The 54,469-nt window shown below is 40.7% G+C and carries 46 protein-coding genes and 1 tRNA gene; 29 read left to right on the top strand and 18 right to left on the bottom strand.

The window, feature by feature from the left end; translation table 11 throughout:
• Positions 1-449 precede the first annotated feature (449 nt).
• The 6 genes from GPK60_RS12340 to GPK60_RS12315 form a co-directional block, all read right to left on the bottom strand.
• Entirely contained in the window at positions 450-1,331 is an 882-nt protein-coding gene (locus tag GPK60_RS12340; RefSeq protein WP_022118024.1) for a DUF3881 family protein, read from the bottom strand.
• 14 nt (positions 1,332-1,345) lie between these two features.
• Positions 1,346-2,629, bottom strand: a complete 1,284-nt coding sequence (gene serS, locus GPK60_RS12335) for a serine--tRNA ligase (RefSeq protein WP_147632210.1) — start codon at positions 2,627-2,629, stop codon at positions 1,346-1,348.
• A 153-nt stretch (positions 2,630-2,782) separates the two neighbouring features.
• Positions 2,783-3,292, bottom strand: a complete 510-nt coding sequence (locus GPK60_RS12330) for a DUF4446 family protein (protein ID WP_022118026.1) — start codon at positions 3,290-3,292, stop codon at positions 2,783-2,785.
• A gap of 26 nt (positions 3,293-3,318) precedes the next feature.
• Positions 3,319-4,212: a ParB/RepB/Spo0J family partition protein gene (locus GPK60_RS12325; protein WP_173866470.1), complete on the bottom strand. Its 894-nt coding sequence runs from the start codon at positions 4,210-4,212 to the stop codon at positions 3,319-3,321.
• Positions 4,203-4,979: an AAA family ATPase gene (locus GPK60_RS12320; protein ID WP_215660385.1), complete on the bottom strand. Its 777-nt coding sequence runs from the start codon at positions 4,977-4,979 to the stop codon at positions 4,203-4,205. Before GPK60_RS12320 ends, GPK60_RS12325 begins: the two co-directional genes overlap by 10 nt.
• Positions 4,980-5,143: 164 nt before the next feature.
• Positions 5,144-5,533, bottom strand: coding sequence for a hypothetical protein (locus tag GPK60_RS12315; protein ID WP_173887264.1), 390 nt, complete (start codon positions 5,531-5,533; stop codon positions 5,144-5,146).
• Between the two features lie 229 nt (positions 5,534-5,762).
• On the opposite strand from GPK60_RS12315, the gene GPK60_RS12310 reads away from it, so the two are divergent.
• Complete coding sequence (locus tag GPK60_RS12310; RefSeq protein ID WP_215660382.1) at positions 5,763-6,707, top strand: alpha/beta fold hydrolase; 945 nt, start codon at positions 5,763-5,765, stop codon at positions 6,705-6,707.
• Between the two features lie 294 nt (positions 6,708-7,001).
• Here the strand turns inward: GPK60_RS12310 and GPK60_RS12305 are convergent, their stop codons facing one another.
• The 9 genes from GPK60_RS12305 to rpmH form a co-directional block, all read right to left on the bottom strand.
• Positions 7,002-7,304 carry a DUF5688 family protein gene (locus GPK60_RS12305; RefSeq protein ID WP_215660380.1) on the bottom strand — a complete coding sequence of 101 codons (303 nt, stop codon included), beginning with the start codon at positions 7,302-7,304 and terminating at the stop codon, positions 7,002-7,004.
• Positions 7,305-7,497: 193 nt separating this feature from the next.
• Positions 7,498-8,223 carry a 16S rRNA (guanine(527)-N(7))-methyltransferase RsmG gene (gene rsmG, locus GPK60_RS12300; RefSeq protein ID WP_248834929.1) on the bottom strand — a complete coding sequence of 242 codons (726 nt, stop codon included), beginning with the start codon at positions 8,221-8,223 and terminating at the stop codon, positions 7,498-7,500.
• A gap of 92 nt (positions 8,224-8,315) precedes the next feature.
• The gene (mnmG, locus tag GPK60_RS12295; protein ID WP_215660376.1) at positions 8,316-10,196 is read right to left on the bottom strand and encodes a tRNA uridine-5-carboxymethylaminomethyl(34) synthesis enzyme MnmG; all 1,881 of its coding nucleotides are present in this window, start codon (positions 10,194-10,196) and stop codon (positions 8,316-8,318) included.
• 13 nt (positions 10,197-10,209) lie between these two features.
• Positions 10,210-11,589, bottom strand: a complete 1,380-nt coding sequence (gene mnmE, locus GPK60_RS12290) for a tRNA uridine-5-carboxymethylaminomethyl(34) synthesis GTPase MnmE (RefSeq protein WP_147632251.1) — start codon at positions 11,587-11,589, stop codon at positions 10,210-10,212.
• A gap of 90 nt (positions 11,590-11,679) precedes the next feature.
• A complete protein-coding gene (jag, locus tag GPK60_RS12285) occupies positions 11,680-12,591 on the bottom strand; it encodes an RNA-binding cell elongation regulator Jag/EloR (RefSeq protein ID WP_022119706.1) in 912 nt (303 codons plus the stop codon).
• A 54-nt stretch (positions 12,592-12,645) separates the two neighbouring features.
• A complete protein-coding gene (locus tag GPK60_RS12280; RefSeq protein ID WP_215660373.1) occupies positions 12,646-13,923 on the bottom strand; it encodes a YidC/Oxa1 family membrane protein insertase in 1,278 nt (425 codons plus the stop codon).
• A gap of 81 nt (positions 13,924-14,004) precedes the next feature.
• Complete coding sequence (gene yidD / locus GPK60_RS12275; protein WP_147632221.1) at positions 14,005-14,214, bottom strand: membrane protein insertion efficiency factor YidD; 210 nt, start codon at positions 14,212-14,214, stop codon at positions 14,005-14,007.
• A 5-nt stretch (positions 14,215-14,219) separates the two neighbouring features.
• Entirely contained in the window at positions 14,220-14,555 is a 336-nt protein-coding gene (gene rnpA, locus GPK60_RS12270; RefSeq protein WP_022119703.1) for a ribonuclease P protein component, read from the bottom strand.
• A 67-nt stretch (positions 14,556-14,622) separates the two neighbouring features.
• Positions 14,623-14,757 (bottom strand): 50S ribosomal protein L34, encoded by a 135-nt coding sequence (gene rpmH / locus GPK60_RS12265; RefSeq protein WP_022119702.1) that lies wholly within the window; start codon positions 14,755-14,757, stop codon positions 14,623-14,625.
• 679 nt (positions 14,758-15,436) lie between these two features.
• Between rpmH and dnaA the strand changes: the two genes are divergently transcribed.
• The 9 genes from dnaA (at position 15,437) to GPK60_RS12220 (ending at position 30,508) form a co-directional block, all read left to right on the top strand.
• Positions 15,437-16,828, top strand: a complete 1,392-nt coding sequence (gene dnaA / locus GPK60_RS12260; protein WP_022118258.1) for a chromosomal replication initiator protein DnaA — start codon at positions 15,437-15,439, stop codon at positions 16,826-16,828.
• 275 nt (positions 16,829-17,103) lie between these two features.
• Entirely contained in the window at positions 17,104-18,207 is a 1,104-nt protein-coding gene (dnaN, locus tag GPK60_RS12255; RefSeq protein ID WP_022118259.1) for a DNA polymerase III subunit beta, read from the top strand.
• A gap of 13 nt (positions 18,208-18,220) precedes the next feature.
• Complete coding sequence (locus GPK60_RS12250) at positions 18,221-18,430, top strand: RNA-binding S4 domain-containing protein (protein ID WP_022118260.1); 210 nt, start codon at positions 18,221-18,223, stop codon at positions 18,428-18,430.
• A 4-nt stretch (positions 18,431-18,434) separates the two neighbouring features.
• Entirely contained in the window at positions 18,435-19,517 is a 1,083-nt protein-coding gene (gene recF, locus GPK60_RS12245) for a DNA replication/repair protein RecF (RefSeq protein WP_147632223.1), read from the top strand.
• 22 nt (positions 19,518-19,539) lie between these two features.
• The gene (gene gyrB, locus GPK60_RS12240; protein WP_215660370.1) at positions 19,540-21,465 is read left to right on the top strand and encodes a DNA topoisomerase (ATP-hydrolyzing) subunit B; all 1,926 of its coding nucleotides are present in this window, start codon (positions 19,540-19,542) and stop codon (positions 21,463-21,465) included.
• A 25-nt stretch (positions 21,466-21,490) separates the two neighbouring features.
• Positions 21,491-24,031, top strand: coding sequence for a DNA gyrase subunit A (gyrA, locus tag GPK60_RS12235; protein WP_215660367.1), 2,541 nt, complete (start codon positions 21,491-21,493; stop codon positions 24,029-24,031).
• 18 nt (positions 24,032-24,049) lie between these two features.
• Positions 24,050-25,393, top strand: a complete 1,344-nt coding sequence (locus GPK60_RS12230; RefSeq protein WP_022118264.1) for a Mur ligase family protein — start codon at positions 24,050-24,052, stop codon at positions 25,391-25,393.
• Between the two features lie 15 nt (positions 25,394-25,408).
• Positions 25,409-26,128, top strand: a complete 720-nt coding sequence (locus GPK60_RS12225) for a glutamine amidotransferase (protein ID WP_215660364.1) — start codon at positions 25,409-25,411, stop codon at positions 26,126-26,128.
• Positions 26,129-26,455: 327 nt separating this feature from the next.
• Entirely contained in the window at positions 26,456-30,508 is a 4,053-nt protein-coding gene (locus GPK60_RS12220) for an alpha-L-fucosidase (RefSeq protein ID WP_173866479.1), read from the top strand.
• Between the two features lie 107 nt (positions 30,509-30,615).
• Here the strand turns inward: GPK60_RS12220 and GPK60_RS12215 are convergent, their stop codons facing one another.
• Positions 30,616-31,530: an Rpn family recombination-promoting nuclease/putative transposase gene (locus GPK60_RS12215; protein WP_215660361.1), complete on the bottom strand. Its 915-nt coding sequence runs from the start codon at positions 31,528-31,530 to the stop codon at positions 30,616-30,618.
• Between the two features lie 398 nt (positions 31,531-31,928).
• Between GPK60_RS12215 and GPK60_RS12210 the strand changes: the two genes are divergently transcribed.
• The 4 genes from GPK60_RS12210 to GPK60_RS12195 are packed head-to-tail and all read left to right on the top strand — an operon-like array spanning position 31,929 to position 36,720.
• Positions 31,929-33,461, top strand: coding sequence for a glycosyltransferase family 39 protein (locus GPK60_RS12210; protein ID WP_215660359.1), 1,533 nt, complete (start codon positions 31,929-31,931; stop codon positions 33,459-33,461).
• A gap of 19 nt (positions 33,462-33,480) precedes the next feature.
• Positions 33,481-34,464 carry a glycosyltransferase family 2 protein gene (locus tag GPK60_RS12205; protein WP_215660356.1) on the top strand — a complete coding sequence of 328 codons (984 nt, stop codon included), beginning with the start codon at positions 33,481-33,483 and terminating at the stop codon, positions 34,462-34,464.
• A complete protein-coding gene (locus GPK60_RS12200; RefSeq protein WP_215660354.1) occupies positions 34,452-35,642 on the top strand; it encodes a hypothetical protein in 1,191 nt (396 codons plus the stop codon). The genes GPK60_RS12205 and GPK60_RS12200 overlap by 13 nt, the downstream gene beginning before the upstream one ends.
• Positions 35,635-36,720: an NAD(P)-dependent oxidoreductase gene (locus GPK60_RS12195; protein ID WP_173898435.1), complete on the top strand. Its 1,086-nt coding sequence runs from the start codon at positions 35,635-35,637 to the stop codon at positions 36,718-36,720. Before GPK60_RS12200 ends, GPK60_RS12195 begins: the two co-directional genes overlap by 8 nt.
• A 71-nt stretch (positions 36,721-36,791) precedes the next feature.
• Here the strand turns inward: GPK60_RS12195 and GPK60_RS12190 are convergent, their stop codons facing one another.
• Together GPK60_RS12190 and GPK60_RS12185 are read right to left on the bottom strand one after the other, a co-directional pair.
• On the bottom strand, positions 36,792-37,868 hold the full coding sequence (locus GPK60_RS12190) for an acyltransferase family protein (protein ID WP_215660351.1): 1,077 nt from the start codon (positions 37,866-37,868) through the stop codon (positions 36,792-36,794).
• A gap of 22 nt (positions 37,869-37,890) precedes the next feature.
• Entirely contained in the window at positions 37,891-39,138 is a 1,248-nt protein-coding gene (locus tag GPK60_RS12185; RefSeq protein WP_215660348.1) for a hypothetical protein, read from the bottom strand.
• 218 nt (positions 39,139-39,356) lie between these two features.
• Between GPK60_RS12185 and GPK60_RS12180 the strand changes: the two genes are divergently transcribed.
• From GPK60_RS12180 to GPK60_RS12110, 15 genes are all read left to right on the top strand, one after another.
• On the top strand, positions 39,357-40,013 hold the full coding sequence (locus tag GPK60_RS12180; RefSeq protein ID WP_173896691.1) for a hypothetical protein: 657 nt from the start codon (positions 39,357-39,359) through the stop codon (positions 40,011-40,013).
• The gene (locus tag GPK60_RS12175) at positions 40,006-41,904 is read left to right on the top strand and encodes a DUF2142 domain-containing protein (RefSeq protein WP_173896690.1); all 1,899 of its coding nucleotides are present in this window, start codon (positions 40,006-40,008) and stop codon (positions 41,902-41,904) included. The genes GPK60_RS12180 and GPK60_RS12175 overlap by 8 nt, the downstream gene beginning before the upstream one ends.
• Positions 41,905-41,913: 9 nt before the next feature.
• Positions 41,914-42,726 (top strand): glycosyltransferase family 2 protein, encoded by an 813-nt coding sequence (locus GPK60_RS12170; RefSeq protein ID WP_173866809.1) that lies wholly within the window; start codon positions 41,914-41,916, stop codon positions 42,724-42,726.
• The gene (locus tag GPK60_RS12165) at positions 42,723-43,418 is read left to right on the top strand and encodes a glycosyltransferase family 2 protein (protein WP_022118210.1); all 696 of its coding nucleotides are present in this window, start codon (positions 42,723-42,725) and stop codon (positions 43,416-43,418) included. Before GPK60_RS12170 ends, GPK60_RS12165 begins: the two co-directional genes overlap by 4 nt.
• Before the next feature lie 13 nt (positions 43,419-43,431).
• On the top strand, positions 43,432-43,791 hold the full coding sequence (locus GPK60_RS12160; RefSeq protein WP_215660347.1) for a DUF2304 domain-containing protein: 360 nt from the start codon (positions 43,432-43,434) through the stop codon (positions 43,789-43,791).
• Positions 43,788-44,765: a glycosyltransferase family A protein gene (locus GPK60_RS12155; RefSeq protein ID WP_215660345.1), complete on the top strand. Its 978-nt coding sequence runs from the start codon at positions 43,788-43,790 to the stop codon at positions 44,763-44,765. The genes GPK60_RS12160 and GPK60_RS12155 overlap by 4 nt, the downstream gene beginning before the upstream one ends.
• A gap of 36 nt (positions 44,766-44,801) precedes the next feature.
• The gene (locus GPK60_RS12150) at positions 44,802-45,620 is read left to right on the top strand and encodes a LicD family protein (RefSeq protein WP_022118207.1); all 819 of its coding nucleotides are present in this window, start codon (positions 44,802-44,804) and stop codon (positions 45,618-45,620) included.
• Complete coding sequence (locus GPK60_RS12145) at positions 45,620-46,342, top strand: IspD/TarI family cytidylyltransferase (protein WP_022118206.1); 723 nt, start codon at positions 45,620-45,622, stop codon at positions 46,340-46,342. The genes GPK60_RS12150 and GPK60_RS12145 overlap by 1 nt, the downstream gene beginning before the upstream one ends.
• Before the next feature lie 18 nt (positions 46,343-46,360).
• The gene (locus tag GPK60_RS12140) at positions 46,361-47,395 is read left to right on the top strand and encodes a glycosyltransferase (RefSeq protein ID WP_173896687.1); all 1,035 of its coding nucleotides are present in this window, start codon (positions 46,361-46,363) and stop codon (positions 47,393-47,395) included.
• Between the two features lie 12 nt (positions 47,396-47,407).
• Positions 47,408-48,850, top strand: coding sequence for a flippase (locus GPK60_RS12135; protein ID WP_022118204.1), 1,443 nt, complete (start codon positions 47,408-47,410; stop codon positions 48,848-48,850).
• A gap of 12 nt (positions 48,851-48,862) precedes the next feature.
• Complete coding sequence (locus tag GPK60_RS12130; protein WP_215660343.1) at positions 48,863-49,936, top strand: acyltransferase; 1,074 nt, start codon at positions 48,863-48,865, stop codon at positions 49,934-49,936.
• 156 nt (positions 49,937-50,092) lie between these two features.
• Positions 50,093-51,715, top strand: a complete 1,623-nt coding sequence (locus tag GPK60_RS12125) for a hypothetical protein (protein ID WP_215660342.1) — start codon at positions 50,093-50,095, stop codon at positions 51,713-51,715.
• A gap of 6 nt (positions 51,716-51,721) precedes the next feature.
• Positions 51,722-53,677, top strand: coding sequence for an NlpC/P60 family protein (locus GPK60_RS12120; protein WP_215660340.1), 1,956 nt, complete (start codon positions 51,722-51,724; stop codon positions 53,675-53,677).
• Between the two features lie 79 nt (positions 53,678-53,756).
• On the top strand, positions 53,757-53,927 hold the full coding sequence (locus GPK60_RS12115; RefSeq protein ID WP_173887318.1) for a hypothetical protein: 171 nt from the start codon (positions 53,757-53,759) through the stop codon (positions 53,925-53,927).
• A tRNA-Ser gene (locus tag GPK60_RS12110) sits at positions 53,906-53,993 on the top strand. The genes GPK60_RS12115 and GPK60_RS12110 overlap by 22 nt, the downstream gene beginning before the upstream one ends.
• The last annotated feature ends 476 nt before the right edge of the window (positions 53,994-54,469 follow it).

Below are 54,469 nucleotides of genomic sequence, written 5' to 3'. Positions count from 1 at the left end.
GCATTTTTCAGAATAGATTCGAACTGAAAGTTGTTTTTCATTTTTTCCCTTTGGGGAATGCCTCGGCTTTCTCTTAGGAGGCGAGTGCTCTATCCAGCTGAGCTATGACGACACATGCCGCAAACCCTTGATTTTACTGGGTTTCTGGGATTTTTCCCTTCGGCCATATATAAGATTATCAACTCTTTTTCGAGTTGTCAATCTACAGATTTTTTTGATTTGGTAACATTAGAACGTTCCCCAATTTGGGGAATGCTTTGTTGTCACCCTTAGCATTTTTCAGAATAGATTCGAACTGAAAGTTGTTTTTCATTTTTTCCCTTTGGGGAATGCCTCGGCTTTCTCTTAGGAGACACTTGTTATATCCATTTAACTAAGGAAACAGTGTGCCTGGCAGCCAAAGCTGCCAGCTTTTTTATTATAGCACAGCCTTTTTTATGCGTCCACACTTAATTTGCGAAATTGATATGTCCCTGAAGCCATATAGTACCTTTAAATCTTCTTCCGACCTCCGGCTCACCGAGCAGATCCTCTTTGTTAATACAGACATCCAGGTTCATATCGTTGCACTCCAGCCTGAGCTGATAAATGGTTTCTTTTGTATATTTATTCACTGTTTTTTCAACATCCTTAATGTTTCCCATGACCTGATAATGATCACATTCCAGGCCATACGGCATAAAGAGTGTGTCTACAATGCTGAAAAGATCTTCTTTTAAAATCCTCTGATTGACTGCCGCATAAGTATCAATATCTTCCAATGTCAGGCTTTCGATTGCCTCTGCATCACCCTGTCTTGCGGCTGCGATCATTTTGTGCCTCTGATTTGCCGAATCACTTCCTGTCGCAGTGACACGCGGTTCCGCCTTCTGTACTGGAAATAAAATTTTGCCTTTCAGGGAAAGTCCGGAAAAGCTCGTGCTGATCTTATCACTCAACAGATGTCCGAGCAGCATTTCCTTTTTATATTTTGCGGCATTCTGTAAATAGAAAATAACCGAAACACCGATCCTTACATCTTCGCAGACACCGGCAAAGGATTCTCTTGCCGCATGGCGTTCAATAATCAGATCTTCTTTGCTGCTGATATCTTTTCCCTGAAAATATGGGAAATAATACTCCTGATGGAAACCATCCGTATCCATGATGCCGCACATCTTGATTCCCATATTTTCACCAAAGCTTTTTGTATACTCTACAAAAGCTTTGTTTTTCCCTTCTCTTGAAACTTCTCTTTCGTCAAAATCGTGGAAAACCTCGGTGAGAATTTCTTTTATATCTTTTTCATTCTGCAGATTGCTAAATCCGATTGCTCGCAGATAATTATGCAATTATGCCACCTCTATTATTTCTTTTCAATCACTTTCATGCCGCCCATGTATGGCTGAAGTACTTCCGGAATCTTAACGCTTCCGTCAGCCTGCAGGTTGTTCTCCAAGAATGCAATCAACATACGAGGCGGTGCAACTACGGTATTGTTTAATGTATGTGCAAAATATTTGCCATTCTCACCATTTATGCGGATTTTCAGACGGCGTGCCTGAGCGTCACCTAAGTTTGAGCAGCTTCCTACTTCGAAATATTTTTTCTGTCTCGGAGACCATGCTTCTACGTCCACTGATTTTACTTTCAGGTCTGCCAGGTCACCGGAACAGCATTCCAGCGTACGAACCGGGATATCCATGCTGCGGAACAGATCTACGGTGTTTTTCCACAGTTTTTCATACCACATTTTGCTTTCTTCCGGTTTGCATACAACGATCATTTCCTGTTTTTCAAACTGGTGGATACGGTATACACCTCGCTCTTCGATGCCGTGTGCACCTTTTTCTTTTCTGAAACATGGAGAATAGCTGGTCAGCGTCTTCGGCAGCTCTTCTTCCGGAATGATTGTGTCGATGAATTTACCGATCATAGAATGTTCGCTGGTTCCGATCAGATACAGATCTTCGCCTTCGATTTTGTACATCATGGAATCCATCTCGGCAAAACTCATAACGCCGGTAACTACGTTGCTGCGGATCATAAATGGCGGTACGCAGTAAGTAAATCCACGGTTGATCATGAAATCACGTGCGTATGCGATCACTGCGGAATGCAGTCTTGCGATGTCTCCCATCAGGTAATAGAATCCATTTCCGGCAACTTTTCTTGCACTGTCAAGGTCGATACCGTTGAAAGATTCCATGATTTCTGTATGGTACGGGATTTCAAAATCCGGAACAACCGGCTCACCGAAGCGTTCGATCTCTACGTTTTCGCTGTCATCTTTTCCGATCGGCACAGACGGATCGATGATGTTCGGGATAACCATCATGTTTGTTTTCAGTTTTTCTTCTACTTCAGCTTCTTCTGCGGAAAGTTCGTTGATACGGTCAGCACTTGCTGCTACCTGACGTTTTACTTCCTCTGCCTCTTCTTTTTTACCCTGTTTCATCAGGCCGCCGATCTCTTTGGACAGTTTGTTTCTTTCTGCACGCAGAGCTTCTACTTCCTGTTTGATCTCACGGTTTCTCTTGTCCAGCTCCAGTACTTCATCTACCAGCGGCAGTTTTTTATCCTGGAATTTATTTCTGATATTCTGTTTTACAATTTCCGGATTTTCTCTCACAAATTTAATGTCTAACATTTTTTATCGTCCTTTTCTTTTATTTCATTTTATTTCAACTCAAGACCCTCTGGATCACGGGTCACTTCTTTTCCGATTTTAACACATGTAATCTGCCTCGTAAAGTGACTTTGTGTCCTTCTGTGCAAACACTTTCTGTTTTAATACCTGACGTTATCCGATATCGTTGTGTGCATTTACAGCCTGACGCAGTGCTTCTTTTTCTTCTTCGCCAAGCACGATATAAGACTCGCCTTTTACGATTTCTTTGACATAAGTATAACAGCCTTCTCTGCTGTGGATCGCATTTAATACAAATCCGCTGTTCTCTTTATCCAGCATTGCAAGTGCAAAACTTAATTTGCCGCCGACATCTTTGAATGCATCATATTTTACGATTGCAGTTTTGTTCAGTGTCATTTTCTGGATTTCTTTTAATTTATAAATCTCATCCGCCTGATATTTTACTGCTTCTGTCATGGCATCTACTTCTTCGAATTTCTTTTCAAATGCTTTTTCCAGGGATATCGCATCTTTTCCACGCATGAACATTTTGTACTTATTCGTAAGTCTTGCCAGCTTCATGGACTGCTTGACCAGGAAAAAAATCAGCACAAGCTGTATCAGAATTACAATGATCAGCACGATACCTGCATCAATGCCTATCGCATCAAAAATCCCCATATTTTCCCTCCATTCCTTATTTAATTTTAATGATTCTGAACGCTTTCCAGCAGTTCAATGATCCTCTCCAGTTCCTCATTGGAATAATACTCAATCTCAATTTTTCCGCTATTATTCTTTTTGTGACTGATCTGTACTTTTGTACCGAGTATTTCTTTTACCTTTTCTTCCAGATTCCGGTAAATGATCTCTACATCCGGTTCTTTTGTTTTTGTGGTTTCTTCCTTTTCTTCGCCCAGCTTTCTGACCAGTTTTTCTGTCTCTCTGACACTTAATTTATTATCAAAGATCTGATTTGCCATCTGGAACTGCAGATCTCGGTCTTCAATAGAAATCAACGCTCTCGCATGGCCGGTCGTGAGCATTTCATCGATCACCATCTGCTGTACTCTCTCATCCAGCTTCAGAAGACGCATGGAATTGGTCACTGCCGTTCTGCTCTTGGAAACACGCTCCGCCACTTCATCCTGCTTCAGATGAAACTCGGTGAGCAGCTTTTTATAAGCTCTTGCTTCGTCGATCGGATTTAAATTTTCCCGCTGAATATTTTCAATCAGAGAAATCTCCAGGATTTCCCGATCTGTATAACTCTTGATAATAGCCGGAACCTCTTTTAACCCTGCCATCTTTGCCGCACGCCATCTGCGTTCCCCTGCTATGATCTCGTAATGATCCTCTTTTTTCTGAACAATCAGCGGTTGGATAATTCCAAATTGTTTGATGGAATCTGACAATTCCAGCAACGCATCTTCATCAAAATGTTTCCGCGGCTGTTCTCTGTTTGGTTCAATATCTGTTATCTTCAGAAGAAGCTCATTTTTTTCCGGTTTCTGCTCCGTTTTTTCCGCTTTTCTTCTTACGCTATGCTCCGGGATCAGGGAGTCCAGTCCCTTACCAAGCCCTGCTTTTCTTACAGCCATTCTTCCTCTCCTCTATGAATTACCTCTTCGGCAAGTCTGCGGTAGCTTTCTGCTCCGGTAGAACGCTTGTCATATCTGGTGATCGGCATTCCATAACTTGGTGCCTCTGCTAATCTTACATTTCTTGGGATAATTGTCTTATAAATATTCTGATCAAGATTATTTTTTACGTTTTCCACCACCTGAAGAGACAGATTGGTTCTTGCATCGTACATGGTAAATACCACGCCTTCGATTTCCAGATCCGGGTTCAGTCGATCCTGGACAAGATTGATTGTGTGGATCAGCTGAGACAGTCCCTCGAGTGCATAATATTCGCACTGAATCGGCACGAGTACCGTATCTGCCGCACACATTGCATTGATAGTCAGCATACTTAAAGAAGGTGGACAGTCGATCAGCACAAAGTCATAGTTTTTCTTTACTTCATCGATTGCTTTCTTTAAAATATATTCCTTTTCCTCTGCTCCCACCAGCTCGATCTCTGCTGCTGCCAGATTGATATTTGACGGAAGAACACTCAGATTTTCATACTCACTTTCCATAATCGCATCCTCTACGGAACACTCTTCCAGCATCAGCTCGTACACCGTATTTTCTGCCTGCTCTTTGTCAATTCCCAGTCCGCTGGTAGTATTTCCCTGTGGGTCCATATCCACTACCAGTACCTTCTTTCCCAGTTCTGCCAGAGAAGCTGCCAGATTGATCGCTGTTGTTGTTTTGCCTACACCACCCTTCTGGTTGGCGACTACGATAGTTCTTTCCATTAAATATTCCCCTTTCGTTTCCAGTTCATACCAGATGCTGCTTTGTTTCACGTGCATTTGCCCTGAACACAAAGTATTTTTCAATTATAGCACTTCTTTTTTTAGATATCCAGTCTTAAGCATTCCAAAATCCTGGAAATGTTTCACGTGAAACATATGAAATATTAATCCGGCAGATTCTGCACCTCTTCGAGCATGTACAGAAACTTGTCCAGCTTTGCCGTTACCTCTTCCAGTTCCCTCGCTGTCTGTGCCTGCTGCCTTTTGACATCATTCATCTGCTGATGCATCTCATTCAGCATCTCCTTAGACACACGCATATCTGCCCGCGGCGAAAAAATTTCAAAATCAACGTCTTCCTTTTTTTGCACCTCGTCTATGCTTTTGTGAAGGCGCTCACGTATCCCGTCAAGCCTTTCCTTTTGAGCTGTCAACCGTTCTTTTTCGGCTGTCAGACTGTCTGCTTTTTCCTTTAAATACTCTTTTACCATTTTATCATCGCTTTCTGTATGTTCTAACCCATTGTACTGGATAAACAGAATTATGTAAAGCAATGTTTCACGTGAAACATATGAAATTTTTATATCTTCTATATTGTTTCTTATTTCAAGAATACCTCTGACATTCTTGCTGCGATGTGCACGTCATGCATCCCATGCCATATTCTTCTGTGCACATCTGATATACTTTTGCCTTGTCTCTGCTTACATCTTGGATTATAATGAAGGCAATGAAAAATCACAAAGATCTGTATAAGACAATGTTTCTCAGAAAGGAGTTTTTATGAAGCAAAAAATCAAAACCGGCATTCTCATGACCGCTCTGGCTGTTGGCTCTCTTCACATCGTCAATCGCTGTGCCCAGGCTCTTGCCACGGTTAAAAATCTGCTGGATAAACATAAAGGTGCTTTTTATGACTGGCGTTTCGGTCAGGTCTATTATACAAAAACAGGAAGCGGTTCTCCTCTCCTGCTTGTTCACGATCTGGCTCCGGCTGCCTCTTCCTACGAATGGGATCTGCTGCTGAAAAATCTGTCCGCAGACCACACGGTATATTGCCTGGATCTTCTTGGCTGCGGTCGTTCTGATAAACCGAACCTGACCTACACAAACTATTTTTACGTGCAGCTTATCAATGATTTTATCGAGCATGTGATTCACGAAAAAACAGACATCATCGCTACCGGTCTGTCTTCTTCTTTTGTGTTGATGGCATGCAGTACCAATCCGGATGCCTATAACAAAATTATGATGATCAATCCGGAAAGCATTTCCAATCTGAAATGTACACCGTCCAAACGTTCCAGGATCATCAAATTTATTATGGATCTTCCGATCGTCGGTACAGCTGTATACAACATGCAGATGCGGCGGGAAAATATTGAATATTTATTCACTGAAAAGTATTTTTATAATCCTTTCTCTGTCTCAAAGAAGATGCTGGACATTTATCATGAAGCTGCTCATCTCGATGAGTGCGGCGGGAAATATCTGCTGTCCAGCCTGGATGGATTTTATTTAAATGCAGACATCTCCAGAGCCTTAAACAGCATCAACAACAGTCTGTTTATTCTCGAAGGAAGAAAGACAGAGGAACGTGAACGAACCGTCGAAGGCTATGTCCGCCTCAATTCCGCTGTAGAATACGATTTTATTGAAAATACAGAAAAATACCCGCAAATGGAAAATCCGCAGGCTGTACTGGAATATGTTGACATGTTCTTTTAAAATTTTAATTTGAATACACGTAAGATCTGGCACAAAACCATTATACCCGGACATTTCTGAATGTCTCCGACATTCTTTTGTGCACTTCTGCAATCCGTCGAAGGTTATATCAGATGGGAGATTTTATCCCGTCACAGACACAGACTTGTTGTTCACCGCCTGCAAAGACGGAGATCACCTCACATCTGGTGTACACCTTCGCTGCTGGGTTTATCTTACCCCAAAATCATCAAACAGATTATAGTTCTCGCCGATATGATAATTTCTGGTAATATCTACTTTTATTTCCCCTGTCTATACAAAAGTTCTCAGATGATTTTTTTTCTTTTTGTAATCCACATAGTAAAGCCGGTCGGAAAGCCATTCTTCCTCCGGAATGGTTTCTCTGTTTGCCCGTTTTATCTCATCAATAAAAAACTGCGGATCATAATCCTCCGGCAATGTATTTTCCGGAATAACAACCACGTGGTGAATGTTCCATAGCTGGATCAGCAAATTGCATTTGAATTTCATATACATCCATGCCTGCACCTGCGGAAGTGCAATCGCCGCTGCTCCATAGGAATAGTACAGATTGGACAGCATATAAATTTCCATAGTACAACTGTAAATTCGATCAATTACATCCGATGGTTTCACCTGTAGAAAACAGTGCGTAAAATAATACAGCCATAAATATCCGAAAACAAATTGCACGGACGGCAGCTTCCCAGAAAACGAAGCGTGTCAGCAGATTGTTTTCAAATCATCCTGACGTATGTTTTTACATTATTACACTCTTTTTACACATTCACGCAAGAGGCTCTTTCGTCGGCATCCCGGCTTTTCTCGGGTATTTCTTCGGCGTGCTTCTCTTCTTTTCCACAACCACAAGTGCCCTCTCCATGTCACTTCCCGGCAGATGGAATTTCTCCACTTTTCCGATTTCTCCGCCAAGCACATAAACTGCCTTCTTACTCTGAGCGATTTCTTCATCCACTGAAACAGATTTATAGGAAACAAATTTTCCGCCGACTTTTACAAACGGCAGGCAATACTCGGTAAGGGACGCAAGGTTCGCAACTGCTCTGGAAACAGACAGATCAAACTGTTCGCGGTATTCTGCTTTTTTCGCCGCATCTTCTGCTCTTCCATGCACCGTTTCGATTCCGGTAAGTCCCAGGTTATCCACAACTTCATCCAGAAATTTGATCCTTTTGTTCAAAGAGTCCAAAAGTGTCACCTGCAAATGTGGATAAACAATCTTCAGCGGGATTCCCGGAAAGCCGGCTCCGGTCCCGACATCGATCAGGCTGTTTATTTTTTCCATCTCCACATATTCTGCCGCTGCCACGCTGTCCACAAAATGTTTCTGCATCACTTCGTCAAATTCAGTGATCCCGGTGAGGTTCATCACTTTATTCCATTCTACCAGCAGCTCATAATATTTCTCAAACTGTTCAATCTGCTTCTCTGTCAATGTCACGCCAAATGCCTGACATCCATCTTCTAAAATATGAAATTTACTTCTGTCCACGTTTTCCTCCTGTCAAATATCTCGTGCATCTGACTTAAAATTCAATATTTACGTTTCGTCTGCCAAACATTCTTTTGCCGCAGGACTTCACTTTATTTTCGATCTCTGGATTCCAAATATACGAGCAGTACGGAAATATCCGCCGGTGACACACCGGAAATACGGGATGCCTGTCCGATGGAAAGCGGCTGGAATTTTTTCAGTTTCTGCACCGCTTCAATTCTCAGGCTTCCGACTTCGTCGTAATTAATATCTTTCGGAATCCGTTTGTTTTCCATTTTCTTGAACTGCTCGACCTGCTTCATCTGTCTTCGGATGTAGCCCTGATATTTGATGTTGATATTGACCTGTTCACGCACACCGGCAGAATACTGCGGTCTGTTTTTGTCAATCTCTTCTAACATCTCATAGTCCAGCTCCGGACGGCGTACCAGTTCTCCGATGGTTGTTCCGGACTTCAGAAGTGTACTTTCATGTGCCTCCAGAAATTTCTGTACTACTTCGGTTCCGCCAATATTCTCATGATCTACACGTTCCATTTCCTCTGCGATCTGACGCTCTTTTGTTTTCAGCTCCTGATAGCGTTCTTCGGAGATCAGCCCCACCTGATAACCTTTCTCTGTCAGACGCAGATCTGCATTGTCCTGTCGCAGAAGCAGACGATATTCTGCTCTGGATGTCATCATACGATATGGCTCACGATTCTCTTTTGTTACCAGATCATCGATTAGAACACCAATATAAGCTTCCGAACGATCAAGGATCAGCGGCTCTTTTCCCTTTACCTGCATTGCTGCATTGATACCGGCAATCAGTCCCTGTGCCGCTGCTTCTTCATATCCGCTGCTGCCGTTAAACTGTCCGCCACTGAAAAGTCCCCTGATATTTTTAAACTCCAGGGATGCATCCAGCTGTCTCGGATTGATGCAGTCATACTCGATCGCATAGGCATTGCGGACGATCTTTGCGTGCTCAAGTCCGGCTACCGTGTGGTACATTTCATGCTGAACATCTTCCGGCAGGGAGCTTGACATACCGCCGATATACATTTCGTTCGTATGCAGTCCTTCCGGCTCAAGAAATACCTGGTGTCTGTTTTTATCTGCAAATTTTACCACTTTGTCCTCGATGGACGGACAGTATCTTGGTCCGGTTCCCTCGATCATACCGGAATAAAGTGGTGAACGATCCAGATTTTTCCGGATAATTTCATGTGTTTCTTCGTTTGTATAAGTCAGCCAGCAGGATGCCTGGTCGATCTGGACACTCTCCGGATCGGTTGTAAAAGAAAAGGGTACCACTCTCTCATCGCCAAACTGTTCCTGCATTTTTGAAAAATCAATCGATCTGCGGTCTACACGTGCCGGTGTACCGGTCTTAAATCGCTGCATCTCGATTCCATGTGCTTTCAGGGAATCTGTCAGATGATTTGCTGCCTGCAATCCGTTTGGCCCGGTATAATTACTGATATCACCGTAAATACATCTTGCACGCAGATATGTTCCGGTACAAAGCACGCAGGCTTTGCAGTGATACGTTGCCCCGGAGAATGTTTTGACTCCGGTGATTTTTCCGTCTTCTGTCAGAATTTCTGCAACTTCTGCCTGCACGATTGACAGGTTATCTGTGTTTTCCAAAACTTTTCGCATGGATCTGGAATATTCTGCCTTGTCTGCCTGTGCACGCAGAGAATGTACGGCAGGTCCTTTGGATTTATTGAGCATCTTGGACTGGATAAACGTTTTGTCGATATTTTTTCCCATCTCACCGCCAAGTGCATCGATCTCTCTTACCAGATGACCCTTGGAGCTTCCACCTATGTTCGGGTTGCACGGCATCAGTGCAATGCTGTCCACACTCACGGTAAAAATGGTTGTGGAAAGTCCGAGTCTTGCACAGGCAAGTGCTGCCTCACATCCGGCATGTCCGGCTCCTACGACTACCACATCTGTATATTCTTCTAATGTATTCATTTCTTGCCTCCACTTATTTGCCCATACAGAACTTACTGAAAATTTCATTTACCAGATCATCATCCACGGCCTCGCCGATAATCGTTCCCAGAGATTCATATGCACTCATCAGATCGATCGAGAAGAAATCCTCCGGCATATCCTGTGCGATGCTCTCCGTCACCTGCTTCAGGCTCTCTTTTGCATCCATAAGTGCTGCCTTATGACGCATATTTGTGATACATACCTCATCGTTAAAAGAAAGGCTGCCTTCGAGAAACATATTTTTGAGTGTATCCTCAAGCTGTTCAAATCCAGTCTCATCTTTTGCAGAAACGCAGATCACCGGATGTTCTCCCACTTTTTCCTTCAGGATCTGTTCTGTCGTTACCGGCTCCAGATCCGATTTATTTAAAAGAACGATCACCTTTCTGCCTTCAAATAGTTCGATAATCTCTTCATCATTCTCATCCAGTGCGGTCGATGAATCTGCCACGTACAGAATCAGGTCTGCTTCTTTTGCATATTTTTTTGCACGCTGCACACCAATCTGCTCTACGATATCTTCCGTATCACGGATGCCTGCGGTATCCATCAGGTTAAGTGTGATGCCGTGAAGATTGATGCTCTGCTCCAGCACATCTCTTGTCGTTCCCGCAATGTCTGTCACGATCGCCTTTTCCGTTCCGCAGAGCTTGTTAAGCAGAGAAGACTTTCCGGCGTTTGGCTTTCCAAGGATTACCGTCTTGATGCCTTCCGTCATGATCCTTCCATCGTTTGCAGAGCGGATCAGCTTCTCGATCATCTCGATCCACGCTTCATTTTCCTTTTCAAGCTCCTGCGGATAACCGTCAAGGCTGATATGTTCCGGATCATCCAATGCCGACTCAATATATGCAATATGATAAATGATCTTTGCTCTCAGATCCTTTATTTTCTGACCGATGCTTCCGCGAAGCTGGCCGACGGAACTTTTCAGAGCGTATTCATTTTTTGCCTCAATGACATCCATCACCGCCTCCGCCTGCGACAGATCCATTCTTCCATTTAAAAAGGCACGTTTGGTAAATTCTCCCGGCTCTGCCGGAGCTGCACCATTTTTGATCACAGCTTCCAGCACTCGCTGTATCGCATACACACCGCCGTGGCAGTCGATTTCTACGGTATCTTCCGCCGTAAAACTCCTCGGTGCACGCATCAGAACTACAAGCACCTCATCCAGCACTTCGTCTCCGTCACAGATATAACCATAGTGAACCGTATGGGATTGCTGTTCTGATAATTTCTTTTTGCCTTTCGGACTTCTGTATACACGGTCCGCTATTTCAAATGCCTGATCTCCGCTGATTCGCACAATCCCGATTCCGGAACTGCTGACTGCTGTGGAGATCGCTGCAATCGTTTCACCTTTCATTGATTCCTCCTGATATTCAAAAAGTCTGATTTTCGGCAGCATATCTGCCGCACTGAAAATCAGACTCATATCACTTACAACTATTTTACTTTACTGTTTTTTTAATGTAACAACTACTTTACGATACGGCTCTTCGCCCTCGCTGTGTGTGGACACCAGCGGATCATTCTGAAGTGCAGAATGGATCACTCTTCTCTCGTATGGATTCATCGGCTCCAGAAATACCGGTTTCTTTGTTCTCTTTACTTTGAACGCAATATTCTTTGCCAGATTTTCCAGTGTCTCTTTTCTGCGTGCACGGTAGTTTTCGGTATCTACCTTCACACGTACATATCCCGCATTGCCTTTGTTGACAACGAGGCTTGTAAGATACTGGATAGAATCAAGAGTCTGTCCTCTCTTACCGATCAGAACACCCATATCTTTACCGGAAAGCTCGATGTTCAGATTGTCATCTTTATCAAATGATGTTTTGATGCAAACTTCTGAATCCATTGCTGCAAACATTTTCTCCAGAAATTCTTTTGCATCTTTCTCTGCTGCTTCTTTGTTGATCGGAAGCTTTTCTCTTGTAACTGCCGGTTTTGCCTGCGGTTCTTCTTTCTTTACTTCCACTTCTTTTTCAGCTTTTGACTGCGGCTGATTTTCCGGTTTTCTTTCCGGTTCCTTCTCAACCGGTTTTTCTTCCTTCTTTTCAACCGTTTTCTCAGGCTGTTTTTTTACCGGCTCTTTGGTAAATTTCTTTGCCGGTTTTTTCATAAAGCTTTTCTTTGCAGAAATGTCCTTCAAAGGATCTCTTACGGCTTCCTCAAAATCAAGAGAAATATCTTTTTTCTTTCTTGCCCTTATAATGGCCGGTTTTCTTCCGATTCCAAAAAGTCCGGAAGTTGCTTCCTGAATAACATCATATTCAATATTATCGCTGCTTGTTCCAAGCTGAATTGCTGCATTCATGATCGCTTCTTCTTTTGTCTTCGCAGAAACCTCGATATACTCTTCCATTTTAATACCTCCCATCCTTCTCCCCATATTACTTCTCTTTATTACCTTATTACTTTAATTCTTATTTTTCTTACCTTTTGGATTCTTTTCATCAAACTGCTGAACCATTCTCGCTTTTGCTGCAATACTTCCCGGTTTCGCATCTGCGTGTTTATAGTACTCCGTAGAATCCTGGATTTTTTTCTGACGTTCTGCCTGTTTCTTCTCATCCACTTTCTGTGCATCCTCAAGATCTTTGAAGTTTACTTTTGCATGCTCAGAAATTTTCTTTGGCGGAAGTCCCTGTTTCTTACGTTTGGCATTCATTTTCTCCACATTTTTGCGGATCAGTGCGTCCATATCCATCTTTTCCATATGTTTGTTGACAACAACCTGCTGGATACCTCTGAATACCGCACCTGCGATCCAGTAGATACCAAGACCGATCGGAAGTGACAGACAGAAGAATACAGATACCAGAGGCATCATATTGTTCATCATCTTCATGGAGCTTTCCATGGAACTGTCGTCTCCTGCCGGGCTTGCTGCTGCCTGCGGCATCAGTCTGGTGTTGAGCCACTGGCTTAAACCTGCCAGTACCGGGATTGCTAGTGCACATACAAATAAAATCCAGTTATGTGCCTTGAAATTTTCCACCATCGCTGTCATCGGTGAGTTGGAAATATTCAATCCCAGGAAATAGTTCATTTTATCAAGACTGCCTGTTGTCTGTGAGATCATACCTGACAGATCCGGAAACTTCTCTGCCATTGCAGTCCAGTCTGCCGGTTTGAACTTGTACAGTGCATCGATCGCACTGTTTGCTGTATAACCAAGTCTCTGGAAATTGACCTGGTTTCCTACTGTATCAGCTAAAAACTGCTGTGTACCCTGTGTCTTTAAAAGAACATTTACAAGAGGAGTAAATACATCTTTTACACTTGCAACGTAAGCCGGAATATTCCAGATTACACGATACAATGCAAACAGGATCAGCAGCTGAATCAGCATCGGAAGACATGTTCCCATCGGAGAAACACCGTATTTTGCATATACATTCTGTGTTTCTTCGTTCATCTTCATCATACTTACCTGGTCGTTTTTGCCGGCATACTTTTTCTGGATTGCCTTTATCTCAGGATTCATGATCGCAGACATCTTTGAAAACTTCTGCTGTTTGATCGTGAGTGGAGTGAGCAGGGCATAAATAACCAGTGTAAACAAAATAATACATACACCGATATTGGAAATCCCAAACACCCCGTCAGTGAAACTAAAAATCGCATTCATCAAAAGACCTAACAGTGTTGCCACCTGTCCAATGATGATGGTGTTGCTTTTTGTTAATAACATAACCTTCCTCCTGCATATTCACCTGACATTATACAGCAGTTCTTCATATTCAATTTTCTATTTTTAATTCTTCCTACCCGTTTACGGAACGGGATCATAACCACCCTTGGAAAAGGGATTGCATCGCAAAATCCTCCAGCATGCCAGAAGACTTCCTTTAACAGCCCCGTATTTTTGTATCGCCTCCAGGCCATACTGCGAGCAGGTCGGTGTATAGGGGCATCTCGTATGCTTTAATGGTGACAGAAATTTCTGATAAAACCGGATCATTGCGATTAAAATATTTTTCATGAATATCAACCTGCTATTTTATGCACTTTACCAAGATGTAATAATGCACTTTCTACTTCAAAATAATTCTTATCTTTTGCAACAGGTCTTGCAATTACTACAATATCATATCCTGAGTGAAATCTGGTTTCACTCAGGCGATAACTTTCTCTTATCAATCTGGCCAGTCTGTGTCTGACCACACTATTGCCCACCTTTTTACTGACCGAAATCCCAAGTCTGTTCCTCTCTGTCTGATTCGGATAGATATACATAATGAGATAACGGTTGGCGGCCGACTTTCCATACTTATATACCGTCTGGAAATCTCTGTTTTTTTTCAAAGACTCTGAAAATATCATACTGCTTCCTTTTTTCTGTCATCCTTTCAAAAGACGAACATAGAAGAAAAGGCCACACATCTGCGGCCTATGCTGATAATTTTTTTCTTCCTTTTAATCTTCTGGCAGCAAGTACTTTTCTTCCGCCTGCAGTGCTCATTCTTGCTCTGAATCCATGAACTTTAGCTCTGGATCTTTTCTTTGGCTGAAATGTCATTTTCATTATTACGGCACCTCCTTATCAAATATAAAATCTGTTTTATCTGTTTAGAAAACATCGTTTCAATTATATATGCAAAGCCCTATAAAGTCAAGTAATTCCGTGATTTTTTCAATTGAACCGAGCTTTGTGGCAGAACCGTTCCTGTCAGTCCCATAGACAAACAGATGCAAAGCGGACATCTGCATAGTTTACACTCAGTTATCCACATTTTGGGGATAACTTGGGGATAACTTTTTTATTTGATGTGAAAAACTTTTTTTCTTTTTCAAAAAAATGCCTTAAAATAAGGCTTTTCCCACTGTGGATGATGTTCCTTTAGTTATTCACACTGCCAATCCCCCCTCTTTCCTTCTTTCGACATTTTTCTGCATTTTTCGAAGTCTGTGATTCCCAAAATTCCTTTATTTTTCAACCTTTTTTTCATCTGATTCTTCTGTAACATACTTATGTAAACTTACTGGTTTACATAAAGTTATCCACATTTTGGGGATAACTTGGGGATAACTTCGTGTGTAACTTTTGCATATTTTCTACATTTTTCTCACAAACGCCCATTTTATCGCATTTTTGAGTGTGGATTATTGTCGAAAAGTTATGCACATTCAAAAATAAGCATTGATAATTTTCCTGTTTTAGTTTAATATTAAATAAGTAAAACTGGCCTTAAAAGGAGATCCTCATGAATATCATAGAAGAAAAGTGGGACAGTGTTGTGGATACCCTCAGTACAGAATTCGGATTTTCCCCAATTTCCATCAACACCTGGATCAAACCACTTCAAGTACAAAGATATGACAGTGACGAAGGCACTCTTTTTATTTATGTCCCGATTGATGAAATGGGTATTAACGAGGATTTCATTAATTCCTATATAAATAAGAAGTTTACAACTCCGCTCCGTTCTACGATTGCAGAGCTTACAGGACTGGACTGCACCAAGATCGTGTATACTGTAGAACAAAATGTTGTAAAAGAAGCGGATTCTTCTTCGAATACTGACAATTCTTTCAATAATATATTAGAAAAAGCAAATTTAAATCCGGAATATACCTTTGAAAACTTCGTTGTCGGAAGCAACAACAAATTTGCACACGCTGCATCTTTGGCAGTTGCCGAATCCCCGGGCGAAATCTACAATCCCCTCTTCCTCTACGGAGGTGTTGGACTGGGGAAAACCCATCTGATGCACTCGATCGCACACTTTATCCTGGAAAATAATCCACAGACCAGAGTACTTTATGTAACGAGTGAATCCTTTACGAACGAACTGATTGAAGCGATCCGAAACGGCAATAATACTGCTATGACAAAATTCCGTGAAAAGTACCGTAATATCGACGTTCTGCTGATCGACGATATCCAGTTTATCATCGGAAAAGAGTCCACACAGGAAGAGTTTTTCCACACGTTTAACGACCTGCATGGTGCGAAAAAACAGATCATCATTTCATCCGATAAACCGCCGAAAGAGATCGCAACGCTGGAAGGAAGGCTGAAATCCCGCTTTGAATGGGGCCTGATCGCAGATATTTCTTCCCCGGATTATGAGACAAGGATGGCAATCCTCCGCAAAAAAGAAGAACGTGATTCCAAAGAAAAAGGTTACCATCTGGATGATGAAGTCATTCAGTATATTGCTACCAATATCAAGTCCAATATCCGTGAACTCGAAGGTGCACTGAACCGGATCACTGCAATGAGCAGTCTTGAACACCGCGAAATTACAGTAGAACTGGCACAGGAAGCCTTAAAGGATATGATTTCACCGAACGCAAAACGAGAAATCACACCGGATCTGATCCTTCTGACCGTTGCAGAACACTTTCATATCAAAACAGATGATATAAAAGGTTCCAAACGAAGTGCTGATATCGTGATTCCAAGGCAGATTGCCATGTATCTGTGCCGTGAAATGACCAGCACACCGCTCAAAGCGATCGGAAAACTGATGGGAAACCGCGATCATACGACCGTACTTCATGGAGTTGAGAAAATTTCGAAAGAAATTGAGACTTCCGATGATCTGAAAAACACGATAGATATCATTAAAAAGAAACTGAATCCAAACTAGACGGCCGAAAAAGCATCGTCTTTTTATTTGTGCACAAAATAATGTGGATATGTGTTGGATACTGTGTGAATAACTTTAGCCAATTTCTGAGGATGTTAATAACCCACCGGTTTTCCTCAGAAATTTGTGGACTTTTCACCAGTTTATCCAACCTGTTTTTTCCCTTAAATTCAAGGATTTTGGGAGTTATTCACATATTCACATCCCCTACGGCGGCTACTGCGGATTTTCTCTTTAATTTATCTCATTTAACCCACAAAGGAGTTATCAACACAATGAAATTAGTATGCTCAAAAAGTAATCTTTTAAAAAGTGTGAATATTGTTCTGAAAGCAATCCCAGGAAAAACAACCATGCCTATCCTGGAATGTATTTTGATTGATGCATCCACAAACAATATTAAATTTACAGCCAACGATATGGAACTTGGAATTGAAACCATCGTTGACGGTACCATTCTGGAAAAAGGAATTGTTGCAATTGATGCAAAAATTTTCTCTGATATCATTCGTAAACTTCCTGATAATGATGTTACGATTGAAACAGACGGAAATCTGACGACTACCATCACCTGTGAGAAGGCAAAATTCAGCATCAGCGGTCAGTCCGGGGAAGAATTTTCCTATCTTCCTTATGTAGAAAGAGATAATCATATTGTTGTCTCTCAGTTTACATTAAAAGAGGTGATTCGTCAGACTATTTTCTCGATCGCAGCCAATGAAAACAATAAGATGATGACCGGCGAATTATTCGAAGTCAAAGGCGATATGCTGCGTGTAGTATCCCTAGATGGACACCGCATAAGTATACGGAAAATTGAATTAAAAGAGGAATATTCTGATATCAAAGTTGTCGTTCCTGGAAAGACACTTATCGAAATCAGTAAGATTTTATCAGGCGAAACCGAAGATGAAGTCAGTATTTTCTTTACAAAAAATCATATTGTCTTTGAATTTGATGATACCGTTGTTGTGTCACGTCTGATTGAGGGTGAATATTTCCGCATTGATCAGATGCTTTCCAGTGACTACGAAACCAAGATTCAGGTAAATAAAAAAGAGCTTCTGGACTGTATTGACCGTGCGACACTTCTGGTAAAAGAAAGTGATAAAAAACCGATCATTCTTTCAATCACAGATGATAATATTGAACTTAAGATTCAGTCTCAGATCGGTTCCATGGATGAAGAAATTGACATCAATAAAGAAGGCAAGGACATTATGATCGGATTTAATCCGCGATTTCTGATCGATGCTCTTCGTGTTATTGATGATGAAACGGTTGATATTTATCTGATGAACCCGAAAGCACCATGCTTTATCAGAGACGAACAGCAATCTTATATATATTTGATCTTGCCGGTTAATTTTATGGCATAAGGAGTGAAAGTTTATGGAAACAATTAAATTAAGAGATGAGTTTATCAAACTTGGTCAGGCATTGAAAGCAGCAGGTTTTGTAGAGTCCGGCGTGGACGCAAAATATGCCGTTCAGGATGGTCTTGTGAAGGTAAACGGCCAGACAGAAACACAGCGGGGCAAGAAACTGCATGCCGGCGATGTGGTAGAATATGATGGTCAGACTGTAAAAATTACAGATTGATGGAATGATAGTAAAATCTTTGAAGCTGAATCAGTTCCGCAATTATGAGTCGCTGCAGTTGTCTTTTGATAAGGGAACGAATCTTTTCTATGGGAACAATGCCCAAGGGAAGACCAATATTCTCGAAGCGGTATATCTATGCGGAACGACGAAATCCCATAAGGGAAGTAAAGACAGGGAAATGATCCGTTTTGGTGAGGAAGAAGCTCATATACGGATGGCGATCAGCAGAAGCCAGAGTGCTTATGAGATCGATATGCATCTGAAAAAGAACCGGCCGAAGGGCATTGCAGTCAACGGCGTGCCGATCCGAAAGGCGGCAGAGCTGCTTGGAATCGCAAACTTTGTTTTTTTCTCACCGGAGGATCTTGGTATCATTAAAAACGGACCGGCGGAGCGGCGGCGTTTTATTGATATGGAACTTTGTCAGCTGGATAAGCTTTACTTACACGAGCTTTCCAATTACAATAAAGTGATCATACAGAGAAATAAGCTGCTGAAAGAGTGTTCTTTTAACAGTCAGTATGAAGAAATGCTGGATATATGGGATATGCAGCTGGTAAAATATGGAAAAAAGCTGATCGAATCAAGGGAGCGGTTTGTCGAAGAGCTTGGCGTGATCGTAGCAGAGATACATAGAAATCTGACGGGCGGCAGAGAAGAGCTGATGGTCCGTTATGAGAAAAATGTTTCTGCGGACGAATTCGAAAGAAAACTTCAGACTTCCAGGAAACGGGATCTGAAGGTGAAAATGAGCATGACAGGTCCTCACAGGGACGATCTGCTTTTTGAAGTAAAGGGTGTAGATATCCGCAGATTTGGATCGCAGGGGCAGCAGAGAACGGCTGCACTTTCGCTGAAACTTGCGGAGATCGAACTGGTAAAAAGAGCGATCAAAGATACGCCGGTACTGCTTCTGGATGATGTACTTTCCGAACTGGACAGCAGCAGGCAGCAGTATTTATTAGACAGTATACATGATATACAGACGTTGATCACCTGTACGGGGATCGATGATTTTATAGAAAACAAGTTTCAGTTGAACAAAGTTTTTCATGTTGCAGACGGTGTTGTTTGCGAAGGATGAAAAGAAAAGACAGGAGGTTACTATGGGCACAGAGAGCAATGCAGAATACGGTGCAGATCAGATTCAGATATTGGAAGGTCTTGAGGCTGTACGAAAGAGACCGGGTATGTATATCGGCAGTACATCGTCCAGAGGTCTTCATCATCTGGTTTATGAGATTGTAGATAATGCAGTTGATGAAGCTCTTGCGGGGTATTGTGATACCATCCAGGTAACGATAAATAAAGATAATTCCGTAACAGTCATTGACAATGGACGAGGCATTCCGGTCGGAATCAACCACAAAGCAGGTATTCCGGCGGTAGAAGTCGTGTTTACGATCCTGCATGCTGGCGGAAAATTCGGCGGTGGCGGATACAAAGTTTCCGGTGGTCTGCATGGTGTAGGTGCGTCTGTTGTAAATGCACTTTCTACACATCTTGAAGTTACGATTTACCATGAAGGTAAAATTTATCGTCAGCGATATGAAAGAGGAAAAGTAGTATATAAATTAAAAGTGATCGGAGAATGTGATCCAAAGAAAACAGGTACAACGGTTACATTCCTGCCGGACAGCGAAATTTTTGAAGAAACAGTTTTTGATTTTAATGTGCTTAAACAGAGACTTCGTGAGATGGCATTTCTTACAAAAAATATCAAGATTGTTTTAAGAGATGACCGTCCGGAAGAACCAATCGAAAAGACCTTCCATTATGAGGGCGGTATCAAGGAGTTTGTGACTTACCTGAATAAAGGCAAGACACCGCTTTACCCGGATATTATTTACTGTGAAGGAATGAAGGATAATATTTATGTGGAAGTTGCCATGCAGCACAACGATGGATACACCGAAGGTTCCTACAGTTTTGTAAATAACATCACGACTCCGGAAGGCGGAACTCATCTGACTGGTTTTAAAAATGCACTGACAAAGACTTTTAATTCTTATGCGAGACTGAATAAACTGATCAAGGACACCGAGACACTTTCCGGTGATGATATCCGTGAAGGTCTTACCGTGATCGTAAGCATCAAGATTGAAGATCCGCAGTTTGAAGGTCAGACCAAGCAGAAACTGGGCAACAGTGAGGCACGAGGTGCTGTTGACAATATTGTTTCCGAGCAGCTGATGATCTATCTGGAACAGCATCCGCAGGTTGCAAAAATGATCCTTGAGAAATCTATCATGGCTCAGAGAGCGAGAGAGGCAGCCAGAAAAGCAAGAGATCTGACCAGAAGAAAATCTGCACTGGAAGGAATGTCTCTTCCTGGAAAACTGGCAGACTGTTCAGACAAAGATCCGAAAAACTGTGAAATCTATATTGTTGAGGGAGATTCTGCCGGTGGTTCTGCAAAGACAGCGAGAAGCCGTGCAACCCAGGCAATCCTGCCGCTTCGCGGAAAAATCCTGAATGTGGAGAAAGCAAGACTTGACCGTATTTATGCAAATGCGGAGATCAAGGCGATGATCACTGCGTTCGGAACCGGTATCCACGAAGATTTCGATATTTCAAAACTGCGTTATGACAAGATCATCATTATGACCGATGCCGATGTTGATGGTGCACATATCAGTACACTGCTTTTGACATTCCTGTACCGTTTCATGCCGAATCTAATCAAAGAAGGACATGTATATCTGGCACAGCCACCACTGTATAAACTGGAGAAAAACAAAAAAGTCTGGTATGCGTACAGCGATGAGCAGCTGGCAGCGATCCTGGAAGAAGTCGGACGAGACCAGAACAACAAGATCCAGCGTTACAAAGGTCTTGGAGAGATGGATGCAGAGCAGCTCTGGGAAACTACCATGGATCCGGAAAAACGAGTGCTCCGCCGTGTTGTTATGGATAACGAAAATTCTTCAGAGCTGGATGTTACCTTTACAACGCTGATGGGCGATCAGGTAGAACCAAGAAGAGAATTTATAGAAGAGAATGCTCAGTTTGTAAAAAATCTGGATATTTAGTGCTCGGAAGTAGGAGGAAAAACTGTTGGAAGACAATATTTTTGATAAGATACATGACGTGGATTTGAAAAAGACCATGGAAGAATCTTATATCGATTATGCAATGAGCGTTATTGCAGCACGTGCATTGCCGGATGTAAGAGACGGTCTGAAGCCGGTGCAGCGAAGAGTTTTGTATTCCATGATCGAACTGAATAACGGACCTGACAAGCCGCACCGTAAATGTGCACGTATTGTCGGTGATACCATGGGTAAATATCATCCACATGGAGACAGCTCCATCTACGGAGCACTGGTAAATATGGCTCAGGACTGGTCAACCAGATATCCGCTGGTAGACGGCCACGGAAACTTTGGTTCTGTCGATGGCGACGGAGCTGCTGCCATGCGATATACGGAGGCACGTCTGAGCAAAATTTCCATGAAAATGCTTGCAGATATCGATAAAAATACGGTAGATTTTTCACCGAACTTCGATGAAACGGAGAAAGAGCCAGATGTACTTCCGGCAAGATTTCCGAATCTTCTGGTAAATGGTACGACCGGTATCGCCGTAGGTATGGCAACGAACATTCCGCCGCATAATCTGCGTGAAGTTGTAAAAGCCGTTGTGAAGATCATCGACAACCGCATTGAAGAAGGCAGAGAGACGGAGATCGAAGAAATCCTGGATATCGTAAAAGGTCCGGATTTCCCGACCGGTGCAATGATCCTCGGAACAAGAGGAATCCAGGAAGCTTACCGCACAGGACGCGGCAAGATCCGTGTGCGTGCCGTAACAGAAATCGAATCCATGCCAAACGGCAAGAGCCGTATTCTGGTATCGGAGCTGCCGTACATGGTAAACAAGGCCAGACTGATCGAAAAAATGGCAGAACTGGTACGTGATAAAAAGATTGACGGAATCACAGCGATCACAGATGAATCAAGCCGTGAAGGTATGCGTATCAACATTGAGCTTCGAAGAGATGTCAACGCAAATGTCGTACTGAATCAGCTTTTCAAACATACACAGCTCCAGGATACCTTTGGTGTGATTATGCTCGCACTGGTAAACAAAGAGCCGAAAGTTCTGAATCTTCTGGAGATGCTCCAGCATTATCTGAGACATCAGGAAGATGTTGTTACAAGACGTACACAGTACGAACTCAACAAAGCAGAAGAACGTGCACATATCTTAAAAGGTCTGCTGATCGCACTGGATCATATTGATGAAGTCATCAGCATTATCCGTGCATCCAGAACAGCAGCACTTGCAAAAGAAGCATTGATGACACGTTTTGAACTTTCCGATGCACAGGCACAGGCGATCGTAGATATGCGTCTGCGTGCACTGACCGGTCTGGAAAGAGAGAAGATCGAAGCAGAGTATGAAGCTTTGATGGCAAAAATCAAGGAGTTGAGAGCCATTCTGGCAGACGAAAATCTTCTGCTTGGCGTGATCAAAACAGAAATCATGGAAATCGCAGATAAGTATGGTGATGAGAGAAGAACTTCCATTGGATTTGATATGTATGATATTTCTACAGAAGATCTGATCCCGCGTGAAAATGTTGTGATCGCCATGACAAAACTTGGTTATATTAAACGTATGAGTGTTGACAATTTCAAGGCTCAGAACCGCGGTGGCAAGGGCATCAAGGGTATGCAGACCATCGAAGATGACTACATCGAAGAACTGCTGATGATGAATACACATCACTATCTGATGTTCTTTACCAACACCGGAAAAGTATACCGCCTGAAAGGATATGAAATCCCGGAAGCCAGCCGTACGGCAAGAGGAACGGCGATCGTCAATCTGCTTCAGCTCGCACCGGAAGAAAAGATCACGGCGATGATCCCGGTCAAAGAGTACAAGCAGGGCAAATATCTGTTTATGGCAACCAGAAAGGGTATTGTGAAAAAGACACCGCTTCTGGATTATGCAAACGTAAGAAAGACAGGACTTGCAGCCATCAGCCTGCGTGAAGATGATGAACTGATCGAAGTCAAGCTGACCAACAACAAGAAAGATATTTTCCTGGTAACAAAATACGGTCAGTGTATTCGATTCTCGGAAACCGATGTCCGCAGCATGGGACGTACGGCGATGGGAGTCATCGGCATGCAGCTTAATGACGGCGACGAAGTCATTGGTATGCAGCTCAATACACAGGGAGATCACCTTCTGATCGTATCTGCAAACGGCATGGGAAAACTGACCTCGATCGATGAGTTCAAGAGCCAGAACCGCGGTGGTAAAGGTGTGAAATGTTATAAGATCATGGAGAAGACAGGAAATGTGATCGGTGTTAAGAACCTCCATATGGATGACGAGATCATGATGATCAATACCGAAGGCATTGTCATTCGTATGATGTGCAGCGATATTTCCGTTCTTGGACGTGTGACATCCGGTGTGAAACTTATGAATCTTTCGGAGAACGTATCTGTGGCAAGTATTGCGAAAGTCCGTGAAACTTCAGCAGACAGCGAAGATATCATCAAAAAAATCGAAGACGAAATGATCGAAGATGAGAAAAACGACGAAGAAATCAAAAACGAAGAGACAACACAGGAGTAATCAAACTGGAGGAAGACCATGATTTTGCGAAGAATGCTTGCAATCTGGATTTCAAAAGCAACATGTGTAGTATGTAAACTTGCCGGCAAACAGGGGGTAACCCTGGCCGGCAAAATTGCACTTAAAATAGATCCGAAAATCCTGATGGAACTTTCCGGGCAGGTGCGGAAAAAGATTTTTATCACCTGCGGAACAAACGGAAAGACGACAACCAATAATCTGCTCTGCTCGGCAATCGAGGCAGAAGGTGAGAAAGTGATCTGCAACCACACCGGTTCCAATATGCTCAACGGTGTCGTATCGGCATTCGTGCTGGCAGCGAAATGGAACGGAAAACTGGATGCGGATTATGCGTGTATTGAGATTGATGAGGCATCAACAGTAAGAGTTCTGCCGTATTTTAAACCGGACTATATGATTTTGACCAATCTTTTCCGTGATCAGCTCGACCGTTACGGGGAGATTGATATTACGATGGAACTGCTCAAAAAAGCCATGCATATGGCTCCTGATATGACACTTGTCGTAAATGGCGATGATGCACTTTCGGCATTTCTTGCAAAAGATTCCGGTAACAAATATGTTACATTTGGTATCGGAAAGCAGTGTCAGCAGGAAAAAGAAAATGCAAGAGAGATCCGGGAAGGTCAGTTCTGCAAATGCTGCGGAGAAAAGCTGAATTACCATTTTTACCATTACAGTCAGCTTGGGGATTATGAGTGTCCGAACTGCGGATTTAAAAGACCGAAGCTCGATTTTGATGCTGAAAACGTAAAAAGCGGTGGAAAACTTTCCTTCGATGTGGATAACAGAGAAATAAAAGCCAACTACCGTGGATTCTACAACGTTTATAATATTCTGGCAGCCTATGCAGCAGCTCGCACAGCCGGTCTGGAATTAAAGAATTACAACAAAGTGCTGGCAGACTACAATCCGCAGAACGGACGTATGGAGCATTTTCACATCAAAAATACCGATGTTCTGCTGAACCTTGCAAAGAATCCGGCTGGATTTAACCAGAATATTTCCGCAGTGCAGGAAGATGACAAACCGAAAGATATCATCGTGCTGATCAACGATAAAGATCAGGATGGCACGGATATTTCCTGGCTCTGGGATGTGGATTTTGATCGTTTTCAGGATATGAATGCAGCGTCGATCACGGTCAGCGGAATCCGATGCCAGGATATGCGTCTGCGTCTGAAATATGTTGATATTCCATCCAGGCTGGAACCGGATGTAGAAAAGGCGATCCGCAGCCGCATTGCAGACGGAACCGGAAATCTGTACGTGCTGGTAAATTATACGGCACTTTATGACACTCACAATATCCTGAAAAAATTAGAACAGGAAAAAGCGTAGGAGGCGGCAGAAACTATGAAAATTACAATCGGACACCTTTATCCGGATCTGTTGAACCTCTACGGAGACCGGGGAAATATCCAGTGCATGATGAAACGCTGCCAGTGGAGAGGCATTGAAGCAGAAACGCTGGAATTTAAACTGGAAGATGAAGTAGATTTTTCCAAACTGGATATTGTGCTGCTCGGAGGCGGTTCTGACCGTGAGCAGATGATCGTCTGCAAAAGACTGCAGCAGATCCAGAAAAACTTTAAAGATTATGTGGAAGACGGCGGTGTTGTGATCGCTGTCTGCGGTGGTTATCAGCTGCTTGGAGATTACTATCAGACGGACGAAGGCCGCATGGAAGGACTGCATCTGGTCAAACTCCACACGGAGCAGAAACCGGGAAGACTGATCAGCAATATCGTGCTGAAAAGTGATCTCTTTGATATGCCGGTCGTTGGATTTGAAAATCACGGCGGACGTACCGATATCGGTGATAACCAGCCGTTTGGCAAAGTCCTGTATGGTTCCGGAAACGACGGTGAATCTGGCTATGAAGGTATTGTATACAAGCATGTGATCGGCACCTATCTGCACGGACCACTGCTGCCGAAAAATCCACAGGTTTGTGACTGGCTGATAGAGAAAGCACTGGAGAGAAAATATGGAGAAGAAATCAAACTTCAGCCGCTGGATGATCAGGAAGAAAAAGAAGCAAACGCTTATATAGTAAACAGATTTGTAAAATAGAGGATTGGAACAGGATAGACAAAAGATGCTTATGCTCCACTTTTTTGCTCATAGCGGAGTGGGGCATGAAGCCATAAAACCATAAAACCACTCCTGTGTCATCCATAATTTTGGAAATTTGCCCTTGGCATCATATAAAATAGAAAATTACAGGGCAAATCGTATAAAAGAAAAAAGAAACAGGAAGCTGATTATTGGAAGGATAGATAAAAAATATTCCGGTAATCAGCTTTTTTTAGTAAATAGTAATTGAAAAAAAGCACATGAGATGTTAATATGAACTGGACATAATTAATTTTTTGTATAAGCAAATTAAGGAGGGCTTTTATGAAAAGATGGAAACAGTATTTGTCTGTTATGACAGCAGCTGCAGTGGTTATTTCCGGACCGGCAGTACCGATGAGTCAGGTATTTGCAGCAGATGCTCAGATGGTAACAGATGCAGATTTAAATGACACGACGGTGGCAGAGCCTGCAGCATGGGGAGCAACACCGAATGATGAACAGCTTTGGTACATGAAACAGGGGACAGCAGCATTCTGTCATTTCGGACCGAATACATTTAATAACGTTGAGTGGGGCGAAAAGTATGGAGAGACTGCTCCGGTAAATCTTTTTACTCTGACGAAAGATTTTGATGCAGAATCTCTTGTAAAAGCGGTAAAAGAAGCTGGATTCAGCCGTCTGATCCTCACAGCAAAACACCATGATGGATTTTGTCTGTGGTCAAGTGAGTATACGGATTATGATATAGCAAGTACAAACTATAAAAACGGCAAAGGAGATATTCTGGAAGAAATCTCAGATGCATGTACCAAGTATAATCTGGATATGGGCTGTTATCTTTCACCATGGGATATCTATGAAGATAAATATGGATGTTTCGGCGATAACAACAATAAGAAAAACAACCATAATAAAGGAAGTGAGAAAGGAACTTTCACGGATTACAATAAACTGTATGTAGCATGGATCAATGAAATCTGTCAGGCAAAAAAAGCAGATGGAAGCTATAAATATGGCAATAATAATCCAAAACGCCGTTCTGACCGTTTTGTAGAATGGTGGATGGATGGAGCACAGGGAAGTGCAAGTAATAGACAGACATACGACTGGAAAGCAATCCTGGGTGCTATCAGAGAGAATAATCCGCACTGTCAGGTATTTGGAACAGGTAAAGCGGTAAATGGTAAGAACGGTGCTGAAGATAAAGCACTGGCAGGAACGGGTGGTATCCACTGGATTGGAAACGAATCAGGCTGGGCATCTAATGAAACATGGGCAAAGATCAATATTGGTGAAGACTATGAGGAATTACCAAAATCCGATGGAGCTTATATTGGTGTGAGCGAAGGTGTACAGTGGTCTGTACCGGAAGTTGACACGAAAATGTTGGCAGGATGGTTCTGGAGAGATTCAGCAGGAGACAGTACGACAAAATCAGAAAAAGATCTTGCAGATATTTATTTCCGTACCGTGGGACGAGGTGCAACTTTACTTATGAATCTGTCTCCAAATAAAGAGGGTAAGGTAGGAGAAACACAGTTAAACCGTTTTAAAGAGTTTGGAAGCAACATTCAGGAAACCTTTGATGAGGACTTTACCAAAGAAGAAGGTGTAACAGCAAGTGCAACTTCTGTATGGGGAAATTCCAAAGAATTTTCGGCAAGTAAAGTAATTGATACGATTCCGGAAGGTCAGACATATGATGAAACATACTGGGCACCGGAAGATGGTAAGACAACAGGAAGTCTGGAGATTAATCTGAATGGTATTAAGAAATTCGATGTTGTTTCTATCGAGGAATATATCCAGAAAGGACAGACGATTTCTTCTTTCACAGTAGAATATAAAGACGTAACAGGAAGATGGCATGATTTCGGAAAAGGAGCTACGATTTCTGCAAAGCGTCTGTGCCGCAGTGAAGCAGTAGAAGGAACCGCAGTACGTATCAATATCACAGGGGCAAAAGCAACACCGAAGATCTGTAATGTAGGCGTATACAAAGCAGCAAAAGGATTCGAAGTAGAATCATCAGGAAGTACGGTACTTCCGACTAACCTGAAAAAGATAGGAATCAGTAAGGCAACAAGAGAAGGTAACTGGACATTCGAAGCAGATGAAGATGGTGCAGCACAGGGTTCTGCATGGGGAAATGCAGGTGTAACAGCCAGCTTTAAATTTACAGGAACAAAAGCATGGGTTATTGGAACAGCTGATCCAAATCATGGAAACATGGACGTTTACATTGATGGAACAAAAGTTGATACGGTAAGTACAAAACAGGCTTCAAGAAAAATGGGAGCCCTGCTGTATACGACGAAAGAACTTGCATATGGAGAGCATACCATCAAACTTGTGGGAACTTCACAGGCACTTGGTATCAGTAAGATCTGGTATGCAGATGGTTCCGGTATCTTCAGTATGAAACAAAAAGAATGTGATTTGCTGTATGGCGGAACATATGATGTTGAAATTACACGTACTGCAGGTTCACATGGAAAAGTTACTGTTGGATATTCAACACAGTCAGCAGGGGCAGAACAAGGAGTAAACTATATCAACCTGACAGGAACCGTAACGTTTGAAGATGGAGAAACATCAAAGACAATTACTCTGACAGGACTGGAGAATGACAGAAGTGCTGATGGAAAAGACTTTTATTTCACATTGATGCAGGCAGAAAATTCAGAAGCATCTTTCGATACAGACAGTTATACACATGTAACATTGTATCATCCAAATGTAGATAAAATAATGGAAAGAGCAGAAGAAATCAATCTTGCAGACTATGAAGCAACAAGTGCAAATGCATTCCAGAGTGCAGTTTCCACATTGAAGGATCTGTTATTCGATGAAAAGGCAACGGATGAACAGAAGAAAACGGCCCTGAATACACTTGTAAAAGCTAAGAATGAACTTGTTTCAACAGGCAGCACAGGAATGGTTCTTCCAACAGCAGGAGAAGAAACAGAAGTAGAGGCAGAGGACTTTACACTGAAGCCGTTAAATGGAGATTCTACCAACCATGTACATGTAGTGGAACGATCTGAAGCAAGTGGCGGAAAAGTGGTCGACTGGTTTATGAATGGAGATACTATTTCCATGAACTTCTATGCTCCGGCAGCAGGACAGTATAAAGTGAAGGCTACTTATCAGAGTGGACGTACAGAGGCAGGCGGAAATCCAAATGTATTTTCATGGAAGGGTACTAATGTAGAGAGTGGAAGTCTGGATGTATATGGAGAAGCCGGTGCAACACAGGTACATACTGCAGAATTTACCATTAATGTAACAAAAAAAGGTCATGGCACTTTAGTTTTTGAAGGAACAGAAAAAGAAGGACCAAGAATTGATAAATTCGTATTCTCAAAAGAAAGTAAAGAAGCAACAGGCATTCAGATCAATAAACAGAAAATGAGCCTGAGCAAAAAAGATCAGACAGAAAGAATCTACGTAAAAGTAAATCCGGAGGATAGTGCAAACCAGAATGTAACATTTACGACTTCGGATAGCAAAGTAGCTACAGTAGATGAAAAAGGAAATGTAAAGGCAGTTGCAAACGGAACCGCTGTGATTACAGTAACCACTAAAGATGGAAAGCACAGTGCTTCCTGTGAGGTTACGGTATTTATCGAACAGCAGGTTATTGATGAACTGATTACAAAAATCAATGATGAACTTACTGCTTTAAAAGACAAGAAGGAAAGTGATTATACACCAGAATCTTGGAAAGAGTATAAGAAAGCTCTGGAAGCAGCTACAAACGCAGCAAAAGATGAAAAGGCAACGAAAGCAGACTTAGAGAAGGTACTTGAAAATCTGCAGGCAGCAGCAGCTAAACTTCAGAAAAAAGCACCTGAGTCAGAAACACCGTCAACCGATAAACAGCCAGAGACACCGTCAACGGATAAAAAGCCGGAAACTCCTTCAACCGATTCTAAAAATCCAACTGTTGGAACAGAAGCGAAGGTAGGAAAAGGTATCTATCGCGTAACAAACGCAAAGAAAAAGACAGTAGTTCTGGTAAAACCGCGTAAAACCAACAATACAAGCTTTAACGTACCAAAGAGCGTAAAACTGGCAAACGGAAGATACAAAGTTGTTGGAATTGAAAAGAATGCATTTAAGAATAACAGAAAACTGAAGAAAGTTGTCATCGGAAGTCAGGTAACAAAGATCGGTGCAAATGCATTCAGCGGAGCTAAAAATCTGAAGACTATTACAATCAAATCCAAATCTCTGAAGAGCGTTGGAAAGAATGCATTCAAGGGAATCCATAAGAACTGCAAGATTAAAGTTCCGGCTAAGAAATTAAACAGCTACAAGAAACTTCTGAGTAAAAAAGGTCAGAAAAACAGCGTAAAGATTACAAAATAAACCAGAATCGAGAGTATCAATTCTGAAATAAAAGAGTAGTCTAAAAGAGTTGCCACAAAGGTGAAAAAACACCGGAGTGGCAGCTCTTTTAATATATGAGATAAAAATTATACATTCAGTGTTTCTGGAAGTTCGGCGATTTCACGTGCTTCTTTTTCTGAAAATCCCTTTTCGATAAGGCGTTTATATACGCGAACTTTTTCAGCGTGGATACCGGCAGTTTTACCGAGTTCAATTCCCTGCTCAATTCCCTGCTCAATTCCCTGCTTAATTCCTTCTCCAATACCTTGCTTCAAGCCTTTTTCAATGCCCATTTTTTCAAGTCTTTCTGCTACGTCACACATACTTCGAACCCCTTTCTTTTCCTGAAATATTGTCAGATAACGTTCATCACCGGTCATGACCTGAAGAAGTTTCAGTACTTCATCCACATGGCGAATTTCTGTCGGATCATCCGGGATATAGTTTTTATTTTTTCTTTTCTGAACAAAGAAATTTGCTACGATTTTAAAATCACTGTGGAAGCGGTCAATCTCTGCTTCTGTGAGCCATGCAATTTCAAATACTTTCATTTCATAATCATTGATATAATCGTTCAGTTCTTCTGGAATTTTCATCAATCCTTTGATATTCTTTTTGCCATACCAGTGACGGTTTGTACCAAAGTACAATACAATTGTCATAACTGGCAGGATTTCTTTACGTTCTTCTAATAACTGACTGCGATATGAAGCACCATCATAACCTATAATACGGAATGGCATATTTTTTTCTACAATGCTTTGATTTTCAATTCCACAGATTGCAAGCTCTACTTTTTTGTCTTTCCAGTATTTTGCAACATCCCTCTCCAGTTCATGAACTTTTCCATCCTCTGCTTTATATTGAGAATGAACCTGAGTATTTTCCAGAGATTCCGGTAAGATTCGCTGTTCTCCGTTGAAAATCAGTCCGTTTATAATATCTGCAAATACATCATTATAATCTTCCAGGATTTTTTCTGTAATATCCGTTTGTCCCATAGGCTGCTCCTTTTCTTTTGTTAAGTGATAAGTGAGTTCACCTGACACAGAACAACTTGAATATAAAAATTTTTCTTATGAGACAGATAAAAATACAGTTTCTTCAAGCCGCCTGTGCAGGTATTTGATTTTGTTGGATTTTCCTGCCGAACGGCAATGAAAGTCAGATTAAAAAATGAAATAAAAATTGTTTGTGCTTATTATAAATGAATAAGTGATGCTTGTCAATCTTTTTGAATACTTTTGGAAGAAAATTGGAAATATCAAAAAGAGCAGAAAAAACTTTTCAAAAATGAAAAGGATAATGGAGTAAAAATAATTTATAAACTGTGAGCTTTAAAAAGCAAAAAAAGTAAGGTATAATACAAAAGAAATATAATAAAATCGGAGGAGAAAAAGTGAAAAAGTTTACTTATCAGGCAACGCAAAAATTGTATGCACTTATAGTTGGAATAATATTTTTGTTGATATTATTTGGACAATGGTGCAGCTATAGAATGAAAAAGGGATTTTTGGTTCCCAATATTGTAATTTTAGTGGGATTCATTTTAGTTGGGTTGGTTATATATTGCTGGAGATATAAAGAAAATAGAAAGCAAAAAGAAGCCAGAACATGGAACTATGATTTAGTTGTAAAAATTTCTTTAATAGTATTGTTTGTTATTCAAATTTTTATTGCATATAATATAGTTTTTGAACCTGGATGGGATGCGGGAGCAATTTATAACAGTGCAAAAATATTTGTAAGCGGAAATAGGGCAGATGTTGTTAAAAGATATTCATTTTCTATGTACCCCAATAATTTACTGTTGTTGTTTATAGAGTCAGCTATTATTTCTTTCAGTAATTTATTTGCCAATGAGAATGAAATTGTACAGTTAATGGTTTTTGCTGTTCTTAATTCCATGATAAACGTTGCTGCGTGCTATTTGACATATAAAAGTGCAAATCTTATTTTTAAGAAAAAAATTGCATTTGCTGCCTTTATATTAGCTGTTTTGAATTTTGGACTATCTCCGTGGAATGTAATTTTTTATTCAGATTCATTAGGATTGATTTTTCCAGTACTGACCTTTTATTTGTTTATGAAACCAAATAAAACGGAAAAAATGGATTGGATTTCAAAGATTATTGCGGTGATTGTAGGCTGCATTGGATATAATATCAAGCCACAATGTTTTATTATGTTGATAGCATTGTTTATCATCCGGTTCTTCAGCTATTTAAAAGACAAGAAAAAACTTCTTCAGATTGTAATTTTGGCAGGATGTTTTATTCTTTCACTAATAACGATAAAAGCAAGTGTTAACATGATTTGTGAAAGAAGTAAAATTGTTCTGGATTCAAGCCAGACATTTGGAATGTCCCATTTTCTGATGATGGGAAATAATGAAGAAGGGGGAGGTGTTTATTCAGAGGATGATGTGACATATTCAAAATCTTTTGCAACACCACAGGAAAGAAAAAAAGCAAATATACAAAGAACTTTTGAAAGAATGAAAGATATGGGAATAGCAGGTTATCTTCGATTTTTAGCAAAAAAGATGCTTACTGTCTATAATGATGGTACTTATGCATGGGGCGGAGAAGGAAACTTTTTTATGGTTGTTTTTCCGCAGCCTGATAATCATATAGCTGTCTTTCTAAGAAATATATATTATGCAGATCACAAATATTATGATATCTATGTAACAGTAATGCAGAGTATCTGGGTTTTTGTGCTGGGTGCGGCTGCTGTTTCGGGATTGGGAAAAGAAAATCGGCAGGAGATTATAGTGCTGATGCTTTCCATTGCAGGACTGACCTTATTTGAAGTTCTTTTCGAAGCGAGAGCCAGATATCTGTATACATATGCTCCGGTATTTTGTATTTTAGCAGCAATTGGAATAGAAAAATTAAACAGTGAGATAAAGAAGAAAAGCAGATTGTAAAAGCATTTGAGGAGAAAAAATGAAACCAAGATTATATATGATAATACCTTGTTACAATGAAGAAAAAGTGCTTCCTATTACATCAGAAATGTTTCTGGAAGAGCTGAATTTATTGATCACAAAAGATAAAATAAGTGAAAACAGCAGAATTTTGTTTGTGAATGATGGAAGTAAAGATAAAACATGGGATTTGATTAAGGAACTTTCGGAGAAAGACGAACATTTCATCGGGATTTGTCAGAGCCGAAACAGAGGACATCAAAATGCTGTTCTGGCAGGAATGATGGAAGCAAAGGATGTTGCGGACATTACTATTTCAATTGATTGTGACGGACAAGATGATATAGCTGCTATGGAAGCGATGGTGGATCGTTATCATGAGGGCTGCGAAATTGTATATGGTGTAAGAAGCAATCGTGATACAGATACATTTTTTAAGAGATTTACGGCTCAGACTTTTTATAAGCTATTAAATAAACTTGGGGGAGAGATTGTGTACAATCATGCAGATTATCGACTGGTTTCAGCCAGAGTATTAAAGGAATTTGCAAATTTTAAAGAAGTCAATCTATTCTTGCGGGGTATGATTCCACTGGTAGGATTTAAAAGTACGAGCGTTTATTATGAAAGGCACGAAAGACTTGCCGGAGAATCTCATTATCCGATTTCAAAAATGCTTGCACTGGCGTTTGATGGAATTACAAGTTTGAGTGTAAAACCGATTCGCTTGATTGCAGGGTTTGGACTTGGAGTTTCTGCCTTAAGTTTTATAGGAATTATCTGGGCGGTTGTTGCAACAATTTTAGGAAGAACCGTAGCCGGATGGTCCAGTACGGTATGTATCGTATGCTTTATGGGAGGAATACAGCTGATTTGTCTTGGGGTATTAGGAGAATACATCGGAAAAATTTATATGGAGGTAAAAGCAAGACCTCGATACATTATCAGTGAACGCACATGGGAGACAAATGAAAAGGCGGAGGAAAAGAAATGTTCAAAATAGAAAGAAAAATTGTAGAATTTGTGGAACGAAATGTTAATATATTATTTATGCTGGCAATTACAGGTCTGGCAATTGTTGTACGTTATGCGGGAAGAGATTTTGTTTCCGGTGACATGACATGGTTTTTTCTGGGATGGTTTCAAAAAATAGCGGATAACGGAGGCATCCATAGTTTAAAAAATCAGGTTGGAGATTACAATATATTATATCAGACAATAGTAGCGTTATTTACATATATAGGAGACAAGAGCATTTATTACTATAAAATATTATCGATTTTCTTTGATTTTTGCATGGCAATATCAGCAGCTATATTTGCATGCGAATTGAGCAAAAAAGAAAAAAACGATAAAGTATTTTTTGTTACGTTTGCAGTAGTGATCATGTTGCCGACCGTTATTCTTAATTCTGCTTACTGGGGACAATGCGATTCTATTTATACGACGTTTATCATTCTTACATTACTGTATTTGTATAAGGGAAAATATCACAGTGCATTTGTTTTTTTAGGTATTGCATTTGCGTTTAAAATGCAGACAATATTTATTTTTCCATTTATTATATGTTTCTATATTTATAAAAAACAATTTAGCATATTTGAACTTCTTATTACCGTGTTCACCTTCTGGATATCTGGAATATGTGCTTTTGTCCAGGGACGGAGCTTACTTGATCCGTTTAGAATTTATGCGAATCAGACAGGTACATTCCAGTATATGCATGTGAATTTTCCGAGTTTTTGGATGTTTGTAGGAAATGATTATGAATGGCTGAAAACGGCAGCAATCGTTATGGCGGCAAGCATATGTGGCATGGGATTGTATATTATTATGAAAAGAAAGTTAGATTGTAGTCGTCCTGAAAATTTTGTATGTATTGCGAGCTGGTTTATCTGGACTTGTGTATTGTTTTTACCGGCAATGCATGAAAGATATGCATATCCGTTGGAAATACTTTTGGTTATACTTACTTGCATCAATAAAGACTATTTAAAATATTCTTCGGTGGCAATATTATTTAGTTTATTTACTTATGGAAATTATCTGTTTTCAAATGGGGGACTTGACAAGTATATAGTAATTATTTATGCAGGATGTTATTTACATTTTACATATACAATTCTAAAAAAGAACAGTAAGGCGGCTACAGTAACAGACAAGGAGATGCAAAATGAATAATAAAATTTTACAGGAAAGTGCAGACGATTCTATTTTACAGGAAGACCTGGATCGTATTTCAGAGAGTGATATTCCATTGGAAGAGCTGAAGGGCAAGACAGTTCTGGTAACAGGGGCGACCGGGCTGATTGGTTCTCTGCTGGTAAAAGCATTGCAGTGTTGTAATCGGAGAAAAGAGGCCGGCATCAAAATTCTGGCACTTGTGCGTAATCAGGAGAAGGCAGAAAAACTTTTCGGTGAGCTGTTAAAGAGAGAGGATTTAAAGTTGGTGATCGGAGATATTACGATGCCGGTTGAAGTGGATGATAAGATTGATCATATCATCCACTGTGCGAGTATTACAACTTCAAAGGTTATGATCAGCAGACCGGTGGATGTGATTCGAACATCCCTTAACGGAACGGAGAATCTTCTGGAACTTGCAAAGGAAAAACAGGTCAGAAGCATGGTTTATGTTTCTTCGATGGAGATGTATGGGGCATTAAATTTACAGAATGATCAGATGGTAACAGAGGAAATGACGGGCTATTTAAATCCGCTGGCATTACGCAGCAATTATCCGGAAAGCAAGCGTATGTGTGAGAACATGTGTGTTGCCTATGGAACGCAGTATGAAGTTCCGGTGAAGATCGCAAGGCTGGCACAGACGTTTGGTGCAGGAGTATTGCCGGGAGAAAACCGTGTTTTTGCACAGTTTGCAAGAAGTGCCATGAAGGGCAGTGATATTGTACTTCATACAGAAGGAAAATCCGAAGGAAATTATTGCTATACGGCGGATGCAGTACGGGCATTGCTGACCATTCTGGTTAAAGGCGAAAATATGCAGGCCTATAATGTGGTGAATGAGAAATCGCATATTACGATTGCAGATATGGCAAAATTTGTTGCAGAGAAGATTGCAGAAAAGCCGATAGAAGTTGTATTTGATATTCCAAAGGAAAATAAATTTGGATATGCCAGTGATACAAAAATGCATCTGGCTGCCACCAGATTGATGGCACTTGGATGGCAGCCGGAAACAGATCTGGAAGAATCCTATCGAAGACTGATTGCAAGCATGAAAAACAGAAATGTTTAAAAATATTTTTACAGATTTGGCAGTAAATGATTCGACTTGTCTGAAATGGTTACACAGCGGCCCATAATCGTTCAGACATCAAAATATCGGTCAAGCTTACTTAAGGATTTGCGTATGTGAAGTAACTGAAACAGTTTGCTTCGAACCGCATCTACACAGCAGCCAACAACAAAAATGGCAAGGATAATTCCGAAAAAGAATAAGAGCATTTTTGAAACAGAACCATTTGTGATAAAAGCAAAACGGTCTGTCATAACATAACTGCGGACAAGAGGATGATCATGCAACAGATAGACACCGAAAGAAAGAGGTGATATCAGCATGATCATTTTTTTGACGGACTCGGAAAAGTTCATGCTGCCGAAAATGAGGAGCAATGATATGGCCGCCAGTACAATAAAAGGTGATGTATAGTGAATCAAAAAAGAAGAATCCAGAGTAAATCCGCTGATCGAAAATTTTTCAACAAGAATTTTGCTGCTCCATGTAATTAAAATGCAGAAAAAATATAAGATAAAGTATTTTTTCTTTTTAGAGTGAGAGACCAGATTCAGTTTTTTGATGCACGCACCGAGAAGATACATCAGTGTGAGCCAGAAAACACTGTATCCGTCGCCCATATAAAAAACATCCTGCTGCGGTGTAAAAGTCTGTGAAATGGTCGGAACCACAGAAAATACGACAAGAGTAAAATAGAATAAAGTTTTTATCTGCTTTTCGGAGAGATTCCGAAACATCTGATTGATGAATGGGGAGAGAAAAAACACTCCTGCATAAGCAGTAAAATACCAGTATTCTTTTCGGGTGACCGGAAAGAGTGCTTGTATCCAGCCGGATGTATTTCTGCTTTCCGGAAGCAGAAAAAAGAAAACGGTGTTGATCAGGATTCCATAAAATAAGACCTGAAGCCAAAGAATCAGAATGTTTGAAATCTTAAAATGAGAATCAACACTGACAAATCCGGATATCATAGCGTAAGTATTTACAGCACCGAAGGCAATCACTTCCAGCAGCCACGCAATCTGATAATGTACCGATAAAAAAGAAACAGAACGTAAAATACCGCCATGCCCCAGAGTGTGGAGCATGACGATCATAATCATAGAAATCATTCGAAGAAAATCAATACCATAATTTCGTGTTTTCATAAGTCTTTTCCTTTTAAAGAAATCAATCCTGAATCTTGTCAACAGTAATATTTGGAAAAAGTGCATACCCGACAGAGAGACTGTTCGGATTGCAGTAAGGAATCTTGTTATTTCCATTGAAGGTTCCTGAGCAGGTGATCTTCTTATCCAGATAGGAAACATAGTCTTTCATTTTCATGGATAATGAATAGATATGTCCTGTGCCCTCTTCAGATAACAGCATAACCAGATTGTTTGACTCGGCATCAGCATTTTCATATACAACTTTGCCGGTTACGGAAACTTTTGAGTCAGCATAATAAAGAGGATATTTGCAGATTTCTCTGTAATCTTTCGTCAGGTGCATCGGATCAGCGGTGGTGTCATCGTCTTCAATCTCCCCACAGATCGTGGTAAATTCCGGAAGAGAATCAAGAGCTTCGACATCTGTAACGGATACCAGATCGCTGTATTGTTTCATGGTATCTTCTGAAATAATCCAGTCCTTAAAGGAATCAAATGACTTTTTGTAACCGAGCAGGCGGTGATATAAAATGGTAGAGCTGTCCGAAATCTCGGACAAACCATTATAAACGCCGTAAATTTTTATCCTGTCACCTACGGAAAGATTTGGAATACATGGAGTAGCAAATTTATCTGTTTTTAATGTTACTGCACGAAACAGATAAGGATTGCCGGCATCATCTTTGATCTTGAAATAGGCATATTTTGTGCTTTCGTAGATTTCCTGAACTTCACCTTCAACCTCAATTGGATGATCAACGTGATCGTAAGGATTTTCTGTTAATTCTGTATAAGGTATAGACCGGGCATTTGCTTTCCATTCTGAGATTGGAGTACAAAGATAAAACCAGTCTACAGATGCTGCTTTGGAATCGGCAGAATAGGATTTAATTTTTTTGTATGGTTTTCCGGCAATGGCAGAATATTTCAAAAAAATGCCGTCAGGGTCTGTTTCTTTTATTTTTCCTGAAATCAGACCGTCTTTGTACTGAACTTCTGCTGATTCTCCATCTTTGTAAGAAATGACACAGTCACCGGAAAAAGCATCGTCATCCCATCTTCCTTCTATCTGAAGAAAATCAGCGGATTTACCGGCAGGAGTGAAAATAGCTTCTCCGGCATCAGCATTCTTCGTAACGGTTCCATAATATACTTTATTAAAAACATTTACATTTACGAACTGCTCGTTTTTACTGTCTGCTGCACTGGTGTGAAACGAACATACACCGGCTAAAACCAGCAGGCAGGCAATCGCTTTTTTTAACATTATAGATCGCTCCTCTCTTCTGAGTATTTTACTAATAAAAAGGAAATCAGTCAAATATTACTTCTGTTTTTGAAGGAATCATAATTCACTCACATTTATATTATTAAATCAATTATGGGAGAGTACATATTACTGCTGCGTAGTTTTTCGGGTCTTGTTTTTAACAGTATTGTTTGTTATAATCAATAACCAGAGATTAAAGGAGAAAGAGGATGTTTATGGGCAAAAAGCGAAAAGCTGTCATGCTTGGAGTAAATGTATTTCTTGTACTGGCACTTTTATGGTCTGTAGTTTTTACCGTTGACCGAAAGAATGCGGCCTACACCAATACGGACATAGAACGATACAAGAGTTTAAATACCATACCAAAGCTTGGAGCTGTCACGAACAGCAGAACAGCTGAGATCCAATTTTCATTGTACGATGAAAAATTATATGGCATAGCTCTCTTTTTTTATGTATCGGGAGAAAATACCGATGGAGAGCTTGTATGTTCATTGAAGCACGATGGAGAGACTATTTCAGAACAGACGGTTGCAGTGAAGGAGCTGTTTGCTCTTGTCAATAAGAATGAAATTAAACCAAAAGAACTGATTCTTGGAAACGGTGAAGTATGCAATGGCGATTATACGCTGGAAATAAAGGGAAGTGGAATTTCATCGCAGACAAGGATTTCTTTATATGGTAATAAGGCAGATGAATATTTTCTGGATTATACCAATGCAAATTATCAGAACTATAATGGAATTCTTTATATTGTGGAAACTTTAGACCCAGAACGACCATATGTATGGGCCTGTGCATTTTTACTGGCTATGAGTTTTGTCTTTAGCCTGATCATATGTATGAATGAGAGGGAGAAAGAACATGAATAATATTAAGAAACATAAGAGACTGATAGCTGCGATTGTTGTGATTCTGCTGGCAGTGCTGGTAGAGATTTTTGCAAACCGGTCTGCATGGGGACATGCATATGATCTGGATATTACCGATCATATGTACATCAGCGAGAGTGCAGGTCAGGAAGAATATCAGGTTATATTTTCTGCTCCAAAAGGACTTTATATTCAGATGCTCCATGTGCAGGGGCATTTTAAAGATGAAGAGTTCTATGATATAGAAACAAAAGAAATCAATGATTTTGGCAAAGAAACAGAGCAAAAATATCATGACTGTGTAAATAAACTTCTGCCGGAATATTCAACCAGCATCAACAAAAAAGTCACCTATCTGAAGATGACCATGAAGAAGAATAAGGATGCAGAACTGACAAAAGTATCTCTGTCCAATAAAGCAGACATTAATCTGTATCGTTATTTCTTTATACTGTTGATCGGAGCGATGATTTACTGTACTTTCTTTGAAAAAGAATTTATCAAGAAGACAGAATGGTATTTCGCAGTATTTGCACTGAGTTTTGGCATGTTGATCATTGCAGCGGCCCAGCCAACCTGCAATTCCTGGGACGAGCAGATTCATTTCCGGGATTCTTATCGAATTGCCAGCGGGCATAATGTAGAATGGACAGAAGCCGGACTTAACATTATGAACCGCATTAATCCAAAATGTAATACAAAGGAAGAATATAAACTTCTGAAAGCATATATGGATGAACATGGCACGGAAGTTGTTATGAAAGAGACACAGGAAACGTCAGGAATTTCTTATGATAAAATTGCATATATCCCGATGGCAGTTTTTCTGTTTATCGGAAAGAATTTGAAACTTCCATTTTCGGCAGTGTTTGCACTTGGAAAATTCGGCAATCTTCTGATGTATGTGATTGTGATGTTTTGGGCGATTCGCCTTGCAAAGAGCAGAAAATTACTGCTGGCGTTTGTAGCGATGCTTCCGACGCCGCTGTTTCTGGCATCGTCTTATACGTATGACAGCGTTGTGTTCTCGTTCATTACACTGGGATGTGTCCTGTGGTCAAGAGAAGCATTTTTCCAGTCAACGAAGTATTATCATACAGCTTCTGTGATCGGAGCAATATTTATGATGTCCGTCGGATGCCTCTCAAAAGCAGTTTATATTCCACTGGTATTGCTGATGCTTCTGCTGCCGCAGTTTTATAAAAAGAATAAAAAAGAAAAAATCTTATTCCTGATCGGAATCGGAGTATTATTCCTGGTAGTTATGGCAACGTTTGTATTACCGGTTATTTCCAATACAGTGTCAGGGAATATTGCTTATGGCGGCGATTCACGAGGCGGAGATACCAGCGTTGTAAGACAGCTGGTATCTATGGTAAAACATCCGCTGGCAAGTATCCGGCTTATGTTCGGAAGTATTTTCCAGCTGGACAATTTCCGAAATCTGGGTAATATAGATTCCGATAATTATTTCTTCGGAAATCTGATGTTTTTAAATTATGCATCAAGGGGAACACTTGCAGATAAATGGAGTATCCTGTTGCTTCCGATGCTGACCCTGCTGGTTTTTCAGAAAGAAAAGGGCAGCAGCAGACTGGCAAATTGTGAAATATGGAAACGAATCCTGATGTGGGGCATTTTTCTGATCACGGTAATGCTGATCTGGAGTGCAATGTATTTAAGTTTTACGCCGGTAGGAGAGGCAAGTATCGCCGGTGTGCAGGCAAGATATTATCTGCCGCTTATTTATCTTGGAGCATTATTGCTTTCAAATTCAAAAATAAAAGTAGAAATCAGTAAATACGGACTGGCAAAACTATCATTTATTGTTGCAAATATACTGCAAATTGCAGCGGTATGGGAATTATTGCTGCAGGGAAGATTGATATAGGGGAATAGAATGACAAAAAGAAATGATCATACGTTTGCAATTTGTGCATACAAAGAAAGTCCATATTTAGAGGAATGCATACTTTCTCTAAAAAATCAGACGGTCAAAAGCAATATCATAATGGCTACTTCAACGCCGAATGAATGGATACAGGGATTGGCAGAGAAATATGAGATTCCGCTGTACATCAATACAGGTGAAGGTGGGATTGCCCAAGACTGGAATTTTGCATACAGACAGGCAAAAACAGACTATGTCACGATCGCCCATCAGGATGATATCTATGAACCGAATTATTTGAAAATGATTTTCGGAGAACTGAAAAAAGGTAAAGATCCGATTGTTGTGTTTACCGATTATGGTGAACTCAGAGATGGAGAAAAAGTTCAGAAATCAACGCTGCTCACGATCAAACGTATTCTGCTGCTGCCGATGCGAGTTCAGGGATTCCAGAATGTGCGATTTTTTAAACGCCTTTTTCTGAGGTTCGGCAATCCGGTCTGCTGTCCGGCGACAACTTACATCAGGAAAAAATTTAAGGGGGATCCGTTTGAAGTAAGATTCTCAAGCAACGTAGACTGGATGATGCTGGAGAAGCAGTCCAGAGAAGAGGGATCTTTCTGTTATATATCAGACATAGGTATGTATCATCGTATTCATGAAAAATCAACAACGACAGAAATCATTCATGGAGATATCCGCTGGAGAGAAGACTACGAAATGTTTCGAAAATTCTGGCCGGCATGGGTTGCAAAACCGCTTGTCAGGGTTTATCGTTTAAGTGAGAAATCAAATAACATACAACAGAGGGAAGAGAAATGAAGGTATTAGTGATTATTCCGGCATATAATGAAGAATTAAATATCAAAAAAGTAGTGTCTAATTTGATCGATCATTATCCACAGTATAACTATGTAGTTGTAAACGATGGTTCCGCAGACAGCACATCGCAGATCTGTCACCAGGAAGGCTACAATATCATAGACCTGCCGGTCAATCTTGGACTTGCAGGAGCTTTCCAGACAGGACTGAAATATGCAGATCAGGAAGGTTATGACTGTGCGATCCAGTTTGATGCGGACGGGCAGCACAGACCGGAATATATCGAAGATCTTTTAAAAGAAATTGAAAACGGATATGATATTGTGATCGGTTCCCGTTTTGTGACGGAGAAAAAACCATTCTCGATGCGAATGTTAGGAAATCGTATGATCGAAAGAGCAATCAAATTTTCAACCGGGAAGGTACTGACCGATCCTACTTCCGGAATGCGTATGTACAGTAAGAAGATCATTCACGAATTTGCATCCAATATCAACTACGGACCAGAGCCGGATACCATTTCATTCATGATCAAACAGGGAGCTTCCGTTAAGGATGTGCAGGTGAAAATGGATGAAAGAACTGCAGGAGAAAGTTATCTGAATCTGACAAGATCGATCGCCTATATGCTCAGAATGATGCTTTCGATTCTGTTTATCCAGAATTTCAGAAAACGCAGAAAAGCAGACTAAGAAGGGAGTCAATATGTCGATCTATTTAAGAATTATTCTGGTTGTCATATCCATGCTCAGTATGATGAACGTTATGAAGAGAGTGAGAAGATTCAAACTGCAGATAGAAAACTCTATTTTTTGGATCATTTTTTCACTGCTGCTGATACTGGTGGCAGTCTTCCCGGATCCGATGTTCTGGCTTGCAGACCTTTTGGGCATCCAGTCTCCAGCAAATATGGTATTTCTCTTTGTTATCTTTATCCTTTTAATTAAGACATTTAATCTGACACTTGAAATTTCACAGCTTCAGTACAAAATACAGAAGCTGGTACAGAAAATAGCATTAGATGAAAATAAAAAGAACAAAGAAGCGGACAAGGAGGAAAAATGAGCAAAGTATCTGTGATTGTTCCGGTTTATAATGTAGAGCAATATATAAAACGATGCCTGAAAAGTATTCTGGATCAGAGCTGGCAGGATTTTGAGATTTTATGTGTGGATGACTGTGGTCAGGATCAGAGCATTTCTATTATAGAGCAGATGCAGAAAGAATATCCGCAGAAAATAAAAATATTATACGGGGAACAAAACATGGGCCTGGGTGCTGCAAGAGATCGAGGAATGAAGGCGGCATCCGGGGAATACATTGCCTTTATTGATAGTGATGATTATCTGAAACGAAATTTTCTGGAAACTTATATGCATGCAGCACAGAAAAAAGATGCAGATATCATTGTTGGCGGTTATATCCGTGATGTAAACGGAAAGTTATCGGAAACACCGATCGATGTCAACGATGATACATTTGTATGGATGAATGTCAGTGCCTGCACAAAAGTATATAAGAGAAAATTTCTGGAAGATAATCATCTGTCTTTTTATGGAGTAAGACGCTACGAAGATGAAGGATTTATGTATCGATGTCTGGCATGTCATCCGGTTGTTGAACTTATGGCATATTCCGGTTACTATTACTATATGAATAGCGAGTCTATTACCAGGAGCAGCAAGAGCGACCGAACCGGTATTGTAAAAGAATATTTTCAGACAGTGAACAAACTGGCTGATACCGTAAAGTGTGACAGAGAGACTCAGCCATTGTTAAATTATTGCCTGGTATCCGGACTGACGGCAAATATGCTTTATAATGGTCAGGGATGCGGCGGAAAAAAAATGAAAGAATTATATATTCAGTATAATAAACTGCTCAATAAAATAGACAGAGATATCTGCAAAAACAAATACATTGCATTGAAGTATTTAAAATCAGAACCGGCAAAAAAGAGATATACAACATGGCTGATCTTAAGACTGAGAAAAATCGGACTGGACAGGCTGCTGTTTTTTCTGGTAAGCAGGATCTGATAAAAGTAAAGCTGAAACAATGAGAGGAATTATCAGATGAAAAATAAAAAATTAAGCTCTGAAGAAATCAAACAAATAGAACTGAACCTGTTATTAAAACTGGATGAGATATGTAAAAAATACAAGCTCAGATACTACCTGTGCGGAGGAACACTTCTTGGTGCAGTCCGTCATAAAGGTTTCATTCCGTGGGATGATGATATCGATGTTCTGATGCCGCGTGAAGATTTTGAGAAGCTTTTGAGACTGGAAAAAAAGCAGAAACAAGATGCGGTGGAAAAGATTGTTTCCTGGAAATCTGGTAATTCTATCTATCCGTTTATCAAACTGATCAATACGAATACGGTACTGAAAGAAAAGTATCTTTCTGAAGAATTTACAACGGGTATCTGGATCGATATTTTTCCACTGGATGGTATGCCGGATGACGAAAAAATTATCGCAAAGAAATTTAAGAAAATTAAATTTTATAAGACTATACTACTGACGGCTTACAGCGAAATGGGAAAAGGAGCTACCTGGTATGCGGCACTTGCAAAGCGAGTCCTGATCCCGATCTGCAAACATCTCAACACGGAAAAACTCTGCAATAAATTAAATGCGATATCAAAAGAGTATCCGATCGACAAGTCGCCGTATGTGGGCGGTTTTTTGTGGGGGTATGGACCGCAGGAGAAAATGCCGAAAGAATTTTTAGAGCCGGTGGAAGTAGAATTTGAAGGACATATGTTTCCGGCACCAAAATGCTGGGATTTCTATCTGACACAACTGTACGGAGATTATATGCAGCTTCCTCCGGAAAATAAGAGGATCTCGCATGATTTCAATGTTTATATGAAGGAGAATAAAGAATAATGAATATCGGACTGATCTTTGCCGGAGGTTCCGGAGTGAGGATGAATACAAAAGGTCTGCCAAAGCAGTTCCTTGAGATGAACGGAAAAGCAATCATCATTCATACGATCGAGCATTTTGAAAAATGTAAAGCGATTGATGCAATCGTGATTGTATGTCTGAAAGACTATATTGAATATCTGGAAGATCTTCTGGACCGGGATCGTATCACAAAGGTAAAGAAAATTGTGCCGGGCGGTTCCTGCGGTCAAGAATCCATCTATCATGGACTTTGTGCAGCAGAAGAAATTTCAGAGAATGAAGATGACATCATTCTGATCCATGATGGAGTACGTCCCCTGATATCCGGAAAATTAATCCATGACAATATCAATATGGTAAAAGAAAAGGGAAATGCGATCACGGTAACACCGGCAACAGAGACGATCATTCAGGTTGGCGGTGAACAGGAGATTACGAATATCATCGACCGCAAAAGCTGTTATACAGCAAAAGCACCGCAGAGTTTTTACCTGAAAGATATTCTTGATGTGCATCGTCAGGCGATAAAAGAAAATAAAACTGACAGGATTGATTCTGCAAGTCTGATGAAAGAATTTGGACATACTCTTCACACACTTGAAGGCCCGACTGAAAATATCAAGATTACAAATCCATCTGATTTTTATATTTTCCGTGCCATTTTGGAAGCAAAGGAAAACTCACAGATCTTTGGATTATAGACTATGGGAGACAGAAATATGCCAGATATTAAAATCAGTATAATTGTTCCGGTATATAATTCGGAGAAATATTTGCCGGAAACGGCACAGAGCATTTTAAAACAGTCTTTTTCGGATTTTGAATTAATCCTTGTGGATGACGGATCAAAAGATGGAAGCGGAAAAATATGCGATCAGCTTGCAGCGAAAGATACCAGAATAAAAGTTATCCATAAGACAAACGGCGGGATCTGTTCTGCACGAAATGCAGGATTAAAAGAAGCGGCCGGAGAATACATTGCATTTTGTGATAATGATGACATCTATCTGCCGGGACTTTTAGAAGATAATTATGCACTTGCAAAAAAATATGATGCAGATGTGGTGCGTTATTCCAGAAGTTATCGCACGGTCAAAGACGGCAAAGTGATCGCAGAAGAAAAGACTTCTTTTAAAGCAGGTGTATACAGCAGTTCACAGTTTGCTGCAAATTTTGATCAGATCAACAAAGCCGGAGAAGGAATCTGGGCCGGTATTTACCGGAGAGCTTTTTTACAGAAAAATCAGATTGATTTTGATGAAACCATGAAGTTTGGATATGAAGATCTGGATTTTATAACAAAAATATATCTGTGCAGCCCAAGTGTTGTACTGAATCCGAAGACTTACTATGTGTGGATCATGCGATATGCACACAGTACAAGCGGAAAGACAGACATTAACAATATCACTTCGCTGATGAAGTGTCTGGAAAATAAAAGCAGACTGGTAACACAGACCGGTATTGAAACACAGATTCCGGCATTTTGGGTGGAAGAGCTTTCCAGAAGAATTTATACGATCGTGCGTTATGTAAGCCCGAAAAAAGTAAAAATGCCGTTTGGAAAAAGAATCGAGCTTTTAAAATATTTCCGCACAGCAGCAGTATTTCAGCAACCGACAGATAAAAAGAAAACGAAAGCATTTAAGAAGCAGTCGAAGCCAGGCTGGCTGATCTGGTACTTATTTGATAAGAAGCATTACTGGCTGTTATACTTTCTGGTAACAGGCAAACAAAGGCTGTCAGAGAAATAAGGAGCAGGGAACATGAAAGAAAAGTCAATCAAATTAAACGCAGTGCTCAATGTTATGAAAACGGTATTGTCTCTGGTATTTCCACTGATCACATTTCCGTATATCACACGAGTACTTCAGGTAAATGCGATTGGAAAATACGATTTTTCCGTATCGGTTATCAGCTACTTTTCTCTGATCGCAGCTCTTGGCATCACAACTTATGCAGTAAGAGAAGGAACAAAATACCGGGGCGATCAGGAAAAAATGAATCAGTTCGCAAGCGAGATTTTTTCTATCAATCTTTATGCAACGATCGTATCGTATATCCTGTTGTTTTTGGCACTTATGTTTGTAGACAAGCTGAAGAGCTATAATATCGTGATCGGGATCCTCAGCCTGGAAATTCTGCTGGCAACGCTGAGCGTTGTCTGGATTTATAATATATATGAGGATTTTGGTTATATTACGTTTGTTACGTTTATTCTTCAGTTCGTATCTATCATCCTGATGCTGCTGTTTGTACACAGTGCAGATGACCTTTACAAGTATGTTATTATTTCCGTTATTTCAAGCAGCGGTTCCGGATTATTTATGTTTTTCCACGCAAGGAAATATGTGCAGCTGCATCTGGTAAAAAAGCCGCCGCTGAAACATTTAAAACCGATTATGATCGTGTTTTCGACAACGATTGCAGCTACCATTTATATCAGCTCAGACACAACAATCCTTGGATGGCTGACAGATGATTACCACGTTGGAATTTACGGAACAGCGGCCAAAATATATAAGATTGTAAAACAGGTTCTTAATGCAGTCGTGGCAGTTGTTATTCCAAGATTCGCATTTTATATTGGAACACAGGAAAAAGATAAGATATTACAGCTGGGAAGAAAACTGATCGATTATATGGTAGCAATCTGCTGTCCGGCGATGGTGGGACTGTTTTGTCTGAGTAAGCCAATCGTAGAAGAGTTTGCCGGAGCATCTTTCAGCGAAGCCTATATTCCGCTGCAGCTGCTCAGTATTGCCCTTGTCTTTGCTGTCTTTGCAAACTTTTTTTCCAACTGTGTGTTGATTTCTTACAAAAAAGAAAAAATTGTTATGTTTGCGACAATCCTCAGTGCAGTGATAAATATTGTACTGAATTTTATCCTGATTCCAAGATATCAGGAAAGTGCAGCGGCTTTTACGACGATTATCGCAGAAGTATGTGTATGTGTAATATCCGCATACGAGTCAAGAAAAATCATAAAGATCAATTGCACAGCAAGAAATCTGATCTCAACGATCATTGGCTGTGTGGGGATTGTGATCTGCTGTATGCTGGCTGCAAAAGTTATTGAAAATCAGATTTATCTGATTCTTGTATCGGTGATCGTATCGGGACTGGTTTATGCAGTTGTTTTGATTCTGATGAAGAATACAGTTATCACAGATGTTTTGGAGCGTTTTGTCAGAGGAGCAAGAGGCTAAGGGAGAGGAAAAATGCAGGGAAAAAGAAATTCAACAATGGACATTGTAAAGGCGATAGGTATCATTTCTATTGTGATGGGACATTGCTGCTATTCAATCATGATACCAGCCTTGAACGTCAGTGTGGGAGAATTTGTATACAGTTATCATTTAATGGTGTTCTTTTTTGTGGCGGGATTTTTTTACAAAAGAGAATACCATGAGCACCCGGAACAGTATATCGGCAAGCGGCTTTTGAAGCTTGGCGGTATGCTGTTTCTTTATAATACCGTGTTTACGCTGTTACATAACACACTGGTGTCGGTCAAAATGATCAGCAGCACCGAACATTACAGCATCAGCAAAATGGTATCCTGCATCGTACAGAGTCTGCTGATGAAATACACTGAAGAATTGCTGGGAGCCTGCTGGTTCCTGCCAATGTTTTTTATCGGAACAGCATTGTTTGCGATTGCATTCAGCAAAGCAGAAAAAAGTAAAAAACCGGAATATTGGCATAAGATCATCTGTATTCTGTTTGCTGCTGTTGCATTATATGCAAACAGTCGGGAGCTGACCTGGGAATACTGGATACAGACTTCAATTCTGGCGGTTCCGATTATGTACATTGGTTACTTTGCAAAACAGAAATGGGACAAACTCGACAAAGGGATTACCTGGTATGGAACTATTTTAAGTGCTGCCGTGATTCTTGGAATCTTAAATCGTATGCCGGGAAGTATTGAACTTTCGGTCAATCAGATCTTACATCCGGTACTTTTTTATCCGGTGACCTTGCTTGGTATTTATTTTTGTATTGGGCTTGCAAAAATACTTGGCAAAAATCCATATACAGAAAAATTTTTCTCACTGGTCGGAAAAGAAAGCTTTCACATTATGGCACTGCATTTTCTTGGATTTAAGATCGTGGATCGTATTTATTCGTCAGTGTATGGCATTACAGATGCTGAAAAAATTGGAAAATTTCCACATTCAGATTACGGTCTGCACATCAGTTATGTGATTGCCGGAGTGCTCATTCCATTATGTATGATTACATTACTGCGTAAAGTTCAAAAATATGGTCATTTTGTGAAAGAAATGTAAAACATGCTTTTCAAACAAAACAGAGGAGATTTTTACATTGACTTTTACATTTAGATAAATATACTATAAATTAGGAATAAAAATCGTGTTGCTTGGTAAAAGTAACCAGAGCAGCATCGCAGTGCTAAATTGCATTGCAGCATGAGGAGGAAATAAATGAAAAAAAGAATGCATAAACTTTGCACCATTTTGACAGCATCCGCTTTACTTGCAATGTCTGTCACAGTATATGCAGCAGAAGGGGATAATACAGAGGCTGGATTTCAGCCTGCAGAAGAAGGGACTGTACAGTCTGCGGATACCGAGCAGACACAGGAGACAGCTTCAGAGCAGACAGAAGAGAAAGATCCGGAAGAAAACGGATTAGATTCTTTTATTTATATAAGAGAAAAAGAAGATAAAACAACCGGAAAAGCAAAAGTAAAAAAAGTAACGATCGAAGAATTAAAAGAAGAGATCGATGCAAATCAGGTGCCGGAACTGGCAGCGGTTGTTTTTCAATTTTCAGATGAAGAGTTTGAGACAGAGGCACTGACGGAGAATACAACTGAATTTGAAACAGAAACTCAGTCAGAAACGACAGAATCTGAAAGTGAAACAACAACGGAAACAGAAACAGAATCCGAGACAGACAAAGATTCAGAAATCGAGAAATATCCAACCGTAGAACTGAGTGATATGCAGAAAGATATGGTCTATGAGGTAGCAGAGCTTGTTCCACAGACGGTTGTGATCTTCAACCAGTGTGAGCTGGAAAATAATTTGGTGTTTACAGACTGCAAGGAAGTGAAGGCAGTTACCGTTCTGAAAGCAGACACAGAGAAAGAACTGAAAAAAGCAATCCAGAAATACGACCTGGAAAAAGAATATGCAGATTATCTTGAACTCCAGAGTGAAAAGAAATCTGCGTCAAAAGGACAGGCACGTACGACAAGTACATCAAGTTCAGGCAAAAGCCTTGCAGTGCCACAGACGTCCACTCAGACAGAGAGTCAGACTTCCACTACACCGTCAAACCGTGTGGCAGGAAGCAGTTCGACATCAGGCAGCAGTTCTTCAGGAAGTTCCGGTTACGGATCATCAGGCAGCTCTGCATCAGGAAGCAGTTCAACATCCGGGACAACAACAACCGGACAGAAGGACGTTACATTCAAATTTGAGCCGGATGAGGTATACAGCGGAGAAGAGAGCATTTCAGCAACTTACAGCGTATCCAGCACAAAAGAGATTACATATGGAAAAGTAACGATTAACTATGATACCAATGCGATGAAATACGATGATTCCAATGCGGAGGACAGCGACGCACTGGAAGGTATGACGATCAAAGTTATCAAGCCGACAGACAGTGCCGGAACGGAAGGAAAGATTGTGATTGAATTTTCATCAACAACACCGAAAAAGCTGAAAGGAACTCTGGTAGATCTCTGGTTCAATCTGACAGGCAATGCAACAACCGGTCAGCAGTTCAATATCAGCATGACCGTAGATGAATTAAGAAACGGATCGACCAATCTGACATCTGAAGTGGAGACAGCAAGTATGGTAGCACAGCCGGATGGAGAGGAAGAAACAGAAACAGAAACACCTGCTACAACTTCCACACCATCAACAACAGCATCGACAAGTGCATCATCCTCTTCAACAACATCAGGTTCGAGTTCCACAACGACAACCCAGAATGCACCAAAGACGGGAGATGCAACCAATATTCCGGCTATGGTTCTTCTGATGGCAGGTTCGGCAGCAGTATATATCAAAGCAAGAAAGAGAGTATAGCAATAAATGTATAGACGAAACATAGCAGCGGCAGCAGCCGTCCTGTTTCTTTCTTCAGCCGTTGGCATTTCTGCCTATGCAGCACCACAAAAAGACAACAGTGCGACAGAGGCAGAGACAGAAACTGAAACGGAAACTGAGACACAGACGGAAACCGAAACCGAGACAGAAACTCAGGAAACCGAAGCAGCGACAGAGCGAGAAGCAGGTTTTGTATCCATAGAAGAGATGCCGTTTGAAATCGAAACGGAAACTGAGACAGAAAGCAGCGATCAGACTGAGACAGAAACGGAAACGGAGCAGAAAATAGAGTCACCAAAAGTAGAACAGACTTTTCGTTTCTTTCAGGTAGAAAAGAAATATGCTGTATCAAAAAGAGATGATGTTTATCTCTATGAAAAGAAAAACACAAAATCCGATAAAGTAGGAAAGATCAATGCACTTGGCGTATTGCATATTCTGGAAGAAGACGACGATGGCGAATGGTATTATGTAGAATCCGGAAAAGCCAGAGGTTTCATAAAAGCAAAATATGTATGGGCAGACGAAAAAGCGGAACGTTATGTAAAGCATAAAAAAGAAAAGAATATAGAGACAGCCGAAGTTCTCAAAGAAGCTTATGAAAATAAGGCGTTTCTGCATACACAGACAACTGCATACAAAGCAGTAGCCAAAAAGAAATACGCCCTGACGAAAAAGAGAATCAAAATCTATGATTCTATTCCGCAGGAAGAAACCAAGAACAATAAAAAAGAAGAAACAGAAAAAGAAACGCAGGAAAGTACTGCCTTAGAAAGTGAAACACAGAGCAGCAGTGTGACAGAGGGCGAAACGCAGGATAATTCTGCGAAAGAGAGCGAAACGCCGGACAGTGCTTCCAGGGAAAGTGAAACACAGGAATCCGAGAAAAAGAAAAGCACAGATCAGAAATCAGAGAAGAGTGAAGATACAGAAAAGAACCAGGAGCCGGAGGTAGTAGGTACACTGGCAAAAGGCGGACTGTGTTATATTCTGGATGATGAGGATCAGGAATGGTGTTATGTAGAATCAGATGATGTCAGGGGATTTGTACAGACAAAGCAGCTCGAAACCGGAAAAGAAGTGAAAAAAGAGATTGAAGAAAAAGGCGAGAATACTTATGCCCTTGCTAAAGCAAAAGTAAAACCGGAAGACAACAAAGCCTGCTATTACACGGTAACTTCCGTAAAAGAAGCTTCTGTATCAGGACTGATCCGCACCTCTATGTTAGAATATGCGAAGCAGTTCCTGGGTAATCCTTATGTATGGGGAGGTACCAGCCTGACAAAAGGGGCAGACTGCTCCGGTTTTGTACAGAGCATTTATGCAGAATTTGGTTACAGCATTCCGCGTGTGGCGGAAGACCAGGCAGAATGTGCCACCAAAATACCGGTAGAAGATGCATTGCCGGGCGATCTGATCTTTTATCAGAGATCGGATGGCTATATTTATCATGTAGTTATGAGTACTGGTGACGGCGGAACGATCGAGGCACACAGCAGTGCCACGGGCATTATAGAAAGCACTGTAAATGAAAACGATGCAGTATGGGCAGTCCGTATTATTTCAAATGAGGATACAGACATACTGGATGCATTGAAGAAAAAGGATATGGCAGCAGATTACTATGATAATGCTGTTATAGCGAAGAGCACAGAATATGGTTCATACCTTGGCAAATTTAAGCTGACAGCATATTGCAGCTGTCCGATCTGTTGCGGAGTCTGGTCAGGCGGACCTACGGCGAGCGGAGCAATGCCGACGATCGATCATACGGTAGCTATGGCAGGACTGCCATTTGGAACCGAATTGATCATCAATGGACAGGTCTATACAGTAGAAGATCTGGGAACGCCATATGGACATGTAGATATCTATATGAATAACCATCAGGCGGCACTGCAGTTTGGTGTTCAGTACAGTGATGTGTATCTGAAAAAATAAAGAAGAATAAATATTTGATATGGGCAATTTCTTATTATATTCAAGAAGGAATTGTCCATATTTTTATATCGGAGGTGAGTTGAAAAAAGTAAATTTCACTTTGCAAGTGAGCCCTGAAAAAATAAATAAAGAAAAAGCAAAAAATCAGTTGACATTTCAAAATGAATTTATTATAATAAATGAGCGTCACAGAGATGTGAGCACAATATCAGACGAATTGCTGATTCAGGAGAAGTACTCAAGTGGCTGAAGAGGCGCCCCTGCTAAGGGTGTAGACCGTTTACGCGGTGCGAGGGTTCAAATCCCTCCTTCTCCGTTCAACATTCTAAGATATTTTTTTATGCCCTTAATTCTTTGAAAAACAACTTGAGAAAAATAAATCAAAAAAGTTGTTGACAAAAAGAAAGAGAAGTGGTAAGATATCAAACGTTGCGGCGGAAACGCAGAAACAACGGAGCCTGAGAGATACAGGCAGTCAGGGAATCATCCAGACGATCCGGGGACGGAATCAAAAAGATGAAAAAAGTACTTGACAAACCGGAAAAACTTTGATAGAATATCAGAGTTGCTGCGAAAGAGACAAAGCAACACAGTCTGGTACGACTTAAGAAGTTCGAAAGAGCTTCGAAAAAAAGTTTAAAAAAGTACTTGACAAGCACAAAGAGATGTGCTAAAATAAAAAAGCCGATGCGAACAGCGAACGGCACAAACAAAAAGATGAACCTTGATAATTGAACAGTGACAACCTTGAAAATTCAAGAGAAAAGTTCTGAAAACGAACCTTAAACAGTA

The organism is Ruminococcus sp. MCC718 (assembly GCF_018783905.1).
Taxonomy (GTDB): domain Bacteria; phylum Bacillota; class Clostridia; order Lachnospirales; family Lachnospiraceae; genus Hominisplanchenecus; species Hominisplanchenecus faecis.
This window is presented reverse-complemented; position numbering and strand designations above follow the sequence as displayed.

Excerpts from the sequence above, each read along its gene's own strand:
- GPK60_RS12160 (WP_215660347.1), top strand. The coding sequence starts at position 43,432 with ATGTCGATCTATTTAAGAATTATTCTGGTTGTCATATCCATGCTCAGT.
- GPK60_RS12250 (WP_022118260.1), top strand. The coding sequence starts at position 18,221 with ATGGAAACAATTAAATTAAGAGATGAGTTTATCAAACTTGGTCAGGCA.
- rnpA (WP_022119703.1), bottom strand. The coding sequence starts at position 14,555 with ATGATATTTTCAGAGTCTTTGAAAAAAAACAGAGATTTCCAGACGGTA.
- GPK60_RS12320 (WP_215660385.1), bottom strand. The coding sequence starts at position 4,979 with ATGGAAAGAACTATCGTAGTCGCCAACCAGAAGGGTGGTGTAGGCAAA.
- GPK60_RS12330 (WP_022118026.1), bottom strand. The coding sequence starts at position 3,292 with ATGGGGATTTTTGATGCGATAGGCATTGATGCAGGTATCGTGCTGATC.
- rpmH (WP_022119702.1), bottom strand. The coding sequence starts at position 14,757 with ATGAAAATGACATTTCAGCCAAAGAAAAGATCCAGAGCTAAAGTTCAT.
- serS (WP_147632210.1), bottom strand. The coding sequence starts at position 2,629 with ATGTTAGACATTAAATTTGTGAGAGAAAATCCGGAAATTGTAAAACAG.
- GPK60_RS12150 (WP_022118207.1), top strand. The coding sequence starts at position 44,802 with ATGAAAAATAAAAAATTAAGCTCTGAAGAAATCAAACAAATAGAACTG.
- GPK60_RS12220 (WP_173866479.1), top strand. The coding sequence starts at position 26,456 with ATGAAAAGATGGAAACAGTATTTGTCTGTTATGACAGCAGCTGCAGTG.
- GPK60_RS12140 (WP_173896687.1), top strand. The coding sequence starts at position 46,361 with ATGCCAGATATTAAAATCAGTATAATTGTTCCGGTATATAATTCGGAG.
- GPK60_RS12180 (WP_173896691.1), top strand. The coding sequence starts at position 39,357 with ATGGGCAAAAAGCGAAAAGCTGTCATGCTTGGAGTAAATGTATTTCTT.
- GPK60_RS12135 (WP_022118204.1), top strand. The coding sequence starts at position 47,408 with ATGAAAGAAAAGTCAATCAAATTAAACGCAGTGCTCAATGTTATGAAA.
- GPK60_RS12280 (WP_215660373.1), bottom strand. The coding sequence starts at position 13,923 with ATGTTATTAACAAAAAGCAACACCATCATCATTGGACAGGTGGCAACA.
- GPK60_RS12130 (WP_215660343.1), top strand. The coding sequence starts at position 48,863 with ATGCAGGGAAAAAGAAATTCAACAATGGACATTGTAAAGGCGATAGGT.
- GPK60_RS12190 (WP_215660351.1), bottom strand. The coding sequence starts at position 37,868 with ATGAAAACACGAAATTATGGTATTGATTTTCTTCGAATGATTTCTATG.
- GPK60_RS12165 (WP_022118210.1), top strand. The coding sequence starts at position 42,723 with ATGAAGGTATTAGTGATTATTCCGGCATATAATGAAGAATTAAATATC.
- GPK60_RS12125 (WP_215660342.1), top strand. The coding sequence starts at position 50,093 with ATGAAAAAAAGAATGCATAAACTTTGCACCATTTTGACAGCATCCGCT.
- GPK60_RS12225 (WP_215660364.1), top strand. The coding sequence starts at position 25,409 with ATGAAAATTACAATCGGACACCTTTATCCGGATCTGTTGAACCTCTAC.
- dnaA (WP_022118258.1), top strand. The coding sequence starts at position 15,437 with ATGAATATCATAGAAGAAAAGTGGGACAGTGTTGTGGATACCCTCAGT.
- GPK60_RS12215 (WP_215660361.1), bottom strand. The coding sequence starts at position 31,530 with ATGGGACAAACGGATATTACAGAAAAAATCCTGGAAGATTATAATGAT.
- GPK60_RS12145 (WP_022118206.1), top strand. The coding sequence starts at position 45,620 with ATGAATATCGGACTGATCTTTGCCGGAGGTTCCGGAGTGAGGATGAAT.
- GPK60_RS12120 (WP_215660340.1), top strand. The coding sequence starts at position 51,722 with ATGTATAGACGAAACATAGCAGCGGCAGCAGCCGTCCTGTTTCTTTCT.
- mnmG (WP_215660376.1), bottom strand. The coding sequence starts at position 10,196 with ATGAATACATTAGAAGAATATACAGATGTGGTAGTCGTAGGAGCCGGA.
- dnaN (WP_022118259.1), top strand. The coding sequence starts at position 17,104 with ATGAAATTAGTATGCTCAAAAAGTAATCTTTTAAAAAGTGTGAATATT.
- recF (WP_147632223.1), top strand. The coding sequence starts at position 18,435 with ATGATAGTAAAATCTTTGAAGCTGAATCAGTTCCGCAATTATGAGTCG.
- GPK60_RS12175 (WP_173896690.1), top strand. The coding sequence starts at position 40,006 with ATGAATAATATTAAGAAACATAAGAGACTGATAGCTGCGATTGTTGTG.
- GPK60_RS12185 (WP_215660348.1), bottom strand. The coding sequence starts at position 39,138 with ATGTTAAAAAAAGCGATTGCCTGCCTGCTGGTTTTAGCCGGTGTATGT.
- mnmE (WP_147632251.1), bottom strand. The coding sequence starts at position 11,589 with ATGAAAGGTGAAACGATTGCAGCGATCTCCACAGCAGTCAGCAGTTCC.
- GPK60_RS12230 (WP_022118264.1), top strand. The coding sequence starts at position 24,050 with ATGATTTTGCGAAGAATGCTTGCAATCTGGATTTCAAAAGCAACATGT.
- GPK60_RS12195 (WP_173898435.1), top strand. The coding sequence starts at position 35,635 with ATGAATAATAAAATTTTACAGGAAAGTGCAGACGATTCTATTTTACAG.
- jag (WP_022119706.1), bottom strand. The coding sequence starts at position 12,591 with ATGGAAGAGTATATCGAGGTTTCTGCGAAGACAAAAGAAGAAGCGATC.
- GPK60_RS12200 (WP_215660354.1), top strand. The coding sequence starts at position 34,452 with ATGTTCAAAATAGAAAGAAAAATTGTAGAATTTGTGGAACGAAATGTT.
- GPK60_RS12170 (WP_173866809.1), top strand. The coding sequence starts at position 41,914 with ATGACAAAAAGAAATGATCATACGTTTGCAATTTGTGCATACAAAGAA.
- GPK60_RS12205 (WP_215660356.1), top strand. The coding sequence starts at position 33,481 with ATGAAACCAAGATTATATATGATAATACCTTGTTACAATGAAGAAAAA.
- yidD (WP_147632221.1), bottom strand. The coding sequence starts at position 14,214 with ATGAAAAATATTTTAATCGCAATGATCCGGTTTTATCAGAAATTTCTG.
- GPK60_RS12305 (WP_215660380.1), bottom strand. The coding sequence starts at position 7,304 with ATGGAAATTTATATGCTGTCCAATCTGTACTATTCCTATGGAGCAGCG.
- GPK60_RS12155 (WP_215660345.1), top strand. The coding sequence starts at position 43,788 with ATGAGCAAAGTATCTGTGATTGTTCCGGTTTATAATGTAGAGCAATAT.
- GPK60_RS12325 (WP_173866470.1), bottom strand. The coding sequence starts at position 4,212 with ATGGCTGTAAGAAAAGCAGGGCTTGGTAAGGGACTGGACTCCCTGATC.
- GPK60_RS12310 (WP_215660382.1), top strand. The coding sequence starts at position 5,763 with ATGAAGCAAAAAATCAAAACCGGCATTCTCATGACCGCTCTGGCTGTT.
- gyrB (WP_215660370.1), top strand. The coding sequence starts at position 19,540 with ATGGGCACAGAGAGCAATGCAGAATACGGTGCAGATCAGATTCAGATA.